Origin of the sequence: Roseomonas sp. GC11, assembly GCF_024437745.1 — a bacterium.
Classification (GTDB): domain Bacteria; phylum Pseudomonadota; class Alphaproteobacteria; order Acetobacterales; family Acetobacteraceae; genus Pseudoroseomonas.
This window is the reverse complement of record NZ_JANFNY010000029.1, coordinates 1-55,287: the sequence shown is the minus strand read 5'-3', so window position 1 is coordinate 55,287 and position 55,287 is coordinate 1. Positions and strand designations below refer to the sequence as shown.

At 71.4% G+C, this 55,287-nt stretch carries 51 protein-coding genes and 1 tRNA gene (1 of these 52 only partly in view); 33 read left to right on the top strand and 19 right to left on the bottom strand.

The features are described 5' to 3' along the window. Positions 1-235: the beginning of a L,D-transpeptidase gene (locus NON00_RS11230; RefSeq protein WP_370688704.1), read on the bottom strand. Its footprint begins 272 nt before the window's first position; 235 of the gene's 507 nt are visible here — the first part of the coding sequence; its start codon is at positions 233-235; the stop codon falls past the left edge of the window. A 5-nt stretch (positions 236-240) separates the two neighbouring features. Continuing rightward, positions 241-1,452 carry a GTP cyclohydrolase II gene (ribA, locus tag NON00_RS11225; protein WP_256020757.1) on the bottom strand — a complete coding sequence of 404 codons (1,212 nt, stop codon included), beginning with the start codon at positions 1,450-1,452 and terminating at the stop codon, positions 241-243. 258 nt (positions 1,453-1,710) lie between these two features. On the opposite strand from ribA, the gene NON00_RS11220 reads away from it, so the two are divergent. From NON00_RS11220 to NON00_RS11210, 3 genes are all read left to right on the top strand, one after another. Next, entirely contained in the window at positions 1,711-2,430 is a 720-nt protein-coding gene (locus NON00_RS11220) for a response regulator transcription factor (RefSeq protein WP_256020754.1), read from the top strand. Between the two features lie 394 nt (positions 2,431-2,824). Continuing rightward, a complete protein-coding gene (locus NON00_RS11215) occupies positions 2,825-4,060 on the top strand; it encodes an argininosuccinate synthase (RefSeq protein ID WP_256020752.1) in 1,236 nt (411 codons plus the stop codon). Between the two features lie 206 nt (positions 4,061-4,266). Then, a complete protein-coding gene (locus NON00_RS11210) occupies positions 4,267-4,569 on the top strand; it encodes a hypothetical protein (protein ID WP_256020751.1) in 303 nt (100 codons plus the stop codon). A 91-nt stretch (positions 4,570-4,660) separates the two neighbouring features. On the opposite strand, the gene NON00_RS11205 is transcribed toward NON00_RS11210, so the two are convergent. Continuing rightward, positions 4,661-5,089 carry a DoxX family protein gene (locus tag NON00_RS11205; RefSeq protein ID WP_256020750.1) on the bottom strand — a complete coding sequence of 143 codons (429 nt, stop codon included), beginning with the start codon at positions 5,087-5,089 and terminating at the stop codon, positions 4,661-4,663. A 116-nt stretch (positions 5,090-5,205) separates the two neighbouring features. Here NON00_RS11205 and NON00_RS11200 point away from each other — a divergent pair, with 116 nt between their 5' ends. Continuing rightward, on the top strand, positions 5,206-6,174 hold the full coding sequence (locus NON00_RS11200; protein WP_256020749.1) for a LysR family transcriptional regulator: 969 nt from the start codon (positions 5,206-5,208) through the stop codon (positions 6,172-6,174). A 78-nt stretch (positions 6,175-6,252) separates the two neighbouring features. Here the strand turns inward: NON00_RS11200 and htpX are convergent, their stop codons facing one another. After that, the gene (htpX, locus tag NON00_RS11195) at positions 6,253-7,182 is read right to left on the bottom strand and encodes a zinc metalloprotease HtpX (protein ID WP_256020748.1); all 930 of its coding nucleotides are present in this window, start codon (positions 7,180-7,182) and stop codon (positions 6,253-6,255) included. 42 nt (positions 7,183-7,224) lie between these two features. Here htpX and NON00_RS11190 point away from each other — a divergent pair, with 42 nt between their 5' ends. Both NON00_RS11190 and NON00_RS11185 read left to right on the top strand, forming a co-directional pair. Further along, positions 7,225-7,431, top strand: coding sequence for a succinate dehydrogenase assembly factor 4 (locus NON00_RS11190; RefSeq protein ID WP_256020747.1), 207 nt, complete (start codon positions 7,225-7,227; stop codon positions 7,429-7,431). Between the two features lie 308 nt (positions 7,432-7,739). Beyond that, complete coding sequence (locus tag NON00_RS11185; RefSeq protein ID WP_256020746.1) at positions 7,740-9,833, top strand: TonB-dependent receptor; 2,094 nt, start codon at positions 7,740-7,742, stop codon at positions 9,831-9,833. Positions 9,834-9,884: 51 nt separating this feature from the next. On the opposite strand, the gene NON00_RS11180 is transcribed toward NON00_RS11185, so the two are convergent. Beyond that, positions 9,885-10,343 carry a nucleoside deaminase gene (locus NON00_RS11180; protein ID WP_256020745.1) on the bottom strand — a complete coding sequence of 153 codons (459 nt, stop codon included), beginning with the start codon at positions 10,341-10,343 and terminating at the stop codon, positions 9,885-9,887. A 1-nt stretch (position 10,344) separates the two neighbouring features. Then, positions 10,345-11,094 carry an SDR family NAD(P)-dependent oxidoreductase gene (locus tag NON00_RS11175; RefSeq protein WP_256020744.1) on the bottom strand — a complete coding sequence of 250 codons (750 nt, stop codon included), beginning with the start codon at positions 11,092-11,094 and terminating at the stop codon, positions 10,345-10,347. A 166-nt stretch (positions 11,095-11,260) separates the two neighbouring features. Here NON00_RS11175 and NON00_RS11170 point away from each other — a divergent pair, with 166 nt between their 5' ends. From NON00_RS11170 to NON00_RS11145, 6 genes are all read left to right on the top strand, one after another. Beyond that, the gene (locus NON00_RS11170; protein ID WP_256020743.1) at positions 11,261-11,986 is read left to right on the top strand and encodes a gamma-glutamyl-gamma-aminobutyrate hydrolase family protein; all 726 of its coding nucleotides are present in this window, start codon (positions 11,261-11,263) and stop codon (positions 11,984-11,986) included. Then, the gene (locus tag NON00_RS11165) at positions 11,983-13,020 is read left to right on the top strand and encodes a pseudouridine synthase (RefSeq protein WP_256020742.1); all 1,038 of its coding nucleotides are present in this window, start codon (positions 11,983-11,985) and stop codon (positions 13,018-13,020) included. Before NON00_RS11170 ends, NON00_RS11165 begins: the two co-directional genes overlap by 4 nt. A gap of 3 nt (positions 13,021-13,023) precedes the next feature. After that, the gene (rsmD, locus tag NON00_RS11160; protein WP_256020740.1) at positions 13,024-13,614 is read left to right on the top strand and encodes a 16S rRNA (guanine(966)-N(2))-methyltransferase RsmD; all 591 of its coding nucleotides are present in this window, start codon (positions 13,024-13,026) and stop codon (positions 13,612-13,614) included. Between the two features lie 78 nt (positions 13,615-13,692). Continuing rightward, a complete protein-coding gene (locus NON00_RS11155; RefSeq protein WP_256020738.1) occupies positions 13,693-14,613 on the top strand; it encodes a manganese catalase family protein in 921 nt (306 codons plus the stop codon). A gap of 182 nt (positions 14,614-14,795) precedes the next feature. Beyond that, positions 14,796-15,650 carry a bifunctional DNA-formamidopyrimidine glycosylase/DNA-(apurinic or apyrimidinic site) lyase gene (mutM, locus tag NON00_RS11150; RefSeq protein WP_256020737.1) on the top strand — a complete coding sequence of 285 codons (855 nt, stop codon included), beginning with the start codon at positions 14,796-14,798 and terminating at the stop codon, positions 15,648-15,650. Positions 15,651-15,674: 24 nt separating this feature from the next. Further along, the gene (locus NON00_RS11145) at positions 15,675-16,448 is read left to right on the top strand and encodes an enoyl-CoA hydratase (RefSeq protein ID WP_256020735.1); all 774 of its coding nucleotides are present in this window, start codon (positions 15,675-15,677) and stop codon (positions 16,446-16,448) included. A 139-nt stretch (positions 16,449-16,587) separates the two neighbouring features. On the opposite strand, the gene mgtE is transcribed toward NON00_RS11145, so the two are convergent. The 6 genes from mgtE to NON00_RS11115 form a co-directional block, all read right to left on the bottom strand. Next, complete coding sequence (gene mgtE, locus NON00_RS11140; protein ID WP_256020732.1) at positions 16,588-17,928, bottom strand: magnesium transporter; 1,341 nt, start codon at positions 17,926-17,928, stop codon at positions 16,588-16,590. Positions 17,929-18,222: 294 nt separating this feature from the next. Further along, a complete protein-coding gene (locus NON00_RS11135; RefSeq protein WP_256020729.1) occupies positions 18,223-19,074 on the bottom strand; it encodes a metallophosphoesterase in 852 nt (283 codons plus the stop codon). 3 nt (positions 19,075-19,077) lie between these two features. Beyond that, on the bottom strand, positions 19,078-20,367 hold the full coding sequence (locus NON00_RS11130) for an ABC transporter substrate-binding protein (protein WP_256020728.1): 1,290 nt from the start codon (positions 20,365-20,367) through the stop codon (positions 19,078-19,080). A gap of 18 nt (positions 20,368-20,385) precedes the next feature. Beyond that, positions 20,386-21,225: a carbohydrate ABC transporter permease gene (locus NON00_RS11125; RefSeq protein ID WP_256020726.1), complete on the bottom strand. Its 840-nt coding sequence runs from the start codon at positions 21,223-21,225 to the stop codon at positions 20,386-20,388. After that, positions 21,218-22,219: a carbohydrate ABC transporter permease gene (locus NON00_RS11120; protein ID WP_256020723.1), complete on the bottom strand. Its 1,002-nt coding sequence runs from the start codon at positions 22,217-22,219 to the stop codon at positions 21,218-21,220. Before NON00_RS11120 ends, NON00_RS11125 begins: the two co-directional genes overlap by 8 nt. Then, complete coding sequence (locus tag NON00_RS11115; RefSeq protein WP_256020721.1) at positions 22,212-23,348, bottom strand: ABC transporter ATP-binding protein; 1,137 nt, start codon at positions 23,346-23,348, stop codon at positions 22,212-22,214. Before NON00_RS11115 ends, NON00_RS11120 begins: the two co-directional genes overlap by 8 nt. 271 nt (positions 23,349-23,619) lie before the next feature. On the opposite strand from NON00_RS11115, the gene rpsT reads away from it, so the two are divergent. Then, positions 23,620-23,898, top strand: a complete 279-nt coding sequence (gene rpsT / locus NON00_RS11110) for a 30S ribosomal protein S20 (protein ID WP_256020718.1) — start codon at positions 23,620-23,622, stop codon at positions 23,896-23,898. A 362-nt stretch (positions 23,899-24,260) separates the two neighbouring features. Next, positions 24,261-25,751: a chromosomal replication initiator protein DnaA gene (gene dnaA / locus NON00_RS11105; RefSeq protein WP_256020715.1), complete on the top strand. Its 1,491-nt coding sequence runs from the start codon at positions 24,261-24,263 to the stop codon at positions 25,749-25,751. A gap of 112 nt (positions 25,752-25,863) precedes the next feature. On the opposite strand, the gene NON00_RS11100 is transcribed toward dnaA, so the two are convergent. Further along, on the bottom strand, positions 25,864-26,895 hold the full coding sequence (locus NON00_RS11100) for an MBL fold metallo-hydrolase (RefSeq protein WP_256020712.1): 1,032 nt from the start codon (positions 26,893-26,895) through the stop codon (positions 25,864-25,866). A 131-nt stretch (positions 26,896-27,026) separates the two neighbouring features. Between NON00_RS11100 and coaA the strand changes: the two genes are divergently transcribed. Further along, entirely contained in the window at positions 27,027-28,031 is a 1,005-nt protein-coding gene (gene coaA / locus NON00_RS11095) for a type I pantothenate kinase (RefSeq protein WP_256020710.1), read from the top strand. A gap of 154 nt (positions 28,032-28,185) precedes the next feature. After that, entirely contained in the window at positions 28,186-30,141 is a 1,956-nt protein-coding gene (locus tag NON00_RS11090; protein WP_256020708.1) for a methyl-accepting chemotaxis protein, read from the top strand. Positions 30,142-30,291: 150 nt separating this feature from the next. Here NON00_RS11090 and NON00_RS11085 read toward each other — a convergent pair. Next, positions 30,292-30,367, bottom strand: a tRNA-Ala gene (locus NON00_RS11085). Positions 30,368-30,476: 109 nt separating this feature from the next. On the opposite strand from NON00_RS11085, the gene NON00_RS11080 reads away from it, so the two are divergent. From NON00_RS11080 to NON00_RS11060, 5 genes are all read left to right on the top strand, one after another. Next, positions 30,477-30,770 (top strand): YggT family protein, encoded by a 294-nt coding sequence (locus NON00_RS11080; RefSeq protein ID WP_256020768.1) that lies wholly within the window; start codon positions 30,477-30,479, stop codon positions 30,768-30,770. Positions 30,771-30,780: 10 nt separating this feature from the next. Then, positions 30,781-31,083 (top strand): DUF167 domain-containing protein, encoded by a 303-nt coding sequence (locus tag NON00_RS11075; protein ID WP_256020705.1) that lies wholly within the window; start codon positions 30,781-30,783, stop codon positions 31,081-31,083. Continuing rightward, positions 31,080-31,925: a bifunctional methylenetetrahydrofolate dehydrogenase/methenyltetrahydrofolate cyclohydrolase FolD gene (gene folD, locus NON00_RS11070; protein ID WP_256020702.1), complete on the top strand. Its 846-nt coding sequence runs from the start codon at positions 31,080-31,082 to the stop codon at positions 31,923-31,925. The genes NON00_RS11075 and folD overlap by 4 nt, the downstream gene beginning before the upstream one ends. A gap of 151 nt (positions 31,926-32,076) precedes the next feature. Then, the gene (locus NON00_RS11065) at positions 32,077-32,472 is read left to right on the top strand and encodes a VOC family protein (RefSeq protein ID WP_256020700.1); all 396 of its coding nucleotides are present in this window, start codon (positions 32,077-32,079) and stop codon (positions 32,470-32,472) included. A 106-nt stretch (positions 32,473-32,578) separates the two neighbouring features. Beyond that, the gene (locus tag NON00_RS11060; RefSeq protein ID WP_256020698.1) at positions 32,579-33,403 is read left to right on the top strand and encodes a sugar phosphate isomerase/epimerase; all 825 of its coding nucleotides are present in this window, start codon (positions 32,579-32,581) and stop codon (positions 33,401-33,403) included. Positions 33,404-33,563: 160 nt separating this feature from the next. Here the strand turns inward: NON00_RS11060 and NON00_RS11055 are convergent, their stop codons facing one another. Beyond that, entirely contained in the window at positions 33,564-35,837 is a 2,274-nt protein-coding gene (locus NON00_RS11055) for an NADP-dependent malic enzyme (RefSeq protein WP_256020695.1), read from the bottom strand. Between the two features lie 318 nt (positions 35,838-36,155). Then, positions 36,156-37,745: an ABC transporter substrate-binding protein gene (locus NON00_RS11050; RefSeq protein WP_256020765.1), complete on the bottom strand. Its 1,590-nt coding sequence runs from the start codon at positions 37,743-37,745 to the stop codon at positions 36,156-36,158. Positions 37,746-37,902: 157 nt separating this feature from the next. Between NON00_RS11050 and mutS the strand changes: the two genes are divergently transcribed. The 4 genes from mutS to NON00_RS11030 all read left to right on the top strand — a co-directional run bounded on the left by mutS (position 37,903) and on the right by NON00_RS11030 (position 44,538). Beyond that, positions 37,903-40,671 (top strand): DNA mismatch repair protein MutS, encoded by a 2,769-nt coding sequence (mutS, locus tag NON00_RS11045; protein ID WP_256020692.1) that lies wholly within the window; start codon positions 37,903-37,905, stop codon positions 40,669-40,671. After that, positions 40,668-43,469, top strand: a complete 2,802-nt coding sequence (locus NON00_RS11040) for a [protein-PII] uridylyltransferase (RefSeq protein ID WP_256020689.1) — start codon at positions 40,668-40,670, stop codon at positions 43,467-43,469. The genes mutS and NON00_RS11040 overlap by 4 nt, the downstream gene beginning before the upstream one ends. Before the next feature lie 161 nt (positions 43,470-43,630). Further along, positions 43,631-44,179 (top strand): Smr/MutS family protein, encoded by a 549-nt coding sequence (locus NON00_RS11035; RefSeq protein ID WP_256020686.1) that lies wholly within the window; start codon positions 43,631-43,633, stop codon positions 44,177-44,179. Beyond that, on the top strand, positions 44,176-44,538 hold the full coding sequence (locus NON00_RS11030) for a helix-turn-helix domain-containing protein (RefSeq protein ID WP_256020682.1): 363 nt from the start codon (positions 44,176-44,178) through the stop codon (positions 44,536-44,538). Before NON00_RS11035 ends, NON00_RS11030 begins: the two co-directional genes overlap by 4 nt. Before the next feature lie 54 nt (positions 44,539-44,592). Here NON00_RS11030 and NON00_RS11025 read toward each other — a convergent pair whose 3' ends face one another. Together NON00_RS11025 and NON00_RS11020 are read right to left on the bottom strand one after the other, a co-directional pair. Continuing rightward, entirely contained in the window at positions 44,593-45,630 is a 1,038-nt protein-coding gene (locus NON00_RS11025; protein WP_256020679.1) for a murein transglycosylase A, read from the bottom strand. Between the two features lie 74 nt (positions 45,631-45,704). Continuing rightward, positions 45,705-46,382, bottom strand: coding sequence for a Tim44/TimA family putative adaptor protein (locus tag NON00_RS11020; RefSeq protein WP_256020677.1), 678 nt, complete (start codon positions 46,380-46,382; stop codon positions 45,705-45,707). Positions 46,383-46,513: 131 nt separating this feature from the next. Here NON00_RS11020 and NON00_RS11015 point away from each other — a divergent pair, with 131 nt between their 5' ends. From NON00_RS11015 to murJ, 3 genes are all read left to right on the top strand, one after another. After that, positions 46,514-47,071: a histidine phosphatase family protein gene (locus NON00_RS11015; protein ID WP_256020674.1), complete on the top strand. Its 558-nt coding sequence runs from the start codon at positions 46,514-46,516 to the stop codon at positions 47,069-47,071. Positions 47,072-47,257: 186 nt separating this feature from the next. After that, the gene (gene secB, locus NON00_RS11010) at positions 47,258-47,773 is read left to right on the top strand and encodes a protein-export chaperone SecB (RefSeq protein ID WP_256020670.1); all 516 of its coding nucleotides are present in this window, start codon (positions 47,258-47,260) and stop codon (positions 47,771-47,773) included. A gap of 100 nt (positions 47,774-47,873) precedes the next feature. Further along, entirely contained in the window at positions 47,874-49,394 is a 1,521-nt protein-coding gene (murJ, locus tag NON00_RS11005; RefSeq protein ID WP_256020667.1) for a murein biosynthesis integral membrane protein MurJ, read from the top strand. A gap of 152 nt (positions 49,395-49,546) precedes the next feature. Here murJ and NON00_RS11000 read toward each other — a convergent pair whose 3' ends face one another. Continuing rightward, the gene (locus NON00_RS11000) at positions 49,547-51,103 is read right to left on the bottom strand and encodes a von Willebrand factor type A domain-containing protein (protein ID WP_256020665.1); all 1,557 of its coding nucleotides are present in this window, start codon (positions 51,101-51,103) and stop codon (positions 49,547-49,549) included. A gap of 191 nt (positions 51,104-51,294) precedes the next feature. On the opposite strand from NON00_RS11000, the gene NON00_RS10995 reads away from it, so the two are divergent. From NON00_RS10995 to NON00_RS10975, 5 genes are all read left to right on the top strand, one after another. After that, positions 51,295-52,032 (top strand): class I SAM-dependent methyltransferase, encoded by a 738-nt coding sequence (locus NON00_RS10995; RefSeq protein WP_256020662.1) that lies wholly within the window; start codon positions 51,295-51,297, stop codon positions 52,030-52,032. Positions 52,033-52,038: 6 nt separating this feature from the next. After that, positions 52,039-53,247 carry a bifunctional phosphopantothenoylcysteine decarboxylase/phosphopantothenate--cysteine ligase CoaBC gene (coaBC, locus tag NON00_RS10990; RefSeq protein ID WP_256020660.1) on the top strand — a complete coding sequence of 403 codons (1,209 nt, stop codon included), beginning with the start codon at positions 52,039-52,041 and terminating at the stop codon, positions 53,245-53,247. Then, positions 53,244-53,684 carry a dUTP diphosphatase gene (gene dut, locus NON00_RS10985; RefSeq protein ID WP_256020657.1) on the top strand — a complete coding sequence of 147 codons (441 nt, stop codon included), beginning with the start codon at positions 53,244-53,246 and terminating at the stop codon, positions 53,682-53,684. The genes coaBC and dut overlap by 4 nt, the downstream gene beginning before the upstream one ends. Before the next feature lie 145 nt (positions 53,685-53,829). Further along, complete coding sequence (locus NON00_RS10980; protein WP_256020655.1) at positions 53,830-54,678, top strand: HesA/MoeB/ThiF family protein; 849 nt, start codon at positions 53,830-53,832, stop codon at positions 54,676-54,678. After that, positions 54,675-55,049 carry a DsrE family protein gene (locus tag NON00_RS10975; RefSeq protein ID WP_256020653.1) on the top strand — a complete coding sequence of 125 codons (375 nt, stop codon included), beginning with the start codon at positions 54,675-54,677 and terminating at the stop codon, positions 55,047-55,049. Before NON00_RS10980 ends, NON00_RS10975 begins: the two co-directional genes overlap by 4 nt. Positions 55,050-55,287 lie beyond the last annotated feature (238 nt).

Sequence of the window (55,287 nt, the reverse complement as noted above, 5' to 3'; positions counted from 1 at the left end):
AGCCCTCCTCCGGCCCCAGCGGCTCCACCGGCACGGCGCAGGCCGGGGCGGCGCCGCGATCGGCGCGGTAGAGCACGCGGCGCAGCGGCAGCGGGCCGAGGGGGGTGGCGCCATCGCCCTCCTCCTTCTCCCGCCGCACCCCGCCCTTGCCGAGGGCACAGCGCCAGCGCTGGCCACGGAACTCCACCAGCCCCTCCGCGGGGCCGGTGGCCTGGACGCGCGCGAAACCCTCCACGCCGCTCAGCCCAGCAGGTGGCCGAAGCGCTCGGCCTTGGTCTCCAGGTATTTGTCGTTCACGCCATTGGCGTCGAACTGGTGCGCCTCCCGCCCCAGCACGTCGATGCCACAGGCGGACAGGCCCTCGATCTTGTCCGGGTTGTTGGTCAGCAGCCGGACGCGGGGAATGCCGAGGGCGCGCAGCATGGTGGCCGCCACCAGGAAGCCGCGCTCATCGGCGCCATAGCCCAGGGCGCGGTTGGCATCGAGCGTGTCCAGCCCCTGGTCCTGCAGGGTGTAGGCGCGCAGCTTGTTGACGAGGCCGATGCCGCGCCCCTCCTGCGCCAAATAGAGCAGCACGCCCGCGCCATCCTGCGCCATGCGGCGGATGGCGCCGCGCAGCTGCGGGCCGCAGTCGCAGCGCAGGCTGCCCAGCAGGTCGCCGGTGAAGCATTCGGAATGGGCGCGCACCAGCGGCGCCCCCCCCTGCTCCACCAGGGCCAGCGGGTCCCCCACCAGGATCGCCAGATGCTCGATGCCGCCATCCGCCGCGCGGAAGGCGACGATGCGGGCCTCCGGCGCATCCTCGAGCGGCACCCGCGCCTCGGCCACGCGGGTGAGGCTGGTGGCGGCGGCGGCCGGATAGGCCAGGATATCGGCGGCGGGAACGGAGAGCAGGCCCAGCCGCGCCGCCGCCCCCTCCTCCGCCGGGACGGCGACCAGGGCGGGCAGCAGCCGGCCCAGCTTGGCCAGGGCCAGCGCCGCCGGGGCCAGGGCCGGGGCCGCCACCAGTTCCGGGTGCTCAGGCAGCAGGCGCTCCGCCACCGGGTCGGCCAGGCGCTTCAGCGCGGTGGGCTCCAGCAGGGCGGGCGGCAGGCGCAGCGCGGTGACGCCCTCCTCCAGCCGGCGGGCCTCCGGCGCATGGGCATCGGCGCGCTGGATGGCGGCGGGAATGGGGCGCTGCAACACCGCCGCCGCGCGGATCGGCGCCAGCAGCAGGCAGGGCGCGGCATGGCCGGCGGCGGCCAGCTCCGCCAGCCCGCGCGCCCCCACCGTCTCGGCCGCCGCGACCAGCAGGGCACAGCGCGGGCCGGTGACCAGAACCGGGGTGCCACGCCGCAGATCGCTCGCCGCGCGGTGCACGGCGCGCAGCGCGAGCGCCGCCGCATCCGGCACCCTCGGGCCGATCTCCGCGTCATGCCGCAGGTCTGCCGCGGCATTTCCAGTGCTGGTCATCCGTGTCTGTTCCCTGGCGTCCGGGTGGTGCCGACCACGGCACAGCACGCCGTGGGCTCACATGTGGCACCGCGCGCCAACTTGCCAGCCCCCGTTCCGGAAGTGGTGAAAAATGAATCATTCGCGAGGCCTCACCCCCCGGGACTTGCCCCGCCCGGCCTCAGCGGTCACGATAGGGAACTGGTGGCCTTCAGGCCGCCCGGCCATTTCCGGGAGGCAGAATGCCATGGACCGTCTCTGGCTATGTCGGGAGATCACATGACCGGCCCGCGGCCGATCCTGATCGTGGATGATGATGACGCGCTGCGCGTCACCTTGTCCGAACAACTGGCGCTGGATGGAGAATTCGCGCCGCTCGAGGCTGCGACCGTCGGCGAGGCCACGTCGCAACTCCTCTCGGCCGATTCGCGCTGCGATGCCGTGCTGCTCGACGTCGGCCTGCCCGATGGCGATGGGCGCGAGCTTTGCGCCCGCCTGCGGCAGGAGGGGGTGAAGATCCCCATCATCATGCTGACCGGCGCCGATGGGGAACAGGACGTGGTGCGCGGCCTCGATGCCGGCGCCAATGACTATATCGCCAAGCCCTTCCGCATCGCCGAGCTGCTGGCCCGGCTGCGGGCGCAGCTGCGCGTCTTCGACAATTCCGAGGACGCCGTCTTCGTCATCGGGCCCTATACCTTCCGCCCCTCGGCCAAACTGCTGCTGGAGCCGGTGAAGAACCGCAAGATCCGCCTGACCGAGAAGGAAGCGGCGATCCTGAAGTTCCTCTACCGCGCCGGCGGCCGCCCCGTGGCGCGGCAGATCCTGCTGAACGAGGTGTGGGGCTACAACGCCGCCGTCACCACGCACACGCTGGAGACCCATATCTACCGGCTGCGGCAGAAGATCGAGCCCGATCCGACCAACGCCTCCCTCCTCCTCACCGAGGGCGGCGGCTACCGGCTCGACCCGCAGGCAGGGCGCGCCGCGGCGGCGTGATGGCTGGGGAGGCGCCGCCTCCCCAAACAAGCCTGTTGTTCCCTGGGGAGGCTCCGCCTCCCCAGACCAGGTTTCCTTTCCTGGGGAGGCTCCGCCTCCCCAGACCAGGTTTCGTTTCCTGGGGAGGCTCCGCCTCCCCAGACCCCTCGGCCGGGGTGGCAGGGCCACCCCATATTTTCCTCTGGGGGACCCCGCCTTCAGTCAGGCTCCTCAGCACGGCAGGGCAAAAACGCCCCGCTTTCGTGCAGCACCCGCCGTTTCGGCCATGACCGGAAGCCGAAAGAAACTTGTCAGGAATGGGGGGTGGGGGCATGTTCCCGGCGCTTTTGCCCGGCTGCCGCGCCCTCAGAATGCCCTGCGCGGTGGCCGCTCTCCGTCTCAAGGACCTCGACTCATGCGCGTGAAGGACGTGAAGAAGGTGGTGCTGGCCTATTCGGGCGGCCTCGACACCTCCGTCATCCTGAAGTGGCTGCAGACCACCTATCAGTGCGAGGTGGTGACCTTCACCGCCGATCTCGGCCAGGGCGAGGAGCTGGGCCCGGCCCGCGACAAGGCGCTGCTGCTCGGCATCAAGCCGGAGAACATCTTCATTGACGACCTGCGCGAGGAATTCACGCGCGATTTCGTCTTCCCGATGTTCCGCGCCAATGCCCTGTATGAGGGCTGCTACCTGCTCGGCACCTCGATCGCCCGGCCGCTGATCTCCAAGCGCCAGATCGAGATCGCGGAGCAGGTCGGCGCCGATGCGGTGGCGCATGGCGCGACGGGCAAGGGCAATGACCAGGTCCGCTTCGAGCTGAGCTACTACTCGCTGAAGCCGGATGTGAAGGTGATCGCGCCCTGGCGCGAATGGGACCTGACCAGCCGCACCAAGCTGCTGGAATTCGCCGAGGCGAACCAGATCCCCATCGCCAAGGACAAGCGCGGCGAGGCCCCCTTCTCGGTGGACGCCAACCTGCTGCACTCCTCTTCCGAGGGGAAGATCCTGGAGGAGCCGGGCGACGAGCCGCCCGAGCTGGTGTGGCAGCGCACCATCCGCCCGGAGGATGCCCCGGACGTCGCCACCGAGATCACCATCGAGTTCGAGCGCGGCGATGCCGTGGCGATCAATGGCGAGCGCCTCTCCCCGGCGGCGCTGCTGACCAAGCTGAACGCCCTGGGCAAGGCGAACGGCATTGGCCGCCTGGATCTGGTGGAGAACCGCTTCGTCGGCATGAAGTCGCGCGGCTGCTACGAGACGCCGGGCGGCACCATCCTCTATGTGGCGCACCGCGCCATTGAGAGCATCACGCTGGACCGAGAGGTGGCGCACCTCAAGGACAGCCTGATGCCGCGCTATGCCGAGCTGATCTATAACGGCTTCTGGTTCGCCCCCGAGCGCCGCATGATCCAGGCGATGGTCGATGAGAGCCAGAAGAGCGTCAGCGGCACGGTCCGGCTGAAGCTCTACAAGGGCAACACGATCGTCACCGGCCGCACCTCGCCGAACAGCCTCTACTCCATGAAGCACGTGACCTTCGAGGAGGACCAGGGCGCCTACGACCAGTTCGATGCCCAGGGCTTCATCAAGCTGAACGCGCTGCGCCTGCGCCTTGGCGCCATGGCCGGCCGCCGCGGCGGCGAGCTGTAATTTCCAGCTGGCGTCCCGCCTCCAACCGGAAGCGGGACGCCAGACTGAAAAAAGTTTTTTGGTTCTTTTTTCCAAAAAAGAACCCTTCCCTCCTCCCTTTGTCTTCCCCCCGTGTTTTCACGTGAAACCGGGAGTTTGCCGCTGCGTTCTCCTCCCCAGCCCGGCGCGGATGCGCCTGGCCTTGGACCTGAGAAGGAGAAGGCAAGATGGCCCGCATTCCCCTGACTCTCGCCGCTGCCACCCTGGCGCTGACGGCTGGCGTGGCACAGGCGCAGATGGCGGCCCCGATGGCGCCGCCCCGCGCGGCGGACAGTGCCGCGACCTATGGCATGCCCGGCATGGCGCCCGGCGCCACCCCCGTGATCACGCCCCCGGCGGCCCCCGCCCCGGCGCAGCCCTTCGCCAATGTCACCCTGCCGCCGCAGCAGGGCGTGGGTGATGGCGCCTATAATGGCGGCGGCGTGGTGCTGGAGTATCTGCCGGACGGCACCACCCGCGTCGTCCAGTGAGGCGGGGAGCCGGCAAGGCAGGCACGAAAAAAGGGGGGCTCGCGCCCCCCTTTCCCGTTTTCTCCCCCGCTCCGGCGGAGCGGGGCGCCGTTCAGGCGGCGACCGGCTTGGCGCGGCCGAGGAAGCGGTTCAGGTCCACCGCATGGGCGCCGGCGCCGAGGCCCGCCTGCACCAGCATCGCCACGATCCAGAACACCGGGAACTCCCAGCCGCCGCCCTTGGCGCTGAACACCCAGCCATTGCCGGTGTGCTGGAGGGCCGCGCCGATCAGGATCGGCAGGGTCAGCAGGGAGACCAGGCGCGTCCAGATGCCGAGCACCAGGGCCACACCCGCCGCCGTCTCGGCGATGGCGACAATGGCGCCAAAGACCGGCGGGTAGCCCAGGCTGCCGAAAAAGCCCATCGTGCCGGGCAGGCCGAAGGTCATGATCTTCATCAGGAAGCCATGGGCCAGGAACATCACGCCCAGGCTGACGCGCAGCAGCAGGGTGGCGTAGGGGATCAGGCGATCATTGTTCATCGTCGGGGTTCTTTCCGTGGAAGGGTGCGGCCGTGTGCCGCCGTTGCCCCTGATCTAGCCCTTTCCCCCTGCGGGCTTCCAAGCGCGAGCGTGAACGTCCATCATTGGCCGCATCAATGGCAGACCTCTCCTCCTTCGACCTGAACCTGCTGCGGGTCTTCGACGCGGTGGCGCGCGAGCGCCATGTGACGCGCGCCGCGCAGCTGCTGAACCTGTCGCAGCCCGCCGTCTCCAACGCCCTCTCCCGCCTGCGCGTGGCGCTGAAGGACGAGCTGTTCCTGCGCCGCCCCGGCGGGGTGGAGCCGACGGAACTGGCCCTCTCCCTCACCGGCCCGGTGGCGGAGGTGCTGGACCGCCTGCGCGACACCCTGGCCGTCCACGCCCCCTTCGACCCCGCCACGGCCGAGCGCGTCTTCCCCGTCGGCCTCTCCGAATATGCCGAGGCGGTGCTGATGCCGCCGCTGATGGAACAGCTCGCGCGCGAGGCGCCGGGCTGCCTCGTCAGCGTCCGCCATGCCGACCGGGTGAACGCGCTCCAGATGCTGGAGGCGGATGCGGTGCAGCTGGTGGTGGGCATGCTGCCGGAGCCGCCGGCGCTCTATACCCGGCTGCGCCTGCTGCCCGAGGCTTTCCTCACGCTGATGCGCCCCGGCCACCCCCTGGCCGAGGGCGAGATGACGCTGGAGCGCTTCACCGCCTGGCCGCATCTGCTGCATTCGCCCAATGGCTCGCGCGATGGGGCGCTGGACCAGCCGCTGCGCGAGGCCGGGCATCCGCGCCGGCTGGCGGCGGTGGTGGCGCATCTCTCCGCCGTGCCCGGTATCCTGAAGCGGACGGATATGGTGATGACCCTCTCCGCCCGGCTGGCTCAGCAGCTGGCGGAAGCGCATGGGCTGGCCCTGCGGCCCTGCCCGGTGGCGGTGCCGCATACCCGCCTCTCGATGATCTTCCCGCGCCGCTTCGAGGCGGATCAGGGCCATGCCTGGCTGCGGCGGCTCATGCTCTCCGTGGCGCGCGAGGCCACGCCGCAGGCACAATGCGAGTCGCTGCGGGCCATGGGGGCGCTGCCGCCGGCCGCGGACTGATCAGAAGTCTCTGGGGAGGCTCCGCCTCCCCAGACCCCTCCGCCGGGGGGACAGGGTCCCCCCGGACCCCGCCTTCTGTCAGCCCCAGGGGCCGCGATTCTGGCGCCAGGGGCCCTGGCCGGACGGGGGAACAGAGCCGCCACGGCGCGGTGGGGCGGCGGTCTGGCCGGCCAGTTGCAGCAGCGCGGCCACCCGGTTCTCGGTGCTCGGGTGGGTGGAGAAGAGATTGTCCATCCGCAGCCCGGCCAGCGGGTTGATGATGAACAGATGCGCCGTCGCCGGGTTGGCCTCCGCCGCGTGGTTGAGGAAGGCACCCCGGCCCTGCTCCAGCCGCCGCAGGGCCTGGGCGAGGCCCAGCGGATTGCCGCTGATCTCCGCCCCCGTGCGGTCCGCCTCGTATTCACGGGCACGGCTGATGGCCATCTGCACCACCATCGCCGCCAGCGGCGCCAGGATCATCAGCAGCAGCGAGGCCACCGGCCCCGGCCCGCGCTCCTCCCGCCCGCGCAGCCCGCCGAACAGGAAGCCGAACTGCGCCAGCATGCCAATGGCGCCGGCCAGGCAGGCCGTCACCGTCATGATCAGCGTGTCGCGGTTGCGGATATGCGCCAGCTCATGGGCAAGGACGCCCTCCACCTCCTCGGGCGGCATGCGCGCCAGCAGGCCGGTATTCACCGCCACCGCCGCGTTCTCCGGGTTGCGCCCGGTGGCGAAGGCGTTCGGCTGGTCCTCATGGATCAGGTAGAGCGCCGGCATCGGCAGCCCCGCCCGCTGCGCCAGCCGCGCCGTCATGGCGTAAAGCTCCGGCGCCTCCTGCGGGCCGACAGGCTGGGCATTGTGCAGGCGCAGCACCATCCGGTCGCTGCCCCACCAGGCAAAGAGATTGGTGGCGCAGGCGATGCCGAAGGCCAGCACCATGCCGCCCCGCCCCCCCAGCGCGCCGCCCACCGCGACGAAGAGGGCGGTCATGGCGGCCAGCAGCAGCGTCGTGCGCAGAAATCCGTTCATGGCCTCTTCCCGTTAGCACCCCTCCCCCCCCAGATGGGGGGCATGACGAAGCCAGAACAAGAGGCCACCCCCACGGCCGCCTCCACCCCCGCTGAAGCCTCCGCTGAAGCCGGAACCGAACCCACCCCCGCCGCCCCGGCGGAGAAGGCCCCCAGGCCCACCCTCCCGCCCGAGATCGGCGGCCCCGCCGGGCCGGAGCCAACCCGCTTCGGCGACTGGGAACGCAAGGGACGCGTCAGCGATTTCTGACCCCCACCCCGCCGGGGCCGACCCCGACTCGGGCAGCCCCCACTCGGGCGGCCCCGGCGGCGACCGTTTCGATCAAAAGCGGAACGGAATTGTGGCCCCCCGCACCACGCCACCCCAAAATCCTGTGGCCAGCCGCGTCGGCGATTCGTTCGCACGACTCGGATCAGCGGCTTGATTCATCAGCATTTGCTGAAAAAGCCGTTCGCCCTTTGTTTGGATGGCCTCCCCGGCCTCCCGCGCCCTGGCATCAGGCCCTGGTCAGAGCTCAATTTTGAAATACTATAACGTATCAATTTGAGATCCGACCGATGCCCCGCACCTTCCGCATGGCCCTGCTCGCCACGGCCGCGACCCTGCCCGGCCTGCCCCTCGCGGCCCAGGACCTGGCCCTTCCCCCTGTCTCCGTGACCGCCAGCCCGGTGCAGAGCGGCCAGGCGGGCAGCTTCGTGCCGCTGACGACGCTGGACCAGCCGGCCCTCGCCCAGTCCGGCGCCCGCAGCATCGCCGAGGCGCTGGAGAATGAGCCCGGCCTCGCCGCCACCAGCTTCGCCCCCGGCGCCAGCCGGCCCATCATCCGCGGCCTCGACAATTTCCGCGTCCGCCTGCAGGAGAATGGCTTCGCCGCCGGCGATGTCTCCGCCTATGGCGAGGATCATGCCCCGCCCCTCGACCCGCTGGCGGCCGAGCGCATCGAGGTCATCCGTGGCCCGGCCTCCCTGCGCTGGGGCTCGCAGGCGATTGGCGGCGTGGTGAACCTCCTCAACAACCGCATCCCGACGGAACTGCCGGACAGGGCGGCCCAGGGCCGCGTCACCGGCGGCTGGAGCAGCGGCAGCCGGGGCTGGGATGGCGCCGCCAGCGGCGAGACGCGCGCCGGCAACTGGGTGGTCCATGGCGACGTCTCCAGCCGCCGCGACCATGATTACGGCCTGCCCGGCGGCGGCAGCCAGGCCAACAGCTTCGTGCGCACCGACAGCCAGGCCCTCGGCCTCAGCTATATTGGCGAACAGGGCTTCATCGGCGGCGCCGTCTCCCATATGCGCAGCCTCTACGGCATCCCGGGCGGGGAGGAGGCGCAGCTCGGCACCCGCATCGACATGGAGCAGATCCGCTGGTCCAGCCGCGGCCTCTACCGGCCGGAGGCCGGCCCCTTCCAGAGCCTGGCCTACTGGTTCGGCCTCACCCGCTACCAGCACCAGGAAATCGGCCTGGAGCATGCCGACGCGGCGGGGGGTGACGAAACGGCGGGGGGCGCCGTGGTGCATGGCGGCTTCCGCAACCAGAGCTGGGATGGCCGCATCGAGGCACAGCACCGCCCGCTGGCCAGCCCGCTCGGCCTGCTCGATGGCACGCTGGGCCTGTCCTTCGAGCATGAGCGCCTGCGCACGACGGGCGAATTCCTGGAATTCCTGCCGCCGGCCACCACCCGCCGCGCCGCCGCCTATCTTTTCGAGGAGCTGGCCCTCACCCCGACCCTGCGCCTGCAGGCCGCGGCGCGGGTCGAGGCCGTGCGGATCACGGGCGCGACCGCCGCCTTCCCCGGCGGCTTCCTGCCGGCCGATGGCGCGGAGGAACTGACCAACACCGCCCGCCAGCGCGATTTCCTGCCGGTCAGCGCCAGCCTCGGCCTGTTGCGGGACCTGCCCTGGGCCATGCAGGCGCGGCTGACCGGCCAGTATGTGGAACGCGCGCCCAGCGCCGCCGAACTGTTCTCACGCGGGGCGCATGACGCCACCGGCACCTTCGACATCGGCGCCCCGGGGCTGAGCAAGGAATCGGCCGTCACGCTGGAGGCCGGCCTGTCCCGCCAGGCGGGCGGCTTCCGCTTCGACACCAGCGCCTTCGCCTCGCGCTTCGACGGCTTCATCTACCACGCCCTGACGGGGAATAGCTGCGGCGAGGACTTCGCCTCCTGCGCCGCCGGGACGGAGGGGGAATTCCTCCAGACCGTCTATGGCCAGCGCGATGCCCGCTTCTACGGGCTGGAGGCGAAGATGGAGCAGGACCTGCTGCGCCTCGGCGAAGGCCAGTTCGGCATCCGCGGGCGCTATGACATGGTGCGCGCCCGCTTCAGTGGCGGCGGCAACCTGCCGCGCATCCCCCCCCAGCGCCTGGGCGGTGGTGTCTTCTGGCGTGGCGAGGCCTGGGGCATGGGGCTCGACTACCTCCACGCCTTCGACCAGAACCGCACCGGCGCCAATGAAACCGCGACCAAGGGGTATGAGCTGCTGAACGCGCGCCTGGCCTATACCCTGCCGCTGGACAGCGACCGCGTGCTGACCCTCGCCCTCGCCGGCAACAACCTGCTGGACCGGGATATGCGCAACGCCGCCTCGTTCAAGAAGGATGAGGTGCTGCTGCCGGGGCGCACGCTGCGCGTCACCGCCTCGCTGACGTTCTGAACCGGGCCCAGGGGGCGCCGCCCCCTGCCCCCCCCGCCCTCAGCGCAGGCCTCAGCGCAGGCCGGCGAAGAAGGCGCGCAGCAGGCCCGCGCATTCGCTCTCCCGCACGCCGCCGACCACCTCGGGGGCGTGGTGGCAGGAGGAGGCGGCGTAGATGCGCGCGCCATGGTCCACGCCGCCGCCCTTGGGGTCGTAGGCGCCGAAGACGACGCGCCGCACCCGGAAGAAGCTGGCCGCCTGGGCGCACATCGGGCAGGGCTCCAGCGTCACCGTCAGGGTGCAGCCGGGCAGGCGGGGCGAGCCGAGCGCGGCGGCGGCCTGGCGCAGGGCCAGGATCTCCGCATGGGCGCTGGCGTCGTGGTCCTGCTCCACCCGGTTGCCGGCGCGGCCCAGCACGCGGCCGGCGGCATCCGTCACCACCGCGCCCACCGGCACCTCGCCCCGCGCGGCGGCGGCGCGCGCCTCCTCCAGGGCGATCTCGATGGGGCTCACGGCGGCGTTGGGGCCCATCTCAGGAACCGAGCAGCTGGCCGCCATCCACCACGATGCCCTGCCCCGTCACCCAGCGCGCCCGGCGCGAGGCCAGGAACAGCACCACATCCGCCACCTCCTCCGGCGTGCCGAGGCGGCCGAAGGGGATCTGTTTCAGCGTGGCGTCATAGAGGGCGGGGTCGCTGGTGCGGCGCCGCTCCCAGCTGCCGCCGGGGAATTCGATGGAGCCGGGGGCCACGGCGTTCACGCGGAGGCCCTTGCCCGCCCAGGTCTTCGCCTGGCTGGCGGTGTAGTGCAGCACCGCCGCCTTGATGGCGCCGTAGGGCGCGGCGCGGCTGGAGGCGCGCATCGCCGAGATGGAGGAAACATTGACGATGCTGCCCCCCTCCGCCTGTTCCAGCCAGGGCAGCGCGGCCTGGGAGGCGCGGACGATGGCCATCATGTCCACGCTGAAGGAGGCGGCCCAGCCTTCCTCATCATCCGTGGCGCCGAAGCCGGAGGCGTTGTTCACCAGCACATCGATGCCGCCCAGCGCCGCGGCCGCCTGGGGGATGAAGGCGGCGATGTCCTCCGCCCGCGCCAGATCGCAGCCCCCGGCGAAGACCGGCACGCCGAGGGCCGCGATCTCCGCCCGCGTGGCCTCCAGCGCCGTGGCGCTGCGGGCGCAGAGCGCCACGCTCGCCCCCTCGGCCGCGAAGCCCAGCGCGATGCTGCGCCCGATCCCGCGGCTCCCCCCCATGACGACGACGCGCCTGCCCTTGAATTCCATCTGCTGGCCTCCTGCCTCCGCGGCAGATCAGCCCACCCCTTGCCCCCCGGCAAGCCCCCCTGAAGGCGGGGTCCGGGGGAACCCTGTTCCCCCGGCGGGGGGTTCGGGGGGCGGAGCCCCCCGTTTTCCATTGTGTCCGCTTTCCCTGGGCGTTAGGCACGCGCGCATGCGCACCCTCCCCCTGATTGGCCTGACCCTGGATGCGGAGCAGCCGGGCGGCTACTCCAAGCTCCCCTGGTATGCCCTGCGGCAGAATTATTTTGACAGTGTCGCCCGCGCGGGTGGCCTGCCCATCGCGCTGCCGCACCTGCCGGAGCAGGCCGAGCGCTACCTGGACGAGATTGACGGCCTTCTGGTGACGGGCGGCGCCTTTGACGTGGACCCCTCCCTCTATGGCGGCGGCCCGAAGCACGACACGGTCGTGCTGAAGGAGGGCCGCACCGCCTTTGAACTGGCGATGATGCGCGGCGCCCTGGCGCGGGACCTGCCCGTGCTCGGCATCTGCGGTGGCGAGCAGCTTCTGGCCGTGGTGCTGGGCGGCACGCTGATCCAGCACATCCCGGACAGTGTGCCGGCGGCGCTGGCGCATGAGCAGCCCAACCCGCGCACCGAGCCGGGGCATGAGGTGGCGATCACCGCGGGCACGCTGCTCGCCCGCGTGGTGGGCGCGCCGCGCATGGCGGTGAACTCGGCGCATCACCAGGCGGTGGAGCGGCCGGGGCCGGGCTGCATCGTCAACGCCCTGGCGCCGGATGGGGTGATCGAGGGCATCGAATCCACCACCCACCGCTTCGCCCTGGGCGTGCAGTGGCACCCCGAATACGCGGTGGACGCGGCGGACCAGACGATCCTCGACGCCTTCGTCACCGCCTGCCGGGAGCGCCGCGCATGAGCGAGGAGCAGGATGGCCCGAAGGGCGAGCGCATCGCCAAGTGGCTGGCCCGTGCCGGCGTGGCCAGCCGCCGCGACGCGGAGAAGCTGATCGCCGAGGGGCAGGTGGCGGTGAATGGCCGGGTGCTCGACAGCCCGGCCAGCTTCGTTCAGCCGGGGGACAGCATCAGCGTCGCCGGCAAGAAGGTGTCGGAGCCGGATCGCACGCGGCTCTTCCGCTACCACAAGCCGCCCGGCCTCGTGACCACGCACAAGGACCCGGAGGGCCGCCGCACCGTCTTCGAGGAATTGCCGGCGGGCCTGCCGCGCCTCGTCTCCGTCGGCCGGCTGGACCTCAATTCCGAGGGGCTGCTGCTGCTGACCAATGACGGCGCGCTCAGCCGCAAGCTGGAACTGCCGGACAATGCCTGGACGCGCCGCTACCGCGCCCGCGTGCATGGCCGGGTGGATGAGAAGGCCCTGGCCGCCCTCGCCCACGGCATCACGGTGGAGGGCGTGGCCTATGGCCCCATCCAGGCCGGGCTGGACTCCCGCCAGGGCACCAATGCCTGGCTGACCGTCTCGCTCAGCGAGGGCAAGAACCGCGAGGTGCGCCGCGTCCTCCAGCATCTCGGCCTGACGGTGACGCGGCTGATCCGCACCGCCTATGGCCCCTTCCAGCTGGGCGACCTGCCGCGCGGCGCGGTGGAGGAGGTGAACGCCAAGGTGCTGCGCGAGCAGCTCGGGCTGGACGCGCCGCCGCGCATCAAGCGGGGCGTGGAACTGGCCGCCGAGGCCCGCGCCGCGCGCGAGGCCACAGAGGCGCGCTCCGCGCGGGAAGCCGCCGGGGAAGCCTCCCAGGGAGCCGCCGGGAAGGCGGCCGGGGGGGCGCCGAAGCCCGAGGCCGTGCAGCGCAGCCGCCCCGCCCGCCCGCCGCGCGCGCGCAACGCCACGGAGAAGCTGCGCCGCCCCTGGGGCGCCGTGGCCCAGGGCCCGGATGCGGACCAGCCGGAAGGCCCCGGCCGGCGCGGCGGCCGCAAGCCCCGCAAGGGCTGAGCCATGCGGATCATCGCCGGGCGGCATCGCGGGCGGCCGCTCCAGGCCCCCGCCGGCGCCGCCACCCGCCCCACGGCGGACCGCGTGCGCCAGGCGCTGTTCGACATGCTGTGGCACGCGCCCTGGGCCGGGCGTGGGCGGATCGAGGGGGTGGCGGTGCTCGATGCCTTCGCCGGCACCGGGGCGCTGGGGCTGGAGGCACTCTCGCGCGGCGCCGCCTCGGCCAGCTTCATCGAGCAGGACCGCACGGCGCTGGCCATCCTGCGCGCCAATATCGCCGCCTGCCGGGAAGAAGGCGCCGCCCGCGTCATCGCCGGGGATGCCACACGGCCGCCACGGGCGGGGGCGGCCTGCGGGCTGGTTTTTCTCGATCCGCCCTATGGGAAGGATCTGGTGCCCAAGGCCGTCGCGGCGCTGGCGGCGGCGGGGTGGATCGCCCCCGGGGCGCTGCTGATCGCGGAGACGGGGCGGGAGGAAAGCCTGGAATTGGAGGGGTTTGAGAAGACCCATCTGCGCGAGCACGGCGCGGCGGCGCTACACTGCTTCCGCCGCCAGGGGGGCGCCGCCCCCCTGGACCCCCCGCCGGGGGGATAGGATCCCCCCGGACCCCGCCGAACCTTCGGCCCGCGGCGCGGTTGCGCAGGTGCACCCCAACACAAGGGAGACGCCTGCATGTTCATGCGGATCGACCGCCTTCAGGCCGAACTGCCCGCGCCCAAGCGCGCCGACCCCAACGCCGCCGCAGCCCTGCAGGAACTGCTCGGCGGGAAATACGGGGAGATGTCCACCCTCGGGAACTACATGTTCCAGAGCTTCAACTTCCGCAGCAAAAGCAAGCTGCGGCCCTTCTACAGCCTGGTCGCCAGCATCACCGCCGAGGAAATCGGCCATGTCGAGCTGGTCTCCAACGGCATCGCCATGCTCGCCAACGGGCCGGATCTCGGGCTGGGCGGGATGGAGGGCGGCGATATCTCCGGCGCGCCTTTCGAGGCGATGAAGGATATCCGCAGCGCCGCCGCCTTCTTCTCGCATGGCGGCGGCGCCACACCGGTGAACAGCAATTCCATGTCCTGGAATGCCGACTTCGTCACCACCACCGGCAATGTGGTGTTCGACCTGCTGCACAATTTCCACCTGGAATGCGGCGCCCGCCTGCACAAGCTGCGCGTCTATGAAAGCCTGAGCGACCCCACCGGCCGCGAGGTCTGTGGCTATCTCCTGGTGCGCGGCTCGGTGCACGCCCATGCCTATGCCCTGGCGCTGAAGAAGCTGACGGGCGTCGCCATCGAGAACATGCTGCCGGTGCCGAACATCCCGCTCGGCAACATCCCGGAATGCCAGAAATACCTCCAGGAAGGCTCGCACCGCCGGCTCTACCGCTTCAGCCCGGAGGATTACCGGGAGATGGCCGGCATCTGGGAAGGCGAGCAGGCCCTGCCCGGCGACCCGCCCGGCGAGCTGGAAGTGGTGGATGGCCTGCCCGAGGGCGGCAAGATCCACCAGCTGGAGGGCGTGCCCTCCGCCTTCACGCCCGACTACGCGCCGGAGGAAATGCTGGAGATCGCCACGAAGCTCTACAAAGCCTCGCGCTGACGGGCGAACGCAAATGGGTTTCCAAAGGCCTCAGGCCTTTGGTGGCTGCGCGGCACTGCCGCGCAGGTGCAGAGAGGGGCGAAGCCCCTCTCAAGCCCGCGCGCCCTCCAGCTTGCGCCACACCCTCCCCGAACCGCCGGGGCTGCCTATACTCCGGGCTCCCTGACCCTGCCCGGACCCCGATGCCTGAGCTTCCCGAAGTCGAGACCGTGATGCGCGGACTGGCCCGCCTGCTCCAGGGCCGCGTCATCACCCAGGCCCAGACCCACCGCGAGGGGCTGCGCTGGCCCTTCCCCGCCGGCCTCGCCGGGCGCCTGACCGGCGCGCGCGTCGAGAATTTCCGGCGGCGCGGCAAATACATGCTGATGCGCCTCTCCGGCGGCGACTCGGTGCTGATCCATCTCGGCATGTCCGGGCGCATGGTGGCGCGGCCCGTGGGCAGCAACCTGCCCCCGCCCCCGCACGAGCACCTCGTGATGCAGACCGATGACGGCCAGCGCATCGGCTTCGCCGATCCGCGCCGCTTCGGCGGGGTGGACCTGCTGCCCACCGCCACGGAGGACCAGCACAAGCTGCTGGCCAGCATGGGGCCGGAACCGCTGGAGGAAGACTTCACCCCCGCCGTGCTCTCCGCCGCCCTGGCAGGCAAACAGACGCCGATCAAGGCTGCGCTGCTGGACCAGCACATCGTCGCCGGGCTGGGGAATATCTACGTGGCCGAGGCGCTGTTCCGCGCCGGCATCTCGCCGCGCCGCCTGGCCCACACCATCCCCGGCGCCCGCGCCACCCGGCTGGTGCCCGCCATCAAGGCCGTGCTGGCCGAGGCCATCGAGGCCGGCGGCTCCTCGCTCCGCGACTATGTGCAGACGGATGGCGAGCTGGGCCATTTCCAGGACCGCTTCCACGTCTATGACCGCGCGGGGCAGCCCTGCCCGCTCTGCCCAGGGCGAGGGCCGGGGCCGGAGACTTGCGGCGGCGTCTCGCGCATCGTCCAATCCGGCCGCAGCACTTTCTTCTGTGCCCAGACGCAACGCTGAAAACCCACGACACGGGAGCGCGCCATGACGGCCTATGAGATGATCCTGACCGAGACGCAGGGCCCCGCCGGCATCATCCGGCTGAACCGCCCCAACGCGCTCAACGCGCTGTGCGACCAGCTGACGCGCGAGCTGGCCGAGGCGCTGCGCGCCTTCGACGCCGACCCGGCCATCGCCGCCATCATCCTGACCGGCAGCGAGAAGGCCTTCGCCGCGGGCGCCGATATCCGCGAGATGCAGCCGCGCAGCTACCCCGGCACCTATCTGAACGACTTCATCGGCGCGAGCTGGGAAGCCGTGCTGACGGTGAAGAAGCCGGTGATCGCCGCGGTGGCCGGCTTCGCCCTGGGCGGCGGCTGCGAGGTGGCGATGATGTGCGACATCCTGATCGCCGCCGACAACGCCAGATTCGGCCAGCCCGAGATCACCCTCGGCATCATCCCCGGCGCCGGCGGCAGCCAGCGCCTGACGCGCGCCATCGGCAAGGCCAAGGCCATGGAAATGGTGCTGACCGGCCGCATGATGGGCGCCGAGGAAGCGGAGCGCACCGGCCTCGTCTCCCGCGTCGTGCCGCTGGCCGAGCTGATGCCGGAGGCGCTGAAGATCGCTGAGAAGATCGCCACCCTCTCTGCCCCCGCCGTCGCCATGGCCAAGGAAGCCGTCAACGCCGCCTTCGAAATGCCGCTGCGCGAGGGCGTCCGCCTGGAGCGCCACATGTTCCTCAGCCTCTTCGGCACCGAAGGGCAGAAGGAAGGCATGGCCGCCTTCCTGGAAAAGCGGAAGCCTGTCTTTAAGTAAAAGAAAAAAATCTTCTTTTTCTGAAGAAAAAGAAGCAAAAAGACTTTTCCAGTTTGGCGTCCCGCCTCAGGCCATCAGCGGGACGCAAACTGAAAAAGTTTTTTGGTTCTTTTTTTCAAAAAAGAACGTCTTTCCTTGCCTAAAGCAGTGTCCCGCCCAGCACCAGCATGGCGACGCTGAAGTAGATGACGAGCCCCGTCACATCGACCAGCGTCGCCACGAAGGGGGCGCTGGCGCTGGCGGGATCGAAGCCCAGGCGCTTCAGGGCGAAGGGCAGCATGGCGCCGGAGAGCGAGCCGAACAGCACGATCCCCAGCATGCCCAGCGCCACGGTCAGCGCCACCAGCAGCACATGCGGGCCGTAGTCATAGAGGCCGAGCCCCTGCCAGAGCAGGATGCGGGCGCAGGCCAGCCCGCCCAGGATGCCGCCCAGGGCCAGCCCCGTCGGCGCCTCGCGCAGCGCGACGCGCCACCAGTCGCGCAGCCGCACCTCGCCCAGCGCCAGGGCGCGGATCAGCAGGGAGGTGGCCTGGCTGCCGGAATTGCCGCCCGAGCTCATGATGAGCGGGATGAACAGCGTCAGCACCAGGGCCTTTTCCAGCTCATCCTCGAAATACTGCATGGCGCTGGCGGTCAGCATCTCGCCCAGGAGCAGGATGCAGAGCCAGCCGGCGCGCTTGCGCAGCATCTCCAGGAAGCCCAGGCGGAGATAGGGCTTGCCGAGGGACTCGACGCCGCCGAAGCGCTGGGCCTCCTCCGTGTCGCGCGCCGTCACGGCGTCCAGCACGTCGTCCACGGTGACGATGCCGAGCACGCGGCGCGCCGTGTCCAGCACCGGCACCGCCAGCAGGTCGTGCCGGGCGAAGAGGCGGGCCACCTCGTCGCGCGGCGTGGCGGGGGAGACGAAGACGGGCTCCTGCACCGGGGCGAGGTCGATGGCCTTCTGTTCCGGCCGCCCGGTGATCAGCCGGCGCAGGGAGAGGGTGCGCAGCAGCACGCCGCTCGCCGGGTCGAGCAGGTAGAGGGCATAGACCGTCTCCCGCGTGCGCTCGACGGCGCGGATATGGTCCAGCGCCTCGGCCACGGTGGCGGTGGCCGGCAGGCTGACGAATTCGGTCGTCATCAGGCTGCCGGCGCTGCCCTCGGGGTAGCCGAGAAGCTGGCGCAGCGTGCCGGCCGGCTCCGGCTCCAGCGGGGCGAGGAGGCGGGCGCGCTCGGCGGGGCGCAGTTCACGCAGCAGGTCGGCGGCGCGGTCGGCCGCCATCTCGGCCAGGCGCTGGCTGGCCAGCGGCGGGGGCAGGCCGCGCAGCAGCGCGGTGGCGCCGTGCAGTTCGGGGTTGTCGAGCAGTTCCACCTGCCGCTCGGCCGGCAGGGTGAGGAAGAGGGCCAGGGCCTCTTCCGCCGGCAGTTCGTTCAGGTGCTCGACGAGGTCGGCGGCATGGCCAAGGGCCAGCCGCAGGGGGGCGGAGGTCTGAAGCATGGGCTCACCTGTTTGCGTCCGCCGCCGGCGGCCGCGCGGCGAGCCCTCGGGCTCAGCCGGCGCGAACCAGGGCCAGGGCGGACAATCGAGAGTGACTGTCGCTGGGCATGTTTCGGTTCGGGGTCCTGGAAAACGGCGCATCTGGCGCCGCTGTCGGGCAGATGAACCCGCCTGGGAAGCGAGTCAAGCCCATGGAGAAAAAGCTATCTGGCGGGGTCCCCCAAGGAAAATTTGGGGGGACCCTGTCCCCCCGGCGGAGGGGTCTGGGGAGGCAGAGCCTCCCCAGGAGACCAATCAGGCCGCCACCGGCTTCTGCGGCCCGTAGATATGCGGCATCAGCCCGATATCATGCGGCTGGAGGCCGGGCAGCGGCAGGATCTCCGCCTCATGCCGCCCATCCGCGTGCAGCCGGTGGCGGACATAGCCGAGGCGCTTATCCCCCATCCGCGCCTGCCAGGTGTCGCCGACGAAGAAGGCGACGGCCGGCGCCCAGACATGGCGGAAGCCCTCCACCACGCCGCGGTCCTGCGCCTGGTGCACATGGCCGGAGGCGATGAAGGCGACATCATGCCCGGCCAGCAGCCCGAGCAGCCGGCGCCGCGCCCCCGGCAGCACCGCCCAGTAGGTGAGCTGGCTTTCCGCCATCGTCACCTCGCAGAGCGGCTTGTGCTGGAAGAGGCCGATGCGCCGCCCGGCGGCGCCGGCCAGCGCCTCCTCCAGGAAGGCGAACTGCGCCTCCGCCTGGGGCAGGCCGGTGCCGGTGATCAGGGTGTTCAGCCCGATCAGCCGCCAGCCCGGCACGTCGCGCAGGAAATAGCCCGGGCCGAAGGCGGCCTCCCAGCGGGCCATGCGGGTGGCATCCGCCGGGGTGTCGCCGCCACAGGCCGGGTCGTTGCCGACATCATGGTTGCCGGGCACCGCCAGCCAGTCGAGGCCGAGCCCGTCCATCGCCGCGCGGGCGAAGGCGAGGTCCTCCCCGCCCTGCGGCCCCGGCTGCTCGCCATGGGCGGAGACATCGCCGGTGTGGATGACGAGGTCCGGCGCCTCGGCCAGCAGGTGCTCGGCCAGCGCCTCGAAATTGGCGCTGAAGCCGGGATGCAGGGCGGAGAGGTGGGTGTCGCTGATCTGCGCCAGGGTGAAGGCCATGGCTCAGGCCTTGCGCGGCAGCAGGCGGCGCACCTCGGCGGCCATGTCGGCCTGCACCTCGGCCGGGGTGGCGCGCTGCTCGACGATGCGGGCCAGGTTGTCCACCATGGTCTGCGTCACGCGCACGCTGTTGGTGCCGGGGAAGGCATACCAGGGCACCGAGATGGGGATCTGCTTCACCGCCGGCACGAAGAGCGGGTTGTCCTTGTAGAACGCCGCCAGATACTGCGGCTGGTCGATGGCGAGCTGGTTGCAGGGCAGGTAGCCGGTGTTCTTCACCATCATCGCCTGCCCCTCGGGGCCGGTGGAGAAGCGCAGGAACTTCCACGCCGCCTCGCGCTTCGCCGGGTCCCTGGCCAGCAGCATGCCGGCGGCGCCGCCGGTGGGCAGGCGGCCCTTCTCGCGGTCGATCACCGGCATGGTGGTGGTGCGCAGCTCGAAGCTGTTGCCGACATTGGCCAGCGTGCCGCGCACCAGCGCCGTGGTCTGGAAGATCATGCCGAGCTTGCCGGCGGCGAAGGCCTGCCGCGCCGCCGGGGCGGTCAGGTTGGGCATGCCGCCTTCCTTCACCATGCGCTCCAGCAGGGTCAGGGCGCCGAGGCCCTCGGGGCCGGCGAAGCCCACATCGCGCTCATCCGCCGCCAGCATCCGGCCGCCATGGCCGAAGAGCAGGGCGGAGAACATCCAGTCATCGCCGTTCCAGGTGAACCACAGCCCCTCATGGCCATCGCCCAGGCGCTTGATGCGCGCGGCGAGGTCGAGCACGCCGTTCCAGTCCGTCGGGAACTGGTCCGGGTTGCCACCGGCGCGGCGGACGAGGTCGGCGTTGAAGTAGCAGACCGGGTTGGAGGCGGCATAGGCCAGCCCCGCCTGGATGCCGCCGAACTGGCCGAGGGCCAGGAAGTTCGGCGTATAGCCCTGCTGCTCCGGGCGGCCCTCCTGGGCCAGCAGCGGCGCCAGATCCTGGGCGAGGCCGCGCTCGGCGAAGATGCGCAGGCGGTTGAAGCCCTGGTAGGAGAGGTCCGGCAACTGCCCCGTGCTGGCCTGGCGCAGGATGAGCTGCGCGCCCTCCTCATAGTTCGGGGTGGTGACATAGGTCACCTTGATGCCCGGCTCCGCCTTGGCGAAGGCGGCCAGCATCGCGTCATAGGCCTCCTTGTAGATGAAGGGCTGGGCGTAGTGGACGGTGATCTCCGTCTGCCCTTGGGCGCGGAGGAGGCGCGGGGCGGCGAGGCCGGCGAGCGTGCCGGCCGAGAGCAGCAGCGCCTGGCGGCGGCTGAAGGAAGGGGTCATGGCGGGGTCTCTCCGGTGTCAGCCCTTGAGGCCGGTGGTGGCGATGCCTTCCACGAAGCGCCGCTGCGCCAGCAGGAAGGCCAGGACCAGGGGGGCGGTCATGATGACGGCGGCGGCCATGAGCATGCCGATATCGTCATCCCCCTCGCTGGTGCGGAAGAAGAGGACGCCCAGCGCGGGCGTCGCGTGCTGCGGGCCATTGACCACGATCAGCGGCCAGAACAGGTCGTTCCAGTGCGCCACCACCGAGAAGATGGCGAAGGCCGTGGCGGCCGGCCAGGCATTCGGCAGGATGACGCGCCAGACGATGGCCATCTCCCCCATGCCGTCCAGCCGCGCGGCGTGGATCAGCTCATCCGGCAGCGCCTTGAAGAACTGGCGGAACAGGAAGATGGCGAAGACGGAAATGGTGGAGGGCGCGATCAGCGCCGTGTAGCTGTCGAGCAGGCCCAGCGCGCTGAAGCCGGCGAAGAGCGGCAGGGCCGGCACATGCGGCGGCACCAGCAGCCCGAGCATGACGGCGCCGAACAGCACCTCCCGCCCGCGGAATTCCAGCTTGGCCAGGGCATAGCCGGCGGGAATGGCGAAGAGCAGCTGGAAGGCCAGGATGCCGCCGCAGACGATGACGCCGTTCCACAGGTAGTGCAGCACCGGCAGCCTCTCGAACACCGCGCCATAGTTGCGCGCGGCGGCGAAGGTTTTCGGCCAGAGGGAGAGGCTGGCGGAGAAGATCTCCTCCGCCGGCTTCAGGCTGGCCGAGACCATCCAGAGATAGGGCAGCAGCAGCAGCAGCCCGAGCAGGGCGAGCAGGCCGAGGCGCGGCAGGTCGCGCAGCCAGGGGGTATCGCGCTCAGGCATAGTGCACCCGCTTGTCGAGGAGGCGCGTCTGCAGCCACATCAGCGCCAGCACGATCACCAGGAAGACCAGGGTGATGGCGGCGGAATAGCCGAGGCGGAAGAAGGTGAAGCCTTCCTGGTACATGGTGTGCAGCAGCACCTCGGAGGCCTTGGCCGGGCCGCCCTGGGTCAGCACCTTCACCGTGTCGAAGACGCGCACGGCGCGGATCATGGTGATGGTGAGGATGAAGAGCGTGGTCGGCCCCAGCATCGGCCAGGTGACGAGGCGGAAGCGCGCCCAGGCCGAGCCCGCGCCATCCACCTCCGCCGCCGCGTAAAGCTCGCGCGGGATGGCGGTCAGCCCGGCCAGGAAGAGCACGAGGTTGAAGCCGAGATTCTCCCAGATGCCGATGCCGGCCAGGGACCACATCACCATGCCCGAGTCGGAGAGCCAGGCCGGCCCCGCCACCCCCACCTGCCGCAGCATGGCGTTGAGCGGGCCGATGGTGGGGTGCAGCAGGTATTGCCAGGCCGTGGCCATGGCCACCGTCAGCGATACCACGGGCAGGAAGAAGAGGGCACGGAACAGGGTGCGCCCGCGCCGCCCGCCCTCGATCAGCAGGGCGATGGCCAGGGCGCCGAAGATCGAGCCGGGCGTGACCACCGCCACATAGAACAGCGTGTTGGCGAAGGACTGGCGGAAGCCGCGGTCGCGCAGCAGCTCGGCGAAATTGTCGAGGCCGATCCAGGCGAAGCCACCGGCGCCCAGTTCGTAATCGGTGAAGGCCAGGGCCATGGCGGCCAGGGTCGGCAGCAGCAGCAGCACCACATAGGCCAGGATGGCGGGGAGGGTCAGGAGCAGCCAGGGGGCGCCGCCCCCTGGACCCCCGCCAGGAACCTGAGGTTCCTGGACCTCCCTTCCGTTCGCGGGGTCCGGGGTGGCCGTGCCACCCCGGCGGGAGGGTCCAGGGAGGGCGGCGCCCTCCCTGGCCTCGGCCTCCAGCAGCTCAGGCATAGGCCACGTCCCGCGCCGGCAGGCGCCTGCCATCGGCGCCGAAGAGCAGCGCGCGGTCCGGCTCGAAGCCCAGCGCCAGCTTCTGCCCCGCCGCCAGCCCGGCCCGCCGCTCCGGCGGCAGGCGCAGCACCAGGGCGGTGCCGCAGGGCTCGTGGCGGGCATGCAGCAGCACGGCATCGCCCAGGAACTCGACCGCCTCCACCCGCACCGCCAGGCCCTGCGCGGCGGGGAAGAGCGCCTCGGGCCGCAGCCCGAGCGTGACCGGGCCGGGCGTGGTGCGCAGCCCGATGGGCCGCCCCGCCACGCGCACCAGCCCATCCGCCCCGGCCTCGGCGGCCAGGGTGTTGATGCGCGGCGAGCCGATGAAGGCGGCGACCCGCAGATCCGCCGGGTCGGCATAGATGGCCTCGGGGCTGGCGACCTGGAGGATCTCGCCCCCCTGCATCACCGCCACGCGGTCGGCCATGGTCATGGCCTCGGACTGGTCATGCGTCACATAGAGCGTGGCGCAGCCGGCGCGGCGGTGAATCCCGACGATCTCCCGCCGGGTGTGGACGCGCAGCGCGGCATCGAGGTTGGAGAGCGGCTCATCCATGAGGAAGGCGGCGGGGCGGCGGACCATGGCGCGGGCCAGCGCCACGCGCTGCCGCTGCCCGCCCGAAAGCTGCCCCGGCCGCCGCGCCAGCAGCGCGCCGAGGCCGAGCGACTCGGCCGCGGCACGCACCTCGGCGGCGATGGCCCCGCGCGCGGCGCGGGCGCCGGGCAGCAGCCCGCCCAGCAGCGGCAGGCGCTGCGCCGCCGAGAGCCGGCGCATGGCCAGCGGCACGGCGATATTCTCCGCCACCGTCAGGTGCGGGTAGAGCGCGTAGGACTGGAACACCATGGCCACATCCCGCGCGGCCGGGCGCAGCGCGGTGACATCCCGCCCCTGGATCAGGATACGCCCCGAGTCGGGCTGTTCGATGCCGGCGATGATGCGCATCAGGGTGGACTTGCCGCAGCCCGAGGGGCCGAGCAGGGCGACGAATTCCCCCGCCGCCACCTGGAGCGACACCCCCTTGAGCACGGGCTGGGCACCGAAGCGCCGTGCCACCCCCTCGATCGTGATTCCTGATGCGGTTGCTGGCACCTGCCGACCCCGGTCTATTCCGGGGCGCCCTCTAAGCGGCGGAAATGACAGGGCCGTGCCGCTTCCGCGAAGCTTTGATGGCATTCCGGCTGCGGGACGGGTTGCGCCATGCAGCCCGGTGGCGGGCGTCATGACTTTGTCCACAGGGCGTCATGCATTGACTCTGCACACCCCGGGCGGGTAGAAGCGGCGCCTTCCCGCAGCGCAGCCATCGGGCAACCCATGGCCGCGAGCGTCCCTGAGACACAGACGACTGGTTCGAAACACCGCCATGGCGAACACGGCTTCCGCGCGCAAGCGCATCCGGCAGACGGCCACTCGCAACGAGCGCAACCGCGCCCGTCGGTCCCGCGTCGGCACCTTCCTGACCAAGGTTCAGAAGGCCATCAGCAGCGGCGATAAGGCCGCCGCCCAGGCCGCCTTCAAGGACGCGCAGCCGGAGATCCAGCGCGCGGCCAGCAAGGGCGTGATGCACATCAACACCGTGGCGCGCACGCTCTCCCGCCTGTCCGCCAAGATCAAGGCCCTGGGCGCCACCGCCCAGGCCTGATCGCACCGCGACTTTCTGCGGGGTGACCGGCGGCTTTCGTGTTCTCGCTAAGAACCCGTTGCGCCCGAGGCGCGGCGGGGGATAGCCTTCCAGAACAGGCCGCCGCACAAGAGTACCCATTTACATCACGGCGTTACCGGTCGTCTTCGGTCGTCGGGTTCACTTCTTTGAATCCGACACTGCAAGCGAATCGGTGATTTGCGTCTATTGTCCGGCGCGCTGTAGGTCTGTGTCGTCCCGGCCCCTTCCCGCTCCCCGGGCTGGGGGCTGATCGGGGCAGCGCGCCTGTGGACCGGTTCTTGTCGCCCCGCGAGGGGTCGCTTCAGCTTGGCCAAGGGCCAGAAGGGTGGCAGGTGCTTCGCATGGAGAATGAGCTCGGCACTTCCTCCGCCGCCGCGACCGGGCAGATCGCGGAAGCCTGGGCCCGCATCCGCGGCCGCCTGCGCGAGGAAGTGGGCGAGGTCGAGTATCGCAGCTGGCTGCGGCAGATGACCCTCTCCGCCATCGAAGGCGAGGAGGCGGTCATCCTGCTGCCCACGCGCTTCCTGCGCGACTGGGTCCGCAGCCATTATGGCGATCGCCTGCGCAGCCTGTGGACGGCCGAGAATCTGGGGGTGCGCCGCGTCGAGATCCGCGTGGCGCCCGAGGGCCGCGCGCCGGAGGCCGAGGCCGCGCTCGCCTCTTCCCTGGCAGAGAATCTGGCCGCCCCGGCGCCGCAGGGCCTGGCCGGCGCCGCGCCGCAGCCGCGCCCCACCCAGTCCACCCTCGCTTTGGCCGAGCCCGTCGCCTCCGCCCCGCGCGGCGATGCGCGCAGCGACTCGCGCAATGACTGGGCGGCGCCGCTCGACCCGCGTTTCACCTTCGACAGCTTCGTCGTTGGTAAGCCGAACGAGTTCGCCCATGCCTGCGCCCGCCGCGTGGCGGAGAAGCCGGCCAGCCCGGGCTTCAACCCGCTCTTCCTCTATGGCGGCGTCGGCCTGGGCAAGACCCACCTGATGCATGCCATCGCCTGGGCCATCAGCTTCAACGGCCAGCGCAACGTCGCCTATATGTCGGCCGAGAAGTTCATGTACCGCTTCATCGCCGCGCTGCGCTCGCAGAGCACGATGGAGTTCAAGGAATCGCTGCGTTCCGTCGATGTGCTGATGATCGACGACCTGCAGTTCCTGATCGGCAAGGACAACACCCAGGAAGAATTCTTCCACACCTTCAACGCGCTGGTGGATGCGGGGAAGCAGATCGTCGTCTCCGCCGACAAGTCGCCCTCCGACCTGTCCGGCCTGGAGGACCGCCTGCGCACCCGGCTGGGCTGCGGCATGGTGGCCGATATCCACGCCACCACCTATGAGCTGCGGATTTCCATCCTCCAGGCCAAGGCGCAGGGCGCCGAGGTGGATGTGCCGCCGCGCGTGCTGGAATTCCTGGCGCACAAGATCACGTCCAATGTGCGCGAGCTCGAAGGCGCGCTGAACCGCCTGATCGCCCATGCCAATCTGTTCGGCCGGCCGATCACGCTGGAATCGGCGCAGGAAGTGCTGCATGACATCCTGCGCGCCCATGACCGCCGCGTGACGATCGAGGAGATCCAGCGCAAGGTGGCCGAGCACTACAATATCCGCCTGACGGACATGTCTTCCGCCCGGCGCGCGCGCAATGTGGCGCGGCCGCGCCAGGTGGCGATGTATCTGGCCAAGCAGCTGACCAGCCGCTCCCTGCCTGAGATCGGCCGCCGCTTCGGCAACCGCGACCACACCACGGTCATGCATGCCGTCTCCCGCGTGGCCGAGCTGATGCAGTCCGACAGCACCTTTGCCGAGGATGTCGAACTCCTCCGCCGCATGCTCGAAACCTGATTCTTTCAGGCTGCCGCCATCTGGTGGAGAGGCGGGACGCGGCACTCCGCCGGGGCGGCCACTGAGAGAAAAAAGATGGGGGTCTGGGGGAATTCCTTCCCCCAGACTTTTTTTATACCTTTTCGTAAAGCGGCACGCCGCCCTCCCCGCGCCGAATGCGCCCCTCCGCCAGCAGCCGGTTGAGGTGAGCGAGGGTTTCCCCCAGGGCGAAGCCGATGGCCCGCTCCTCCTTCACGCGCGGGAAGAGCACCCCCATGGCCTGATACGCCGTCAGGGGCGTGGCGCAGGCGGCGGCGAGGGTATCCAGCCGCTCGGCGTGATGGTCGGCCAGGGCGGTGACGCGCTCGCGCAGGCCGGTGAAGGGCTCGCCATGCGAGGGCAGCACGAGGGTGGCCGCCGGCAGGGCCGCCAGCCGGGCATTCGAGTCGAGGAAGTCGCGCAGCGGGTCGGCCTCCGGCTCGCTGGCGCCGACGCCGATATAGGGGCTGATGCGCGGCAGTACCTGATCGGCTGAGATCAGCACGCCGAGTTCCTCGCAATGGAGGCAGGCCATTTCCGGCGCGTGCCCGCCGCCGGTGAGCACCCGCCAGGACCGCCCGCCCACCGCGAGCACGTCATCCTGGGCGATGCGCTGGTATTGCCGCGGCAGCGCCACCACGGAGCGCGCATAGAGCGGCCCGCGCCCGCCGAGATAGGAGAGATACCCCTCCGGCGCGCCACAGGCGCGGGCGAAGCGGAGTTGCTGGCCCGTCATCCCCTCATCCGTGTCGAGGGCGAGGAAGCGCGCCATCAGGTATTCCGTGCGCGGCATCAGCAGCGGGGCGCCGCCGCGCTCGCAGAGCCAGCCGGCGAAGCCGACATGATCGGGGTGGAAATGCGTCACCAGCAGGCGGGTGACGGGGCGGCCGCCCAGTTCCGCCTCCAGGATGCGGGTCCAATGGGTCAGGGTGGCCTCGGAGCGCGCCCCGGCATCGACGGCCAGCCAGCCCGCGCCATCCTCGATCAGCCAGAGGTTCACATACCAGGGGGCGAAATCCAGCGGCATGCGGGCCCAGAAGAGGCCGGGCAGGACGGGGGTGAGGCGGCCCGGCTCGGGCGGCGCCGGCAGGGTGTGGGCATGCGCGTGCGTGGGTGCGTGTGTCATGAGGGGTGCAGGTTTCCTCCGTGCTTCGCCGGCCATCCTGAGCGCAGGCACCGCGCCCGGCCAGACCCCCCTTCGCAACGCAGCAAAGCGGTGCCAGAATCAGGCACACCCGGGCCGATGAGGAAAAGCCCATGCCCCCCGCCAGCCAGACCCCGGCCCTCCTCACCCCGCTGGCGCTGCGGCGCCGCGGCGTGGCGCGCAGCCCCGAGGCCTACCGCATCTTCAGCCGCCCGGACTGGGCGGCGCTGCGCGCCAATACGCCGCTCTCCCTCTCGGTGGAGGAGTTGGAGGGGCTGCGCGGCGTCTCCGAGGCGCTCTCGCTCGACGAGGTGGCGGAGGTCTTCCTGCCGCTCTCCCGCCTGCTGAACCTGAAGGTGGCGGCGGCGCGCGGGCTGGGCCAGGTGCAGGACATCTTCCTGGGGCAGCAGGCGGGCCTGGGGCGGGAGGCGGCGCCGCCGCCCTATATCATTGGCATCGCCGGCAGCGTGGCGGTGGGCAAGAGCACCTTCGCCCGCGTGCTGCAGGCCGTGCTCTCGCGCTGGCCGGACCACCCGCGCGTGGCGCTGGTGACGACGGATGGCTTCCTCTACCCCACGCGGGTGCTGGAGGCGCGCGGGCTGATGCAGCGCAAGGGCTTCCCGGAGAGCTACGACCTGCGGCGGATGATCGGCTTCCTCAGCGCCGTGAAGGCGGGGGAGGCGGAGGTCTCCGCCCCGGTCTATTCCCACCTCACCTACGACATCCTCCCCGGCCAGCGGCAGATCGTGCGGCGGCCGGACATCCTGATCTTCGAAGGGCTGAACGTGCTCCAGGCGGCGCCGGGGGCGCCCTCGCTGGCCTCGGATTTCTTTGACTTCTCGGTCTATGTCGATGCCGAGGAGGCGCAGATCGCCCAATGGTATGAGGAGCGCTTCCTGCTGCTCCAGCGCACCGCCTTCCAGGAGCCGCGTTCCTATTTCCACCGCTACAGGGACCTGCCGCGCGAGGAGGCGCTGGCGGTGGCGCGGCGCATCTGGCGGGAGATCAACCTGCGCAATTTGCGGGAGAATATCCTGCCGACGCGGGAGCGGGCGCGGCTGGTGCTGCGCAAGGGGGCCGGGCACCGGGCGGAAGAGATCTGGCTGAAGCGGATGTAGCCGCGCGCCCCGCCCACCGGCGGACCGGAAGGCGCGGGGCGGCGAAAAGGTCTGAGGCCCTGTCGCTTCACCGGCCATCAAGAAAGTTGGGCTACCCATCGGGTGACCGGGGCGGCACGAGGCCCACCGCCGCCTCGCATCGCGAGGAGCCCCGATGCCCGCCACCGCAAGCCCCAGGCGCGGACGCTTCATCCACCGCATCCTGCTCGCCACCTCGCTGCTGGTGGCCTTCTCCTTCGGCGCCTTCGCGCTGTGGAGCTATCGCCAGCAGAGCCAGGAACGCGCCGGCCAGGTGCAGGACGAGCTGCGCCAGGCCGGGCAATCCCTCGCCGCCAGCATCCATGCCTGGCTGAACGGGCGGATGCTGGTGGTGCGCGCGCTGGGGGAGCAGCTGCGCCAGTTGCCGCAGGAGGCCGGCACCCTGCTGGGGCAGGAGAGCCTGACCAGCAGCTTCGCCACCCTCTATTACGGCACGCAGTCCGGCCAGTTCACCATCCGGCCGGACCGCCAGATGGCCGCCGATTACGACCCGCGCAGGCGCCCCTGGTATGACGCGGCGCAGCGGGCGCGCCAGCCGGTCTTCACCGCGCCCTATCATGGCGCCAGCACGGGCAAGCTGATGATCACCGCCGCCGTGCCGGTGATGCGCGGGGCGGAACTGCTGGGCGTGGCCGGCGGCGACCTGGAGATGACCGCCATCCAGGCCATGCTGCGGGCCATGCCGATGGGCCATAAGGGCTACCTGCTGCTGGTGGAGGAGGGCGGGCGCGTCCTCGCCCACCCGGAGGAGAAGCTGGTGCTGCGCCCGCTCTCCGAGGCGCTGCCCGGCGCCTCCTCCGCCCTCTCTTCTGGCGGGGCCATGCTGGGGGAGACGGAGAGCCTGCTCTACGGCTTCTTCCCCATCGAGGGGCTGCCCGGCGTGCGCTGGCATGTCGGCGTGGTGGTGGAGCGGGCGGCGGCCTACCAGGGCGTCACCGCGTTCCGTGACGCGGCGGTGGTGGCGGTGCTGCTGGCGCTGCTGCTGCTGCTGCCGGCGCTGGGGCTGCTGATCAACGGGCTGGTGGCGCGGCCGGTGGTGGAGGTGACGCGCGCCATGCGCCGCCTGGCCGCCGGCGACACCGCCGCCGCCATCCCCGGCCAGGCGCGGCGCGACGAGATCGGCGAGATGGCGGCCGCGCTGCTCGTCTTCCGCGATGCCCTGGCGGAGAAGGAGCAGCTGGCCGCCGCCCAGGCCGAGGCCGAGCGCCGCGCCACCCAGATGAAGCGCGAGGCCGCCGCCGCCCTGACCAGCGATTTCGAGGCGAAGATCGGCCGGCTGGTGACGCAGATGGCCGGCGCCGCCGAGGGCATGCGCGCCACCGCCGAGCGCATGGCCCAGCGTGCCGGCGCCACGCTGGAGCAGACGCGCAAGGTCTCCGGCGCCGCCGGGGAGGCCAGCAGCAGCGTGCAGACCGTCGCCGCCGCCGCCGAGGAACTCACCGCCTCGATCGGCGAGATCGCCCGGCAGGTGGCGCAGTCCTCGCAGATCACCGGGCAGGCGGTGCAGGATGCCCGGCGCACCGATGGCGTCGTCCGCGCCCTGGCCGAGGGCGCCCAGCGCATCGGCGACGTGGTGCAGATGATCACCTCCATCGCCGGGCAGACCAACCTGCTGGCGCTGAACGCCACCATCGAGGCCGCCCGCGCCGGGGAGGCCGGCAAGGGCTTCGCCGTGGTGGCCTCGGAGGTGAAGAACCTCGCCAGCCAGACCGGCCGCGCGACGGAGGAAATCGCCACCCAGATCAGCCAGATCCAGCAGGCCACCGGCGAGGCCGTGGGTGCCATCCAGAGCATCGTGGCGCGAATCGACGAGGTGAGCAGCATTGCCGGGGCCATCGCCGCCGCCATCCAGCAGCAGCGCGACGCCACCACGGAAATCGCCCGCAACGTCCAGCACACGGCCAGCGCCACCCGCAATGTCAGCAGCCATATCGGCGATGTGGGGGAGGCCGTGGCCGCCTCCGGCAGCGAGGCCGGGGCGGCCCTGAAGGAAGCCAGCCAGCTGGCCGGGCAGGCGCGCGAACTCTCCGGCGAGGTTGGCCGCTTCGTGCAGGGGCTGAAGGCTGGTTAATTTTCCAGGCTGCCGCCCTCTCCCGGCACAGCGGGACGCTGCCCTGAAAAAAGTTTTTTGGTTCTTTTTTCCAAAAAAGAACCTCTTTCTTCCTGCCGGCAGGCAAAACGAAAAAACCGGCCAGGAGGCCGGTTCTTCAACACCGCGGGGTGGTGGAGCTGAGGGGAATCGAACCCCTGACCTCCTCATTGCGAACGAGGCGCTCTCCCATCTGAGCTACAGCCCCACACTCGCGCGGTGGGCGGCTTATCCCCGAGGTCGCGGGGGAAGTCAAGCGGTCCTTGCCGCAATCGGCAGGGCTTCGTATCTGAGGGCCTCACGAGAAGGGGATGGCGATGTACGCGGTGTTCTGGTTCGTCGATCAGGCGGTCGGCCTTTACGTGTGGGCGTTGATCATCGCCGCGGTGTTCAGCCTGCTGGTGGCGTTCAACATCCTGGATACGCGCAACCGGCTCGTCTGGGCGGTGGGGGATTTCCTCTACAAGATCACCGAGCCGGCGCTGCGCCCGATTCGCAATATCCTGCCCAATCTCGGCGGCATCGACATTTCGCCCATGCTGCTGATCCTGGTGCTCTACGCCTTCCGCATTTTCCTGTGGACGACGCTCTGGCCGCTGGTCGGCGGCTGAGCCGCCGGCCGTGAGGGGCTGGCGCGCCGTGGCGGGCGGGGTTGAACTGCGCGTGAAGGCGCAGCCCAAGGCCCGCCGCGCCGGCCTGCAGGGCTGGGTGGAGACGCCGGACGGGCCGCGCCTGAAGCTCGCCGTGCACGCGGCACCGGAGGATGGCCGCGCCAACAAGGCCATCTGCGCCCTGCTCGCCGAGGCGCTGCATGTCCCCCCTTCCACCATATCGGTGGTGCAGGGGGCGGCATCGCGGGAAAAGACATGCCGCATCGCCGGGGACAGCGCCCGGTTGCTCGAACTTCTGGAGACCCTGGCATGACCGCCAGCATCATCGACGGCAAGGCCGTGGCCGCCGCGCTGCGCGCGCGCATCGCCGGGCAGGTGCAGACCCTGCCCTTCACCCCCGGCCTGCGCGTGGTGCGCGTGGGCGAGGACCCGGCGAGCGGCGTCTATGTCCGCAACAAGGACCGCGCGGCGCAGCAGGTGGGCATCGACAGCGCCACGCTCCACCTGCCGGAGGAGACCACCGAGGCCGATCTGCTCGCCCTGGTGCGCCGCCTGAACGACGATCCGGCGGTGGATGGCATCCTGGTCCAGCTCCCCCTGCCCGCCCATATCCGGGCGCAAACGGTGCTGGAGACGATCGACCCGGCGAAGGACGTGGATGGCTTCCACGCCGTCAATGCCGGCCGCCTGGCCACCGGGCAGAAGGGCCTGGTGCCCTGCACGCCCAAGGGGGTGATGCACCTGCTGGCCGCCGCCGGCGCCACCATCGCGGGCGCGCGCACCGTGGTGCTCGGCCGCTCCAACATCGTGGGCAAGCCGATGGCGGCGCTGCTGCTGGCGGCCGATGCCACCGTGACCATCGCCCATTCCCGCACCCGCGACCTCGCCGCCGAGTGCCGCCGGGCGGAGATCCTGGTGGCCGCCGTCGGCCGCCCCGGCATCGTCAAGGGCGACTGGGTGAGCGATGGCGCCATCGTCATCGATGTCGGCATCAACCGCCTGCCCAATGGCGGCATCACCGGCGATGTCGATTTCGCCCCGGCCAGCGAGCGCGCGGGCGCCATCACCCCGGTGCCGGGCGGCGTCGGGCCGATGACCATCGCCTGCCTGCTGGAAAACACCGTGGAAGCGGCCATCGCCCGCCGCCAGGGCTGAAAGAGCCGCTTCTTGAGAGGGGCTTCGCCCCTCTCAAACTCTCCCCACCAAAGGCCTGAGGCCTTTGGAAACCCATCCGGGGGCGGCCTGCCCTCGGGGCGGGAAGCCACCGGGGGTGCGAATCGGCCCGCGCGCGTGGCAGGATCAGCCCATGATCTCGCATGTCAGCCTCGGCATTTCCGATTTCGCGCGGGCCTTCGGCTTCTATGCCGCGCTGGCCACGGCGCTCGGCCTGAAGCTGCGCTTCCACAGCCCGGAAACCAGCCAGGCCGCCTGGGGGCCGGAGGACCAGGGCCGGCCCCTGCTCTTCATCACCCCGCCCTTTGATGGCCAGCCGCCCAACCCCGGCAATGGCCCCATGCTCGCCCTGCTGGCGCCGGACCGCGCCACGGTGCGGCAATGCCACGCCCTCGCCCTGGAGATGGGCGGCCGCTGCGAGGGCGCGCCCGGACCGCGCTCCCACTACCACCCCAGCTATTACGGCGCCTATGTGCGCGACCCGGATGGCAACAAGCTCTGCTTCGTCTGCCACCACGCGGAGGGCTGACCCCGCCGCAACGTCATGCTGCTGTCACCCTGGCGTCACCGCGCGGTAGCCGGCGCGGCGTAAGCCGCCCCGCCGCCTGATGGCGCATCCCGGCAAGAGAGACAGCATGACCCAAGCCACCCGTCCCGTCCTCGGGGCCGCCCTGACGATCAACAGCCTGCCCCGCCACCGTGACTGGCTGCTGGAGAAGCAGCGGGACCTGGAGATCCAGGACTTCCACAAGGCCGAGGTGCTGGATGGCGACTGGCGCCCGCTGGCGGAGCGCCTCCGCGCCCTGCTCGATGGCCATACCGGGCGGCTCGGCATTCACGGCCCCTTCTGGGGCTTCAAGATCGATTCGCAGGACCCCGAGATCCGCGCCGTGGTGCGCCGCCGGATGATGCAGGGCCTCGATGTCTGCGCCGCCCTCGGCGCCACGCAGATGGTGGTCCACTCGCCCTTCACCACCTGGGACCATAACAACCTCGACGCCTTCCCCGGCGCCCGGGCGCAGCTGGTGGAGCGCGTCCACAACACCCTGCGCGACGTCGTCTCCCGCGCCGAGGAGATGGGCTGCGAACTCGTCATCGAGAATATCGAGGACAAGGACCCGCGCGACCGCATCGCCCTGGCCGCCAGCTTCAACAGCGCGGCGGTGAAGGTCTCGCTCGACACCGGCCATGCCAACTACGCCCATGTCAGCACCGGCGCCCCGCCGGTGGATTTCCACGTGCTGCTGGCCGGCGAGGCGCTGCACCACATCCACCTCCAGGACACGGATGGCCATGCGGACCGCCACTGGCGCCCGGGCCAGGGGAATATCCTGTGGCACAGCATCTTCGCCGCCCTGGCGACGACCCGCGCCAATCCGCGCCTGATCCTCGAACTGCGCGACCACAACGCCGTGCTGGACGGCGCGGCGCATCTGGTGGCGCTCGGTCTGGCGGAATAGGTGAAAGATCTGAGGCAGCAGAATCTGGGGGAATGAATTCCCCCTTTCTTTCAGGCTGCCGCCGTCTCCCGTCCTGGCGGGACGCTTTACTGAAGGCGGGGTCTGGGGTGGCCCTGCCACCCCAGCGGGGGGTCCGGGGGGCAGCGCCCCCCGGAGGATCTCAGCGCGCGATCGCCGCGTGCGCCGCGAAGCAGGCCATTTCCAGGATCTGCCCGACGCTGCTGCCCATGTTGATGATCTGCACCGGCTTGGACATGCCCACCAGCAGCGGCCCGATGGTCGTGGCGCTGGTCAGGTAGGGCACCGCCTTGGTCAGGATATGGGCGGCGTGCAGCCCCGGCATCACCAGCACATTCGCCGGCCCCGTCAGGCGGCAGAAGGGATAGAGCGCGCGCAGCTGCGGGTTCAGCGCCACATCCGCCGCCATCTCCCCGTCATACTCGAAATCCGCCCCGGCGGCGTCGAGCAGGCGCACCGCCTCCCGCACCGGGCCGGTGATGGTGCCGCCCGGATCGCCGAAGGTGGAGAAGGAGAGGAAGGCCACGCGCGGCGTCAGCCCCAGCTTGCGCGCCTCCGCCGCCGACTGGCGGGCGATGCTGGCCAGCGTCGCCGCGTCCGGCCGCTCATGGATGGCGGTATCGGCCACCAGCACCGTGCCGGAGCGCCGCGCCAGCATCAGCGACAGGCCGAACAGCACCGTCTCCGGCGCCGGGTCGATCGCCGTGGTCACCCCCTCCAGCGTCGCGCTGGTGGAGCGGGTGATGCCCGAGACCATCGCATCCGCATCGCCCAGCGCCACCATGCAGGCGGCGAAGGCGTTGCGGTCCTGGTTCACCAGCCGCTGGCAGTCGCGGAACAGCAGCCCCTGCCGCTGCTTGCGGCCATAGAGGAACTCGGCATAGCGGCGGTTGCTGTCGGAGAGGCGGGCATTGTGGATCTCCACCCCCTCCGGCAGCGGAATGCCCAGCGCCGCGACGGTGGCCATGATGCGGTCCTCCCGCCCCACCAGCACCGGCGTGCCATAGCCCGCATTGCGGAAGGCAATGGCGGCGCGGATCACCTTCTCCTCCTCGCCCTCGGCGAAGACGACCTTCTGCGGGTGCGCCTTCACCCGGTCGGTGATGGCCTCCAGCGCGTTCACCCCGGCATCCAGCCGCCCGGCCAGCCCGCGCGCATAGCGGTGCAGGTCCGGCAGGGGCTTGCGCGCCACGCCCGTCTCCATCGCCGCCTTGGCCACCGCCGGCGAGACGCGGGCGATCAGCCGCGGGTCGAAGGCATGCGGGATGATGTATTCCGGCCCGAAGCGCAGGCCCTTGCCGCCGCCGGCGCCCGCCACCTCCTCCGGCACATCCTCGCGCGCCAGCATGGCCAGCGCCTCGGCCGCGGCGATCTTCATCGCCTCGTTGATCGTGCTCGCCCGCACATCCAGCGCGCCACGGAAGATGAAGGGGAAGCCCAGGACGTTGTTCACCTGGTTCGGATAGTCCGAGCGCCCGGTGGCGACGATGACATCCGGCCGCACGGCGCGCGCCTCGTCCGGGGTGATCTCCGGGTCCGGGTTGGCCATGGCGAAGATGATCGGGTTGGGCGCCATGCTGCGCACCATCTCCGGCGTCACCGCGCCCTTCACCGAGAGGCCGAAGAAGGCATCCGCCCCCTCCAGCGCCTGCGCCAGCGTCCGCCGGTCCGTCGCCACGGCATGGGCGGATTTCCACTGGTTCATCCCCTGCTCGCGCCCGCGGTAGAGCACGCCCTTGGTGTCGCAGAGGGTGACGTTCTCGGGCCGGATGCCCATGGCCTTCACCAGCTCGGCGCAGGCAATGGCGGCGGAGCCGGCGCCGTTGATGACCAGCTTCGTCTCCGCCAGCTGCCGCCCCGTCAGGTGGCAGGCATTGATCAGACCGGCGGCGGCGACGATCGCCGTGCCATGCTGGTCGTCATGGAAGACCGGAATGTCCATCAGCTCGCGCAGGCGCTGCTCGATGACGAAGCATTCCGGCGCCTTGATGTCCTCCAGGTTGATGCCCCCGAAGGACGGGCCGAGATAGCGGACGGCGTTGACGAACTCGTCCACCTCCTCGGTGTCGATGCAGAGGTCGATGGAGTCGACATCGGCGAAGCGCTTGAACAGCGCCGCCTTGCCCTCCATCACCGGCTTGCCGGCCAGCGCGCCCAGATTGCCCAGGCCCAGCACCGCCGTGCCGTTCGAGATCACGGCCACCATGTTGCCCTTGGCCGTGTAGTCATAGGCCAGCGACGGGTCGCGATGAATGTGCAGGCAGGGCTCGGCCACGCCCGGGCTATAGGCCAGGCTGAGGTCGCGCGCCGTGGTCAGCGGCTTGGTCAGGCGGATTTCCAGCTTGCCCGGCTTGCCCTCGGCATGCAGCGCGAGCGCCTCCTCGGCCGTGATGCGGGCCGTGCGGGTATCGCCCATCGGAGGTTTCTTCGCGTCGTCCATCGCTTTCGCAAGCTCCCGTTCTGAGTCCCCCTTTATGTCGTTCTCGCGCCTCAGGCGAAAGCGGGCAATCTCGCAGGCGCGAAGAGACCGACGAAGGCGAAACGTTACAGAAATCACCCGGATATCCAGGGAAAGGGTCATGAAAAAAGAAAAGGCCGGGGGAATGAATTCCCCCGGACCCCCTTCTTTTTTCTATCAGCTACCCAGGGCCGCCACCGCATCCCCCCCTCATAGGGGCCAATCCAGCCGAGTGCAGCGTCCCGCCTCCCCACCCGACAGCGGCAGCCTGAAAAATTAACGGGAGAGGTTCCAGGGGTAGGGGGCGGCGCCGGTCAGCAGGCCGGAGAGATCGCGGCGCAGCGCCGTGCGGATGGTGAACTGGCCGAGCGGCACCGTCCCCGCCTCGTCCAGCGCCAGCCGGCCAAGCTCATGCGCCAGCTTTCGCTGCTCGGCCGGGTCGGTGGAGTAGATCCAGCGATCCACCAGCTCCTCCGCCCGGTCGCTCTTCCACCAGCCGAACCAGCCGGCCTCGCCCTGGCCGCGCGTCAGCGAGGACATGGCGGGGTTGCCGTAGAAACTGGCGGGGCCGGTGGTGTGGAACATGCTCCAGCCGCCCTTCTCCACCGGCTCACGCGAGTTGCGGCGCTGGATCACCGTGCCCCAGTCGCTCTCCGCCAGATCGACGTTGAAGCCGATGCGGCGCAGCAGGTCGGCCGAAACCTGCCCGAGCGGGCCGATATCCGGGAAGTCGGTCGGGTTGATGATGACGACCTTCTGCCCGGCATAGCCGGACTCCTTCAGCGCCTGCTTCGCGGCGTCGAGGCTGGCCGGCATCAGGTCCTTGTGGTCCTGGAAGAAGGGCGTGCGGCGCGGGAAGAGGCTGCGCGTGTCGTTCCAGGCGGTGGCGTCGTCGCCCTGGGTGGCGCGCATATAGTCTTCCTGGTTGACGGCCAGGCGGATGGCGCGGCGCACGCGCGGGTCGTTGAAGGGCGGATGCAGGCAGTTCAGCCGCATCAGGGCGAGGCGGCCGGAGGTGTCCTGCACCACGCGCTGGATGTCGCGGCTGCGCGCCAGCAGGGGCTGGAGGTCGGCATGCGGGCGCTCCCACCAGTCCACCTCGCCATTCACCAGCGCGGCGGCGGCGGTGGCCGGGTCGGGGATGATGTGCCACTCGATGCGGCGGAACTTCGCCACCTTGCCGCCCGCCGAGTTCTCCGGCGCCTCGGCGCGCGGCACATAGCCGTCGAACTTCTCATAGACGGCGCGCGAGCCGGAATTGAACTCGGCGGCGAGGAAGCGGTAGGGGCCGGAGCCCACCATCTCCGTCAGCGCCTTGGTCGGGTCGGTGGCGGCCAGCCGCTCCGGCATGATGAAGGCCACGAGCGAGTCCGGCTTGGCCAGCGCGTCCAGCATCAGCGGGAAGGGCCGGGCGAGGCGCAGGGCGAAGCTGCGATCCTCCGGCGCCTGCCATTCCACCACAGCCCTGGCCACCAGCTGGCCAAAGGGGTCGCGCGCCGCCCAGCGCTTCAGGCTGGCGATGACATCGACGCCACGCACCGGGCTGCCATCATGGAACTTCAGCCCCTCGCGCAGGCGGAAGCGCCAGAGCAGGCCATTCTCCGCGAGCTCATGCCCCTCCACCATCTGCGGCTGCGGCTGGCCCTGGGCATCCACGCCATAGAGCGTGTCGAAGACATAGAAGCCGTGATTGGTGGTGACGGTGGCGGTGGTCCAGATCGGGTCCAGCGCGCTGAGATTGGCCTGCGGCACGAAGCGCAGCGTGGTGGCGCGGCTGTTCTGCGCCAGGGCGGGGGCGGCGAGAGGGGCGGAGAGCAGGGCGGCCGCGCCCCCCATGCCCCGCAGCAGGCCGCGGCGATGCAGCATCATGGTCGAAGTCTCCCTGTTTCGTTATGGCAGCAGACTGCGCCAGCCGCCCCCCTCTGCCAAGCCGCGCGGGCGGGCGGGGGGAAGGGCCCAGGGATAAGGGCCCAGGGAAAGGGCCTGTTCCCATCCCCGGCCTTCATGCTCTAGGAACCGCCGGATGACCCGCCCCGCCCTGCCCTCCGCCGAAGGCGCCACCCCGGCCCTGGCCCAATGGTTCACCGCCAAGCAGGCGCATCCGGACGCCCTGGTCTTCTTCCGCATGGGCGACTTCTTCGAGCTGTTCTTCGACGACGCCACCCGCGCGGGCGAGGTGCTGGGCCTCGCCGTCGCCCATCGCGGCGAGCACCAGGGCCAGCCGGTGCCGATGGCGGGCGTGCCGGTGCACGCGGTGGAGAACTATCTGGCGCGGCTGATCCGCGCCGGCTTCCGCGTCGCCCTCTGCGACCAGCGGGAGACGCCGGAACAAGCCAAGGCCCGCCGCGCCCCCACCATCCGGCGCGAGGTGGTGCGCCTCGTCACCCCCGGCACGCTGACCGAGGACGCGCTGCTGGAAGGCGCCCGCCCGGCCTGGCTGCTGGCCCTCGCCCGCGCCGAGGGGGAGCTGGGCGCCGCCTGGCTCGACCTCTCCACCGGCGCCTTCGCCACCGAGACGCTGCCGGAGGCCGAGATCGCCGGCCTTCTGGCGCGGCTGGACCCGGCGGAAATCCTCATCCCCCCGGCGCTGCTGGCCCACCCCGCCCTGATCCCGGCGCGGGAGAAGCTGGTGGAGCGCGACGCCCCGCGCGACCCGGCGCGGCGGCTGGCCGAGTTCTACGGCGTCGCCGGGGTGGATGGCTTCGGCAGCTTCACGGGGGCGGAGCTGGCGGCGGCGGGCCTCGCCCTCGACTATGTGCGCGCCACCCAGGGCGAGGCCGCCCCGCGCCTGCGCCCGCCCGAGCCGCAGGGTGGACGGGAGGTGCTGCGCATGGACGCGGCCACCCGCCGCAGCCTGGAAATCCTGCGCAGCGAGCGCGGCGACACGCGCAACTGCCTGCTCACCGCCGTGGACCGCACGCTGACGGCGGCGGGCTGCCGCGAACTGGCGCTGCGCCTCGGCGCGCCGCTCACCGATGCCATGGCGATCGGCGCGCGGCATGACGCGGTGGCCTTCCTGCTGGAGGCCCCGGCCCTGCGCGCCCTGCTGCGCGGCGCGCTGAAGGGCGCGCCGGACATGGCCCGCGCCCTCGCCCGGCTGGCGCTGGACCGCTTCGCCCCGCGCGACCTCGCCGCCCTGCGCGAGGGGCTGACGCGCGCCGAGGCGATGGCCGAGGCGCTCTCTGCCGCCCTGCCCCTCCCTGCCCTGCTCGACGAGGCGCGCGAGGCGCTGGTCCCCGCCGCCTCGCCGCGCGCCGAGCTGGAGCGCGCGCTGAACGAGGCCCTGCCCGCCCGGCTGGAGGATGGCAACATCGTCGCCCCCGGCTATGACGGGGAGCTGGACGCGCTGAAGCGCCTGCGCGACGACGCGCGCGGCGCCATCGCCGCCATGCAGGTGGAACTGGCCCAGGCCTGGGGCGTGGCCAGCCTGAAGATCCGCCACCACCAGCAATTCGGCTACCTGGCCGAGATGCCCGCCGCCGCCGGCGAGAAGCTGCTGCGCGAGAAGCCCGGCCATCTGGAGGGCGGCCCCCAGGCGCCGATCCACCGCCAGACCATGGCCAATGCCCACCGCTTCACCTGCACCGCCCTGGCCGAGCTGGACCGCCGCCTCTCCGCCGCCGGCGAGCAGGCGGCGAAGCGCGAGGCGATGGTGGTGCGCCACCTGCGCGGCCTCTGCCTCGCCGCCGCGCGGGCGGTGGACGCGGCGGCCATGGCCATGGCCGAGATCGACATCCACGCGGCGGCGGCCGAGCTGGCCACCGGCGGCGGCTGGTGCCGGCCGGAGCTGGTGGAGCGGCCGGATTTCCGCATCCGCCAGGGCCGCCACCCGGTGGTGGAGGCCGCCCTGGCCCGCAACCGCGGCCCCGCCTTCGTCCCCAATGACGCCGACCTCTCCCCCGGCCAGCGCCTCTGCCTGCTGACGGGGCCGAACATGGCCGGCAAATCCACCTTCCTGCGGCAGAACGCGCTGATGGTGGTGCTGGCCCAGGCCGGGCTCTTCGTGCCGGCGCGGCAGGCGCGGCTCGGCCTCGTGGACCGGCTCTTCTCCCGCGTCGGCGCGGCGGACGACATCGCCGGCGGCCGCTCCACCTTCATGGTGGAAATGACCGAGACGGCCGCCATCCTCAACCAGGCCACGCCGCGCTCCCTCGTGGTGCTGGACGAGGTGGGGCGCGGCACCGCCACCTGGGATGGCCTGGCCATCGCCTGGGCGGTGCTGGAGGCGCTGCATGACCGCATCCGCTGCCGCGCCGTCTTCGCCACCCATTTCCACGAGCTGACGGCGCTCGCCGGCAAGCTGCCGGAACTCCAGCTCGCCACCATGAAGGTGCGCGAGCACCGGGGCGAGGTGGTGTTCCAGCACACGGTCGGGCCGGGGGCGGCGGAGAAGTCCTGGGGCCTGCATGTGGCGCGGCTGGCCGGGGTGCCGCGCGCCGTCACCACCCGCGCCGGCGCCGTGCTGGCCACGCTGGAGGCCCGCGCCCGCGGCCTGGAGCCGATGGCGGAGGAACTGCCCCTCTTCGGCGGCCCCCTGGGCAGCCCAGGGGGCAACACCTTGGGCAGCACCTTGGGCAGCACCCCCCCGGATTCGTCCACAGCGCCGCAACCGCCGGTCGATCAGGACCCGCTGCGCGACGCCCTGGCGGCGATCGACCCCGACAGCCTCTCCCCGCGCGAGGCGCTGGAGGCGCTCTACCGGCTAAAATTGCTGCAAGGCAGCAACGAACCACACAAAACGGCTCACGAAGCTGTTGCCCCGGCGCGGAGAGGGGTAACATCCGTCGAATGAGAAGCTCCGGCGAGTTGCCTGACGCCTTTGCCCCCGCCTCCCTGCCGGCCGGGGCGCTGCGGCCGTTGCCCGATGTCGTGCTCGACCTCGTCCCCCGCCCCGGGCAGCCGGTGGCGCGGGACCAGGCGCTGCTGCTGCTGCGGCGGCAACTGGGGCGCATCCAGAACCGCGTGCAGGAAGCCTTCGAGGCGCATGCCCTCTCCGGCCTCACCGCCGCGCGCATGCTGGGCGAGCTGACGGACGGGCTGATCTTCGCCATCCACGCCTATACCCTGGCCCAGGTGGCGCCGGAGCAGGCGGAGCCGGGCGCCAACCCCTTCGCCAGCACCTCCGAGCCGCCCTTCGTCCTCGCCGCCACCGGCGGCTACGGGCGCGGCGTGCTGGCCCCCTTCTCCGATATCGACCTCCTCTTCCTCTCCGAGCGCCCCCTCGGCCCGCGCGGGCGGCGGGCGGTGGAGTTCATGCTCTACCTGCTGTGGGATCTCGGCCTGAAGGTCGGCCACGCCACCCGCACCCTGCGCGAATGCCTGGAGGATGCGCGCAGCGACGCCACCATCCAGACCGCCCTGCTCGATGCCCGCTTCCTGGCCGGTGAGGCCAGGCTCTTCGAACGTTTCGATGCCGAATTCTCTGCCGCCCGGCAGGATTGGGGCATCGGCCAGTTCCTCGCCGCCAAGCGCGCCGAGCGCACCGCCCGCCACCGCCGCTATGGCGACAGCCCCTATCTGGTGGAACCCCACCTGAAGGAAGGCCGCGGCGGCCTGCGCGACATCCAGACCATGTACTGGCTGGCCCGCTACGCCTTCGGCGTGAAGCGCATGCCGGAGCTGGTGGGGCCGGGCAGCCCCGGCGGCGGCCTGCTCACCGCCCGCGAGGCCCGCGCCTTCAAGCGCGCCTGGGACTTCCTGTGGACGGTGCGCTTCCACCTCCACTACGTCACCGGCCGCGCCGAGGAGCGCCTGACCTTCGACCTCCAGCCCGTCGTCGGCGCCCGCATGGGCTATACCCGGCACGGCAAGCAGGACGGGGTGGAGCGCTTCATGAAGCACCTCTTCCTGACGGCGCGCGACGTGGTCCGCCTCTCCCGCCTGCTGGAACCGGCGATCGAGCGCGCCACCATGGGCCTGCCGGCCGTCAGCCGCCCGGCCGATGCCGCCCTGGTCGCCGCCGGCGTCGCCGTGGCCGATGGCAAGCTGCTCTTCGCCCCGGACCGCGCGCTGGAGGATGACCCGGCCATCATGCTCCGCCTCGTCCGCGCCGCGCGCGACCGGGGCATGGAGATCCACCCGCTCGCCCACCGCGCGCTGATCCGCAGCGCCCCGCGCGCCATCGCCCTGCGCGGCGATGCGGAGGCCAATGACCTCTTCCTCGACCTGCTCTCCGGCCGCGATTCCGCGCGCTGGATCCGCGTGCTGAACGAGGTCGGCTTCCTCTCCCGCTTCATCCCGGACTGGGCGCGCATCGTCGGGCTGATGCAGTTCGACACCTACCACGTCTTCACCGTGGAGGAGCACACGATCGAGGCGATCGCCGTGCTCAACCAGCTGGAGGCCGGCGAGCTGGCCGAGGCCGCGCCGGTGGCGAGCGAGCTGGTGGGCCAGGTGCAGTCCCGCCGCGCCCTCTTCGTCGCCCTGCTGCTGCACGACATCGCCAAGGGCCGCGGCGGCGACCATTCCGAACTCGGCGCCGGCATCGCCCTCGAGGTCTGCCCCCGCCTCGGCCTGACGCCGGAGGAGACGGAAACCGTCTCCTGGCTGGTGCTCAACCACCTCCTCGTCAGCCAGACCGCCTTCAAGCGCGATATCGACGATCCCAAGACCATCCTCGACATCGCCGAGGTGGTGCAGTCCCCCGAGCGGCTGCGCCTGCTGCTGGTGCTCACCGTCGCCGATATGCGCGCCGTCGGGCCCAAGGTGTGGAATGGCTGGAAGGCCACCCTGCTGCGCGAACTCTACTGGCGCGTGGCCGAGGTGCTGGCCGGCGGCCTCTCCGTGCCGGAGCGCGATGTCCGCGTGGCGCGCGCCAAGCAGGCCGCCGCCGCCATGCTGGGCGACCACCCGAAGGACCTCGCCGAGCGCTTCCTCAGCCTCGGCTACCCCGGCTACTGGCTCTCCTTCGACCCGGAGAGCCATGCCCGCCACGCCGCCATGATCCGCGAGGCGGAGGCCAGTGGCGCGCCGCTCTCCGTCTCCACCCGCGTGCTGGAGGCGCGGGCGGTGACGGAGGTCACCGTCTACTGCTCCGACCATCCCGGCCTGTTCAGCCGCATCGCCGGCGCCCTGGCCGTGGCGGGCGCCACCATCGTCGATGCCCGCATCCACACCATGACCAACGGCATGGCGCTGGACACCTTCTGGGTGCAGGACGCACAGTCCTCCAATGGGGGCGGCGCCTTCGATGCCTCCCACCGCCTCGCCAAGCTCTCGGTGCTGATCGAGCAGGCGCTGTCCGGCCGGCTCAACCTGGTGCAGGAAATCCGCAAGGTGCGGCGCGAGCCGGCGCGGCTGCGCGCCGTGCAGGTGCCGGGCCGCGTGGTGATCGACAATTTCGCCAGCAACACCCACACCGTCATCGAGCTGAACGGGCGCGACCGGCCCGGCCTGCTGCACGACGTCACCGCCGCCATCTCCGCCCAGGGGCTCCAGATCGCCTCCGCCCACATCACCACCTATGGCGTGCGGGCGGTGGACGTCTTCTATGTGAAGGACGTCTTCGGGCTGAAGGTGGAGAATGAGCGCAAGCTCTCCGCCCTGCGCGCCGCGCTGCTCGACGCCCTCGGCACCCCCGCCGAAAGTTGAGCGGGAGGGGCGCCGCCCCTCCCCCGCCCACCCCGCCAGGAAACTGAGTTTCCTGGACCTTCCCCCCGCGATTCACTAATGGGAGGTGCAGGACCCTCAGGGTCCTGCTGGGGGTTCCAGGGGGCAAGGCCCCCTGGTGCCCGAACCCCGACAGGAATGCGATGCGTCGCCGCGCCCGAAGCCTCACCCCGGAAGAGCGTGCCCTGTGGCGCGCCTATGCCGAGACGGTCAAACCCCTGCCGGGCCACGCCCTCCCCCCCCTGCCGCCCACCGCCGCCCCGGCCCTGGCCGAGCCGCCGCCCCCTGCCGCCGCGCCGGCGCCTCCCGCCGCCGCGAAGCCGCAGGCCAAACCCGGCCACCCCACCCTGCATGTCGGCGCCCAGCCCGGCGGGCTGGACCACAGCCGCTGGAAGGATCTGCGCCGCGGCCGCACCCGCCCCGAGCGCACGCTGGACCTGCATGGCCGCCGCGCCCAGGACGCCTGGGCCGCCGTGCGCGCCTTCCTCCACAGCGCCCATGCCGAGGGGCTGCGCTGCGTCGCCATCGTCACCGGCAAGGGCCCGGCGCCCGATGGCGGCGTGCTGAAGCGCGAATTGCCGCACTGGCTGAATGCGCCCGACCTGCGGCCCCTGCTGCTCGGCGCCGCCCACCCGGCGCCCAACCAGGGGGCGGTCCACCTGCTGCTGCGCCGCCGCCGCGCACCGCGATGACACCCTTCGGCGCCCGCCTCCGCGCCCTGCGCGACGCGCATGGCGTCACCCTCACCGAACTGGCGGAGGCCATGCACGTCTCCGCCGCCTATCTCTCGGCGCTGGAACACGGGCGGCGCGGGCGGCCCTCCCCCGGCCTCGTCCATCAGGTGAACGAGTTCTTCGGCCTGATCTGGGATGACGCCGAAGACCTCGCCCGCCTCGCCCGCCTCTCCCACCCGCGCGTCACCATCGATACCTCCGGCCTCTCGCCCGAAGCCACGGAACTGGCCAACCTCCTGGCCACGCGCATCCGCGCCCTGCCGGCGGACAGCCTGCGGACCATGCTGAAAATCCTGCGGGAGCAGGAAGGGCGGTAGGGTTTCAGGAAGGGTTCTTTTTTGGAAAAAAGAACCAAAAAACTTTTTGACAGTTTAGGGGGTGGCGGAAAGGACGGTCAGGGTTGCCGGCTCCTTCATCACGCCGGCGGCCTGGCGGGCCTCCGCGCCCCAGCCCCAGAAGAAATCCGCCCGCGCCTCACCCTTGATGGCGCCGCCCGTGTCCTGCGCGATCATCAGCCGGCGCAGCGGCGCGCCCGTCACCGGATGGCGCGTCTCGATCCAGACCGGCAGGCCCAGCGGGATATGCGCCCGGTCCACCGCCAGCGAGCGCAGCGGCGTCAGCGGCACGCCCAGGGAACCGACCGGCCCCTCCGACGCCGCCGCCTGCCGCTCGCGGAAAAAGACGTAGGAGGGGTTCTCCTGCATCAGGGCACGGGCGCGGTCCGGACCGGCGGTGCGCAGCCAGGACAGGATGCTGGGCATCGAAACCTGCTCGCGCGGAATCTCGCCCCGCTCGGCCAGCAGGCGGCCAATCGGCACATAGGCCCGGCCATTCGCCGCGGCATAGCCCAGCCGGCGGACAGAGCCATCCGGCAGCACAACCCGGCCCGAGCCCTGGATCTGCAGGAAGAAAGCCTCCGCCGCATCCTCGGCCCAGAGGAGGATGGGAGCGGGGCTGGCCCCGGCCTCGATGGCGGCACGGTCCGGGTAGGGTTCCAGCCGCCCCTCCACCACCCGCCCCGCCACGCGGCGCCCGCGCAGATCGGGCGAGAAACGGGAAAGGTCCACCTCCACCAGATCCTCCGGGCGGCCCAGCAGCGGCGTGCCGGGCGGGGTGAGGCGGCCGCGCAGTTCCGGCTCGTAATAGCCGGTCATCAACCCTTCCCCGGCGCGGCGGGGGGTGAAGCGGTTGCCGAAGAAGGCGCGGGCGGCGGCGTCATCGCCGGGCGGCAGGGCGGCGGCCTCGGCACAGAGGGCCTCGGGCAGGGCCGCCTCGGGGCGGCGGCAGCCGGCGAGAAAGGGCGGGATGGCCTCGGAGAGCCGGTCCTCCCCCCAGCCGGGCAATCCGCGCGGCTCCGGGGCGCAGCCGGCCAGCAGCAGCGCCATGGCCACGGCAAGGAGGGAGGGCATGAAAAAACCGGGGGCCTGACGGCCCCCGGCCCAAAGCCACGCCCGGCGGGGAGGACGCGTCCCGCGCATCCGCCTCAGGCGGATTGCGTGCCGACCAGCTTCCAGGTCGGGTCCGTGCTGCGCAGGTCGCGCTGGAAGCTCCACAGGTCGGTCAGTTCCGTCACCGCCTCGGTGCCGTGGACGATCTCGCCATTGGCGGCGGTGGTGACATTCACCTGGTCGGAGACGATGCGCAGCGTGATCTCCGCCACGGTGCCGCGCAGGTCGGCGGCTTCCACCGCCATTTCGTGCACGCCGTGGAGCTCGGTGCGCTGCCGCTCCCCCGCGGCCTCACGCGCCACGATGGCCTGCTCGAACCCGGCATAGGTGTCGTCGGAGAGCAGGCTGCGCAGCGTCCCCCGGTCGCCGGCCGCGAAGGCGGTGACGATCATGCGGAAGGCGCCCTCCGCCCCCCCCAGGAAGGTATAGGGGTCGAAGCCGGCTTCGGCGGCGCGGATGCGCGCCAGCCCCTGGCCGGCGGGCGTCCGGCCATCGGGCACCACCAGGCGCGGCGCGCCGGGCACGGGCTGGTGCGGGGCCACCGGGGCCTCCGCCGCCGGCACGCCCACCGGGCGCGGCTGGCCCGGGGCCGCGCGCTCCTGCGGCGGCCGCTCGAAGCCCTCGCGGCGGCCCAGCACGCTGCGCAGCCGCAGCACCAGGAAAGCCGCCACCATGGCAAGCAGGATCAGTTCGAGCGGAAAGCCGCCGGACATTGCATTCTCCTCATGTGACACACTTAGGAGGCGGGGGCCCCCGCCGCAACGCCCCCGCGGTGCCGGATTGACTGTCTTGCAGGGAATTCGGCGCGGCGCTACGGCCCGGCGGCGCCTCTCGGAGTTGCGGAATGATCCTGCTGCGTCACGGACAGAGCGAGTTCAACCTCCACTTCACCGCCACACGGCGGGATCCGGGGATCAAGGACCCGAAGCTCACCCCCCTCGGCCACCAGCAGGCGGAGGCGGCGGCGGAGGCCATCCCGGCCGCCCAGGAGGTGCGCCGCATCATCGCCAGCCCCTATACCCGCGCGCTGGAAACCGCCGCCCCCCTGGCCCGCCGCCTCGGCCTGCCGGTGCTGGTGCAGCCCCTGGTGCGGGAGCGCTATGCCTTCGCCTGCGATATCGGCTCCCCCCGCACCGCCCTGGCGCTGGACTGGCCGGCCCTCGATTTCAACCACATCGACGAGGTCTGGTGGCCCGCCATGGAGGAACCGGCCGAGCAGGTTTCCGCCCGCGCCCGCCTCTTCCGCGCCGAGATGTCGGCTCTGGCGGATTGGGAGCACACGGTGGTTGTCTCCCACTGGGGCTTCATCCTGGCGATGACCGGGCAATCCGTGATGAACGGCCAGTGGCTGCGCTGCGACCCCACCGCGCCGGAGCCGGCGGAGATTTCCTGGAAGCATTGATTTCTTTCAGGCTGCCGCCGTTTCCCGTCACAGCGGGACGCTGCACTGAAAAAAGTTTTTTGGTTCTTTTTTTCAAAAAAGAACCCTTTCTATTTTACTAAACCATCTTCTCTCTACCCCACTGTGACAGGCGGCCTCCGGCGTGCTACCCCGCGCGGAACCGGAACCGCCATCCCAGGGGCCAGCATGTCCGACTCCAACGCCACTCTCCCGCCGCAGGTCAATGGCGCCGCGCCGCAGGGACCGCTGCTGCTGAACGTCCAGTACACCAAGGACCTGTCCTTCGAGGTGCCGGGCGCGCCGGAGATCTTCGCCACGCTGCGCGAGCAGCCGCGCATCGATCTGGCGCTGGACGTGCAGGCGCGGCCGCTGCAGCAGGGCGGCAATGTCTTCGAGGTGGCGCTGCAGATCCGCGCCGATGCCCAGGCCCCGGCCCCGAATGGCGGCACGCAGACCGCCTTCATCGCCGAGCTGGTCTATTGCGGCATCTTCACCGTCAACGTCGAGCCGAACCTGCTGGAGCCGATCCTGCTGGTCGAGTGCCCGCGCCTGCTCTTCCCCTTCGCCCGCAACATCCTGGCCGATGTGACGCGCGATGGCGGCTTCCCGCCGGTGATGCTGACGCCGATCGACTTCGTCGCCCTGTGGCAGTCCCGCCGCGGCCAGGGCGCGGAAGGCCAGGCGCAGGTCGCCAACGCCTGAGGCGCCCCGCCTGAGTTACGCTGCCTGACTCCGTCGGGCGCGGGGGCCGCCCTCCCGCGCCCGCCGCGCCCTTCCGCTCCGACGTCTCCGGGGGGCCGCCTTGTTCCGCCATGTCCTGACCATCGGCGGCTGGACCTTCGCCAGCCGCATCCTCGGCTTCCTGCGCGACATGCTGATCGCGGCCGCGCTTGGCGCCGGCCCGCTCGGCGATGCCTTCTTCATCGCGCTGCGCCTGCCCAACCTGTTCCGCCGCCTCTTCGGCGAGGGTGCCTTCAACGCCGCCTTCGTCCCCGCCTTCACCGGCATGCTGACGCTGGAGGGGCCGAAGCGCGCGCGCGAGCTGGCCGAGCGCATGTCCACCCTGATGACGCTCTGGCTCGGCCTGCTGGTCGGGCTGGGCATGGTGTTCATGCCGCAGATCATGCGCGTCCTCACCCCCGGCCTCGCGGATGAGCCGCTGCGCTTCGACCTGGTGGTGGAGCTGTCGCGCATCACCTTCCCCTATCTGCTGTTCATCTGCCTGACGGCGCTGGTGAGCGGCGTGCTGAACGCGGTGGACCGCTTCGCCATGGCGGCGGGGGCGCCGCTGCTGTTCAACCTGCTGGCCATCGCCGCGCTGTTCGGGCTGACGCCCTTCGTCGCCACCCCGGCGCATGCCCTGGCCTGGGGCACCATGGCCTCGGGCGTGGCGCAGCTCGTGCTGGTGGTGGTGGCCTGCCACAAGGCGGGCCTGGGCTTCCGCCTGCTCTCCTGGCCGCGCGTCACGCCGGAGACGAAGCAGGTGGTGCGCACCATGCTGCCCGGGCTGGTGGGCGCCAGCATCACCCAGCTCAGCCTCGCCATCGATATCTTCATCGCCTCGCTGCTGCCGGCCGGGGCGGTCTCCATGCTGAACTATGCCGACCGCGTGGCGCAGCTGCCGCTTGGCGTGGTGGGGGCGGCGGTGGGCACGGCGCTGCTGCCGCTGCTCTCGCGGCAATTGCGCGCGGGCCGGCCGCTCTCCGCCCACCGCAGCATGAACCGGGCGGTCGAAATGTCCCTCGCCCTCACCCTGCCGGCGGCGGCGGCGCTGGTGGTGCTGGCCGAGCCCATCATCCTCACCCTCTACCAGCGCGGCGCGATGACGGAGGCGGCGGCCCAGGCCACGGCGCAGGCGCTGATGGCCTATGCCTGCGGCCTGCCGGCCTTCGTGCTGGTGAAGGCCTTCGCCCCCGGCTTCTTCGCCCGGGGCGACACGGCGACGCCGGTGAAAATCGGCCTCGTGGTGGTGGTGGTGAACCTCTCGGTCAGCCTGACGCTGATCCATGTGGTGGCGCATGTCGGCATCGCCCTGGCCACGGCGCTGGCGGCCTGGGTGAACACCGGGCTGCTCTGCGCCATCCTGGCGCGGCGCGGGCAATGGGTGGCGGACCGCCGGCTGCGCCGCAACCTCTGGCGGCTGCTGCTGGCCTCGGTGGTGATGGCCGGCGTGGTGGGCGCCGCCTCGGCCGCCCTGCCGCCCGCCACCGGCCTGTGGCGCTGGCTGGAGCTGGGCGCGCTGGTCATGCTTGGCCTCGCCACCTATTTCGGGCTGGCCCAGGCCCTCGGCGCGCTGCGCCTGCGCGAGGTGCTGCGGCGCTGAAAGCTGGGCTCATGCTCTTGAGAGGGGCTTCGCCCCTCTCAAACTCTCCCCACCAAAGGCCTGAGGCCTTTGGAAACCCATTTGCTGGTTCCCCCTGATGGCGGGTGCAGGGGGCCCTGCCCCCTGCTGGGGGTTGAGGGGGCAAAGCCCCCTCAGCGCCCCGCCGCCTCCAGGGCCGCGGCCATTTTCAGCGTGGCGATCAGCTCCGCCCGGCGGCCATCGCGGTCGGCGCCGCGCGCGCCTTCCGCCAGGGCCAGCGAATCCGCGAAACTCCAGCCGCCGATCTGGTCCGAAAGCCGCAGCCGCTCGGCGAAGCCGGCGATGGCGGCGGCCAGCCGCGCGGCTTCCGGCGCCGCGTCCAGCCGCTCCACCCGGTCCGCCGGGGTGATCGGGCGGTCGAGATGCTGGCTGCGCGCCTGCCCCGGCTGCTTATAGGCCACGCGCAGGAAGCCGAATTCCGCCGCCGGGCCGCCTGCCGGCGCGGCGGTGCCATAGCGGCGCGGCGGCACCGGCTGCGCCGGGCTGCCCGCCTCGGCGATCTCGAACAACGCCGTGATGCTGCGGCCCGTGCCGACCTCGCCCGCATCCACCCGGTCGTTCAGCAGGTCCTCGCGGCGCAGCTGCCGCGTCTCGAAGCCGATCAGCCGGTACTGCGCGACACGGGCCGGGTTGAACTCCACCTGCAGCTTCACGTCATCGGCGGCGGGCAGGATATTGCCGGAGAGATCCTCCACCAGGCCGCGCCGCAGATCCTCGAGCGTCGCGGCGTGGATGGCGGTGCCATTGCCGGCGCGCGCCAGGGTGTGCAGCGTGCGGTCGTTCAGATTGTTCATCCCGACGCCGATGGCGGTCAGGTAGAGCCCGGCCCGCCGCTGCGTGGTGATCAGCTGCTCCAGCTCCTGCGGGCTGGAGGGGCCCAGGTTGAAATCGCCATCGGTGGCCAGGAGGATGCGGTTGACCGCCTCCGGGTCACGCTGCTTCTCCGCCAGGGCATAGGCGGTGCGCAGCCCCGCACCGCCGGCGGTGCCGCCACTCGCCCGCAGCCCTTCCAGCGCGCGGCGGATGTCCTCCTGCTGGTCGCCGGGCACGCCTTCCAGCAGCGTGCTGGAGCCATCGGCATAGGTGACGAGGGAGACACGGTCCGCCGCGGTGAGCTGCGGCAGCATCAGCAGCAGCCCCTGGCGCAGCAGCTCCAGCCGGTCCTTCCCCGCCATCGAGCCGGAGACGTCGATCAGGAAGACGAGGTTCAGCCGCGGCCGCTCCCGCCGGGGCGGGGCATCCGGGCTGCGCAGGCCGATCTGCACGATCTGCCGCCCCGGCGCCCAGGGCGAGGGATAGACGGCGACAAAGCGGCCAAAGACCTGCCCCGGCGCCGGCGCCGGGTAGCCATAGTCGAAGGCGTTGAGGAATTCCTCCGGCCGGATGGCGGCGGCGCCGGGCAGCCGCCCCTCCGCGATGATGCGCCGGGCATAGGTGTAGGAGGCCGTGTCCTGCGCCAGGGAGAGGGTGGCGAAGGGCTGCGTGGCGGTTTCCACCCAGCCATTCGGCGCGGCATTGGCGAAGCGCGCCGGGTTCTCCAGCGGCGGCGCCGCCCCGGGCATCGCCGCCGCCGCGATCGGCAGCGCGCCACCCGGGGCCACTCCGCCGGTCTGGCATCCCGCCAGCAGGGCGATGGCGGCCAGCGCCGCGCATCGTGTCCGGAGTCGCATGGCAGGATTCTCCTTTCTGGCCGGGCTCAAGCTTCCCGGGCCAGCATGGCGGGAAAAGGGCAGGCCGGAGGCGGCGCAGGGCCGCGCGCCGCCCCGCGCCCATCGCAACGCGGCCATCCCCGCGCCACGTCCCGCCCCCCTCTTCCCGCCCCCCACTTCCCGAAGGCCGCCAGCGCGCTATCCTGGCGCGCATGACCCAGACCACCGATTTCGGCTTCCGCCAGGTTCCCCGCGAGGAAAAGGCCTCCATGGTGCGGGAGGTCTTCGACAGCGTCGCGCCGAAATACGACGTGATGAACGACCTGATGTCGCTGGGCATGCACCGGGCCTGGAAGCATGCCTTCGTCGCCGCCATCGGCGCCGGCCCGCGCGACACGCTGCTGGACCTCGCGGCCGGCACCGGCGATGTCGCCTTCCTGGCGAAGAAGCGCGGCGCGGGGCGGGTCATCCTGGCCGATATCAACGCCGCCATGCTGAATGTCGGCCAGAACCGCGCGCTGCAGAAGGGGCTGGCCAGCGGCCTCTCCTTCGTCTGCTGCGACGCCGAGAAAATCCCCCTGCCCGCGGCCAGCGTCGAGAAGGTCTCGATGGCCTTCGGCCTGCGCAACTGCACCGACAAGGACGCCGTGCTGCGCGAGGGCTTCCGCGTGCTGCGCCCGGGCGGGCGGATGCATGTGCTCGAATTCTCCCGCCTGGAGATCGACGCCCTGCGCCCGCTCTATGACGCGTGGTCCTTCAAGGCCCTGCCCGCCATCGGCGCGAAGATCGCCCAGGACGCGGAGAGCTACCAGTATCTCGCCGAGAGCATCCGCATGTTCCCGGACCAGCCGACCCTGGCCGCCATGTTCGAGGCGGCGGGGTTCGAGCGCGTGGGGTACCGCAACCTCTCCGGCGGCATCGTCGCCATCCACACCGGCTGGAAGCTCTAGCCCGCCATGCCGGCCGGGAAGCATGTGCTGCTGGTCGTCTCCGGCAGCGTCTCCGCCTACAAGGCGCTGGAGCTGGTGCGGCTGCTGCGCAAGGCCGGGGCGCGGGTGACGCCGGTGCTGACGGCCGGCGGCGCCCGCTTCGTCACCCCCCACGTTCTCCAGGCCATCGCCGGGGAGCCGGTGCACCAGGATCTCTGGTCCCTCCAGGGGGAGGCGGATGTCGGCCATATCCGCCTCGCCCGCATGGCGGATCTCGTGGCGGTGGTGCCGGCCTCGGCGGACTTCCTGGCCAAGATGGCGCATGGCCTGGCCGACGACCTCGCCAGCACCGTGCTGCTGGCCACCAACCGCCCCATCCTCGTCGCCCCGGCGATGAACTGGGCGATGTGGGCGCACCCGGCGACGCGCGCCAACATGGCCAGCCTCACCGCGCGCGGCGTCCATGTCACCGGCCCCAATGACGGCGCCATGGCCGAGGCCGAGAGCGGCCCGGGCCGCCTCGCCGAGCCGGCCGAGATCTTCGCCGCCATCGCCGGGCTGCTGGCGGCGGGAAGAGAGCCAGAGGCACGGCCCCTGGCCGGGCGCCACCTCCTCGTCACCAGCGGGCCGACGCATGAGCCGATCGACCCGGTGCGCTACATCGCCAACCGCAGCAGCGGCAAGCAGGGCCACGCCATCGCCGCCGCCCTCGCCGCCCTCGGCGCGCGGGTGACGCTCGTCTCCGGCCCCGTCGCCCTGCCGGACCCGCCCGGCGTCACCACCGTGAAGGTGGAAAGCGCGCGCGAGATGCTCGCCGCCTGCGAGGCCGCCCTGCCCGCCGAGGCCGCCATCTGCGCCGCCGCCGTGGCCGACTGGCGCAGCGCCGGCGAGGCCACGCAGAAACTAAAAAAGATTCCGGGCGAGGCGCCGCCGCCTCTGGCCCTGGCGCTCAACCCGGACATCCTCGCCACCCTCTCCCGCCACGCCCGGCGCCCGGCCCTCGTCATCGGCTTCGCCGCGGAGACGGAGAACGTCATCGCCAACGCCACCGCCAAGCGCCAGCGCAAGGGCTGCGACTGGATCGTGGCCAATGACGTCTCCGGCGACGTGATGGGGGGGGAGGACAACACCGTCCACATCGTCACCGCCTCCGGCGTCGAGGACTGGCCCCGCCTGCCGAAGCAGGAGGTGGCCACGCGCCTCGCCGCCCGTATCGCCGGGTTCCTCACCGCATGAAAATCGCCGTCCGCCGCCTGCCCCACGCCGAGGGCCTGCCCCTGCCCAGCTACGCCACCGAAGGAGCGGCGGGGTTCGACCTGCTCGCCGCCGTCACCACCCCGCTGGTGATCGCCCCGGGGCAGCGCGCCCTGGTGCCCACCGGGCTGGAAATGGCCCTGCCCGCCGGGCATGAGCTTCAGGTCCGGCCGCGCTCCGGCCTCGCCCTCAAGCACGGCATCATCCTGCCCAACAGCCCCGGCACCATCGACGAGGATTACCGGGGGGAGGTGCAGGTCATCATCCTCAACACCGGCGATACCGCCTTCACCGTCGAGCGCGGCATGCGCATCGCCCAGGGCGTGCTCGCACCGGTGACGCGCGCGGGGTGGGAAGAGGTGGACAGCCTGCCGCAGACCCACCGGGGCGCGGGCGGCTTCGGCAGCACCGGCCATTGATCCTGGGGAGGCTCCGCCTCCCCAGAAAAAACTGAAAGAAAACTGGGGAGGCGCCGCCTCCCCAGACCCCTCCGCCGGGGTGGCAGGGCCACCCCAAATCTTCCCTTGGGGACCCCGCCTTCAGTCAGGCAGGCACGCACACCATATGGCCGGCATGAATCTCGACTTCACCGATTCGGAACTGCACCGCTACTCGCGCCACATCCTGTTGCAGGAAGTGGGGGCCGTCGGGCAGGCGAAGCTGCGGGCCGCCCGCGTGCTGGTCGTCGGGGCCGGCGGGCTCGGCTCGCCCCTGGCGCTCTACCTCGCGGCGGCCGGAATCGGGACCATCGGGCTGGTCGATGATGATCGGCTGGAGCTTTCCAACCTCCAGCGGCAGGTGGCGCACGACACCAGCCGCCTCGGGCAGAACAAGGCCGAAAGCGCGGCCGAGACCATCCGCCGCCTCAACCCCGAGGTCGCGGTGGAGGTCCATGCCCGGCGCCTGGACGCCGCGGCGGCGCAGGCACTGATCCCGCGCTATGACATCATCTGCGACGGGACGGACAATTTCGCCACCCGCTTCCTGCTCGGCGATGCCTGCCACCTGCTGGGGCGTACCCTTGTCTCCGCCGCCGTGCTGCGCTTCGAGGGGCAGCTTTCCACCTACAAGTCCCATCTCGGCCACGCCTTCCCCTGCCAGCGCTGCCTGCACCCGGAGCCGCCACCGCCCGGCCTGGTGCCCAGCTGCTCCGAGGCCGGGGTGCTCGGCGCCGTCACCGGCGTCATGGGCACCCTCCAGGCCACGGAGGTCCTGAAAGAAATCCTCGGCATCGGCGAGGGCATGGCCGGGCGGCTGCTGCTGTGGGACGCGCTGGACGCCCGCTTCCGCACCGTGGCCCTGCGGCGGGACCCGGAATGCGCCCTCTGCGGCGATGCGCCGCGCATCCGCGATCTCTCCTGCCATGCCGTGGCGCCGACCCCGGCGCTCTGCGCGGTGGGGGAAGGGGCATGAGCGCGCCGCTCGGCATCCTGCTGCGCTCTGGCGGGCATGAGGCGGCGCATTACGCGCTGATGCTCGCCACCGGTGCCGCCGCCATCGGCCGGCCGGTCCTCCTCTTCGCCACCAATGGGGGGTGCCACCTCTTCCTCCGCCGTACCCCGCTGCTGGCGGATGAGCGGGAGGCGGTGCTGGCCCGGCGCGGCGTGGTGGGCATCGCCCCGCTGCTCGACGCGGCGCAGGATCTCGGCGTCCGCCGCCTCGTCTGCGAGGCCGGGCTGCGCGCCGAGGCCCTGCACGAGGCCCCGCTCGCCCCCGGCGTGGAGGTGACGGGGGTTGTCACCTTCCTCTCGGGCGTGGGCGCGGGGCAGATGCTCTCCCTGTAACCGCTGTTGCGATGCGGCAGGCCGCTTGACCAGCGGCCCGCAATGCGGTGGTGATCACGCCATGGCCCGGCTCCGACTAGCTTCCTCCCTGCTGCTGTTCCTCTCGGTCACGCCCGCACTGGCGCAGTCCAGCCTGGGCGGGGGCGCGGGCACCCTGCAGCCGCCCGTTCCCCCGGGCGGCGCGGCGCCGGCGCCCTCAGCCCCGCCGGCCCCCGCCCCGCCGGCCAATGTGCTGCGC

Bases quoted from the DNA above. Each gene is read 5' to 3' on its own strand.
- NON00_RS11060 (WP_256020698.1), top strand. From the start codon at position 32,579: ATGACCCAAGCCACCCGTCCCGTCCTCGGGGCCGCCCTGACGATCAAC.
- NON00_RS11130 (WP_256020728.1), bottom strand. From the start codon at position 20,367: ATGACCCCTTCCTTCAGCCGCCGCCAGGCGCTGCTGCTCTCGGCCGGC.
- NON00_RS11200 (WP_256020749.1), top strand. From the start codon at position 5,206: ATGGCAGACCTCTCCTCCTTCGACCTGAACCTGCTGCGGGTCTTCGAC.
- folD (WP_256020702.1), top strand. From the start codon at position 31,080: ATGACCGCCAGCATCATCGACGGCAAGGCCGTGGCCGCCGCGCTGCGC.
- dut (WP_256020657.1), top strand. From the start codon at position 53,244: ATGAAAATCGCCGTCCGCCGCCTGCCCCACGCCGAGGGCCTGCCCCTG.
- NON00_RS11015 (WP_256020674.1), top strand. From the start codon at position 46,514: ATGATCCTGCTGCGTCACGGACAGAGCGAGTTCAACCTCCACTTCACC.
- secB (WP_256020670.1), top strand. From the start codon at position 47,258: ATGTCCGACTCCAACGCCACTCTCCCGCCGCAGGTCAATGGCGCCGCG.
- dnaA (WP_256020715.1), top strand. From the start codon at position 24,261: ATGGAGAATGAGCTCGGCACTTCCTCCGCCGCCGCGACCGGGCAGATC.
- NON00_RS11210 (WP_256020751.1), top strand. From the start codon at position 4,267: ATGGCCCGCATTCCCCTGACTCTCGCCGCTGCCACCCTGGCGCTGACG.
- NON00_RS11040 (WP_256020689.1), top strand. From the start codon at position 40,668: ATGAGAAGCTCCGGCGAGTTGCCTGACGCCTTTGCCCCCGCCTCCCTG.
- NON00_RS11020 (WP_256020677.1), bottom strand. From the start codon at position 46,382: ATGTCCGGCGGCTTTCCGCTCGAACTGATCCTGCTTGCCATGGTGGCG.
- NON00_RS11125 (WP_256020726.1), bottom strand. From the start codon at position 21,225: ATGCCTGAGCGCGATACCCCCTGGCTGCGCGACCTGCCGCGCCTCGGC.
- NON00_RS11180 (WP_256020745.1), bottom strand. From the start codon at position 10,343: ATGGGCCCCAACGCCGCCGTGAGCCCCATCGAGATCGCCCTGGAGGAG.
- NON00_RS11100 (WP_256020712.1), bottom strand. From the start codon at position 26,895: ATGACACACGCACCCACGCACGCGCATGCCCACACCCTGCCGGCGCCG.
- htpX (WP_256020748.1), bottom strand. From the start codon at position 7,182: ATGAACGGATTTCTGCGCACGACGCTGCTGCTGGCCGCCATGACCGCC.
- rsmD (WP_256020740.1), top strand. From the start codon at position 13,024: ATGCGGATCATCGCCGGGCGGCATCGCGGGCGGCCGCTCCAGGCCCCC.
- mgtE (WP_256020732.1), bottom strand. From the start codon at position 17,928: ATGCTTCAGACCTCCGCCCCCCTGCGGCTGGCCCTTGGCCATGCCGCC.
- NON00_RS11080 (WP_256020768.1), top strand. From the start codon at position 30,477: ATGTACGCGGTGTTCTGGTTCGTCGATCAGGCGGTCGGCCTTTACGTG.
- NON00_RS10980 (WP_256020655.1), top strand. From the start codon at position 53,830: ATGGCCGGCATGAATCTCGACTTCACCGATTCGGAACTGCACCGCTAC.
- NON00_RS11205 (WP_256020750.1), bottom strand. From the start codon at position 5,089: ATGAACAATGATCGCCTGATCCCCTACGCCACCCTGCTGCTGCGCGTC.
- NON00_RS11165 (WP_256020742.1), top strand. From the start codon at position 11,983: ATGAGCGAGGAGCAGGATGGCCCGAAGGGCGAGCGCATCGCCAAGTGG.
- ribA (WP_256020757.1), bottom strand. From the start codon at position 1,452: ATGACCAGCACTGGAAATGCCGCGGCAGACCTGCGGCATGACGCGGAG.
- NON00_RS11120 (WP_256020723.1), bottom strand. From the start codon at position 22,219: ATGCCTGAGCTGCTGGAGGCCGAGGCCAGGGAGGGCGCCGCCCTCCCT.
- NON00_RS10975 (WP_256020653.1), top strand. From the start codon at position 54,675: ATGAGCGCGCCGCTCGGCATCCTGCTGCGCTCTGGCGGGCATGAGGCG.
- NON00_RS11185 (WP_256020746.1), top strand. From the start codon at position 7,740: ATGCCCCGCACCTTCCGCATGGCCCTGCTCGCCACGGCCGCGACCCTG.
- NON00_RS11170 (WP_256020743.1), top strand. From the start codon at position 11,261: ATGCGCACCCTCCCCCTGATTGGCCTGACCCTGGATGCGGAGCAGCCG.
- NON00_RS11215 (WP_256020752.1), top strand. From the start codon at position 2,825: ATGCGCGTGAAGGACGTGAAGAAGGTGGTGCTGGCCTATTCGGGCGGC.
- NON00_RS11090 (WP_256020708.1), top strand. From the start codon at position 28,186: ATGCCCGCCACCGCAAGCCCCAGGCGCGGACGCTTCATCCACCGCATC.
- NON00_RS11000 (WP_256020665.1), bottom strand. From the start codon at position 51,103: ATGCGACTCCGGACACGATGCGCGGCGCTGGCCGCCATCGCCCTGCTG.
- NON00_RS11035 (WP_256020686.1), top strand. From the start codon at position 43,631: ATGCGTCGCCGCGCCCGAAGCCTCACCCCGGAAGAGCGTGCCCTGTGG.
- mutM (WP_256020737.1), top strand. From the start codon at position 14,796: ATGCCTGAGCTTCCCGAAGTCGAGACCGTGATGCGCGGACTGGCCCGC.
- NON00_RS11050 (WP_256020765.1), bottom strand. From the start codon at position 37,745: ATGCTGCATCGCCGCGGCCTGCTGCGGGGCATGGGGGGCGCGGCCGCC.
- NON00_RS11055 (WP_256020695.1), bottom strand. From the start codon at position 35,837: ATGGGCGATACCCGCACGGCCCGCATCACGGCCGAGGAGGCGCTCGCG.
- NON00_RS11155 (WP_256020738.1), top strand. From the start codon at position 13,693: ATGTTCATGCGGATCGACCGCCTTCAGGCCGAACTGCCCGCGCCCAAG.
- NON00_RS11025 (WP_256020679.1), bottom strand. From the start codon at position 45,630: ATGCCCTCCCTCCTTGCCGTGGCCATGGCGCTGCTGCTGGCCGGCTGC.
- NON00_RS11030 (WP_256020682.1), top strand. From the start codon at position 44,176: ATGACACCCTTCGGCGCCCGCCTCCGCGCCCTGCGCGACGCGCATGGC.
- NON00_RS11065 (WP_256020700.1), top strand. From the start codon at position 32,077: ATGATCTCGCATGTCAGCCTCGGCATTTCCGATTTCGCGCGGGCCTTC.
- rpsT (WP_256020718.1), top strand. From the start codon at position 23,620: ATGGCGAACACGGCTTCCGCGCGCAAGCGCATCCGGCAGACGGCCACT.
- coaBC (WP_256020660.1), top strand. From the start codon at position 52,039: ATGCCGGCCGGGAAGCATGTGCTGCTGGTCGTCTCCGGCAGCGTCTCC.
- NON00_RS10995 (WP_256020662.1), top strand. From the start codon at position 51,295: ATGACCCAGACCACCGATTTCGGCTTCCGCCAGGTTCCCCGCGAGGAA.
- NON00_RS11175 (WP_256020744.1), bottom strand. From the start codon at position 11,094: ATGGAATTCAAGGGCAGGCGCGTCGTCGTCATGGGGGGGAGCCGCGGG.
- NON00_RS11145 (WP_256020735.1), top strand. From the start codon at position 15,675: ATGACGGCCTATGAGATGATCCTGACCGAGACGCAGGGCCCCGCCGGC.
- coaA (WP_256020710.1), top strand. From the start codon at position 27,027: ATGCCCCCCGCCAGCCAGACCCCGGCCCTCCTCACCCCGCTGGCGCTG.
- mutS (WP_256020692.1), top strand. From the start codon at position 37,903: ATGACCCGCCCCGCCCTGCCCTCCGCCGAAGGCGCCACCCCGGCCCTG.
- NON00_RS11135 (WP_256020729.1), bottom strand. From the start codon at position 19,074: ATGGCCTTCACCCTGGCGCAGATCAGCGACACCCACCTCTCCGCCCTG.
- NON00_RS11190 (WP_256020747.1), top strand. From the start codon at position 7,225: ATGACGAAGCCAGAACAAGAGGCCACCCCCACGGCCGCCTCCACCCCC.
- NON00_RS11220 (WP_256020754.1), top strand. From the start codon at position 1,711: ATGACCGGCCCGCGGCCGATCCTGATCGTGGATGATGATGACGCGCTG.